We start from the raw sequence: 57,671 nt of genomic DNA on the forward strand, positions 1-57,671 counted from the left end.
CAGTGAATCCCCGGTGAATCGGGTCGGTAGCGGGATCGAACCCCTCAGCGCCGGCCTCGCGGTGGAGTGCGATCCACACCGTCCGATTGTTGCCCCACTCCGCCCAGATATGCTCGTCGACGGGAATTTCGATGCCCTGTCTGAAAGCGTCGCCTTCGGCGATTGGGACGTGTCCGATAGCCTCGCCTGGACTGCCACCGTTGTCGCGGTGGACCACGAGATACCCCTCGACAAGCGCGGTCGCGCTCTCGACCTTGACCGTTCCGTCGGCCGAAACCTGTGTGTCGACGTCGACCCCGTTGATGTGGGCCAATCCCGGACCGCTCACCACCAGCACTGTCGCGACGAGGAGAAGGGCACAGAAGACCGCATCAAAAAGCGAGCGGCGCATACGGGGCGGTCGGCGTGTCGCCTCTAAAGACTTCTGCCGAGGCTCGCGGGATTCGACGATCGAACCAGTTCACACAAGCCGGAGCGGTCTAATCCGTGTCTATGCATCGACGACGGTTCCTCGCGACGGTCGGCACCCTCTCTGCGCTCTCACTCGCCGGCTGTCAAACGAGCGACGACGCCGGCAGTGGTAACGAGTCAACGATAGACGGATCGGCCACGTCGACTGCGCCACCGACCACCAGCGCGCCCGCGAGCGGGAAGCCCGACGGCATCTATGTCCAGACCTTTCAGGAACGAATGTCGATGCAGGGAATGGCCGAGGCGGGCGATTACGGCTTCGCACTGATGTTCACCGTCCCGCACACGTTCTGGACGGTGACGGGGAACACCGTCTCGAAAGTCGAGCGCGCTCCCGAGGACTCGATACACCAGATGGCGTCGACCTGGGACGCCGAAACGCGCACGGCACTTCCCGAGACCGGGCTCTCCGTCGAAATCAACCGCGACGGGTCGCTCGTCACCGAGGAAGTCATCTATCCGATGCTCTCCCAGCCGATGGGCTTTCACTACGGCGGGAACTTCACGCTTGACGGCGACGGCACCTACACCGTCGAACTGAGCGTCGGCGCGACCAACACTCGGCGGGCCGGCGCGTTCGCTGATCGTCTCAACGAGCCCGCCTCGGCCGAGATCGACCTCGCCTTCACCGACGAATCACGGTCGGAGGTCTCCTCACAGCCCATCGACCAGGGCGGCCAGCCCGGTGCGCTCCGACCGATGGAGATGATGTCGACGCCGAAAGCCACCGCGCCGTCACGCGAGGAAGTGCCAGGGAGCGTTCGCGGGAGCGCCCGCAGCGACGACGCGGATTTCCTCGTGACCGTCCTCGACAGACCGCCAGCCGGAGTCGATGGCAACGGCCAGTACCTCGCCGTCTCCGCCCGGACGCGGTACAACGGGTACGAGCTCCCGGCGATGGCGCTCTCCGGAACCGTGACCCGTGGGAGCGAAACGCTGTTCGATGGTCCGCTCACGCGGACGATCCACCCCGAACTGGGCTATCACTACGGCGCGCCGGTCGAGTCAGTCCAGTCCGGCGACGAACTCGCGCTCTCGGTCGAGACGATCCCACAGGTCGCCCGCCACGAGGGGTACGAGACGGCCTTCCGGCAGTTCGAGGACGTTACCGTGACGCTGTGAACGACTACCGTTTACCTCCGATCTGGACCGTCAGCGACGCTGATTCATCAGTCGCCGAAGCATCTGGAACAGCTCTCGATCAGATGGGTCGGCGGCGTAGACTCTGACGGAATCGACGCCGGAAAGCCCGTGTTCGCCGGACTCGTCACGCTCCCAATAGAGCCACGCGGTTTCCTCTCCGCCGTCGAGTTCTGTCTCGGCGACTGGGAACTCCAGCACGAGCGCCTCGTGACTGTCGCCGTGTCCGCTGTCGACTTCGATCGTTTCGCCATCTCCCATCGGTCGTGCGCCCGAGCCGTCCTCGAGTGCGAACCGCGATCCGAACCGATACCGGACTGCTTCTTCAGTCGGATCGAACGTCACGTGATCGCCATCACCGTTGAGATACTGGGTAGGGTGGACGGCGACTGAGACGGAATCGTGCTCAGCCAGGTCGATGAAGTTGTCCGCGTTTCGTGGCTGGATATCGATATCGAGCTGTACCGGAAAGTGTGCGGCCGCGACACCGGTTAGTAGGGGTGTCGCGACGACCGCTGTGCCAAGTCCCACGCCACCCCTGAGAACCTGCCGTCGGGTCGAACTTCGTATCGACGCGCCGTTGGTTGACTGTCGTGATTGGTTTCTCATGCGACGCATCGCCGTCCGCCCGATGACATCATACTTGTTCTGGTCCACTCGTCGAAAACATACAGTGAATGGCCTCTACGTACTGTTCTCGGGACATGGGAACTGCGGATAGTATTTATTCCCGGGCCGTCATATGTGTTGGCAACGCGGTGCCCAGGACCAATGAGCCTCACCCAGGCAGGCGTGGCGATTGTTCCACTTCACACCGGCTTCTCAGCGGCGCAGGGAGTGGAACTCACGGCGTTCCTGCTGATCGGGCTCCTCGGCGGCGCCCACTGCCTCGGGATGTGCGGACCGCTCGTCACGATGTACGCCCAGCAGTTCTCGACCGGGACCGCCGGCGACTCTGCGACCGACGGGGGCACGGTCGGCGCGACGCCCGTTTCCTTCCGCGAACTCAGACAGCATTTCTTGTTCAACGCGGGACGAACGGTGAGTTACGCCGCGCTGGGCGGGCTGTTCGGGCTCGCTGGCGCGCTGGTGTTCAACGCGGCCGATGCCGTACTGCTGGTGAGCGACACCGTGCAGGCGGTCGTCGGGACGCTCATCGGCCTCGTCATCGTCGCGGCCGGCGTCCGACATCTGCTGGGCGGTGACGGTGGTGCCCACCTCGGCGGCAGCCTGCCGCTGGTCGGCCGGCTCACGGGGCTGTTCGGGGCGCTCCAGGCGCGCACAAACCGGTGGGCGAACGGGCCCGGCATCGTCGGTCTCGGACTCGTTCACGGCCTCTTGCCGTGTCCGTTGCTCTACCCGGCGTACCTCTACGCGTTCGCTCGCGGCGATCCGGTGGCTGGCGTGCTGACGCTCGCCGTCTTGGGGCTCGGGACGTTCCCAACGCTGTTCGTCTATGGAACGATCGTGAACTCGGTCGATGCGACCCACCGTGCCCGTCTTCACCGCGCACTCGGCGTCGCGTTCGTGATCCTCGGCCTGATGCCCATCGCCCACGGTCTGGGCGCATTCGGGGTCCCGATCCCACACGTCGAACCGCCGATCTACCAGCCGCTCGGTGGCTGACGGAGACGCGTGTGGCCTCATCCCGGTGCAACGTCGAAGCGGGCGACGCGGCCGTCTGCGTACATCACGAATACCTCGCCAGCGCCATCACCGTCGACATCGGCGAGGACCGGGTGCGTGAAGATACTGGCCTCGCGCTCGTGTGTCGTCAGCACCGCGCCCGAACGTGGGTCGACGACCGAGACCCGCCCGTCGTTCGTGACGGCGACGATCTCCGGGCGGTCGTTGCCATCGACGTCGCCGACGTCGGGCGGCGGCATCATCTGGACGTCGGCGCTGGTGAGCGTGGTGGTCCACTCCGTCTCACCGGTCGTCGCCGTCAGCGCCGTGAGAACACCGCTCTCGTCGACGGCGTACACTTCGCTGTCGCCGTCACGGTCGCCATCGGTCACGTTGTGAACGGCCGCCAGCGAGCCGAAGTCACGCTGCCATATCGTCCGTCCGTCGCCGTCGATCGTCGCGACGCGCCCGCCCGCTGCCGTCGCGACGACGATTTCAGTGGCCGCGTCGCTGTCGGCCTGGCCGGTCGCCATCCAGGTGATCGAACCTTCGAAGGTCGTCGGCTCCGCCCACGCCCTGTCGCCGTCGTGTTCGAACAGGTGGAGTTCGCCCGCGCTGCCCGCGGCGACCGCGACTTCCTGCCCGCCGTCTCCGTCGAAGTCCGCGACTGCGGGTTGCCCCCACGTGTAGGCATCGAGCGAGCGCTCCCAGACGGTCGTCCCGTCGGGCCGGATCACGGATACGGTCCCACTCACGTCGACCGCGACGATCTCCGGGCGGTCGTCCCCGGTCACGTCGGTAACGAGCGGACGCGTGTACCCATAGTTCGTGAGATTGTACGTGAACTCCACGTCGCCGGTCGCGGGATCGTGTGCGGCGAGTCGCTCCTCCGTCGTGGCCACGAGGACCTCTGCGGTCCCGTCGCCGTCGTAGTCGGCGACGGTCGGATCGGCGACCGAGTGGATGGCACAGTCCGGCGCCGGAATCCCGTCGTCCCACCGCTTCTCACCGGTTGCGCCATCGAGTGCCACGAGCGCGCACCCCGTGGTGTCGCTCCGCCCGCTGACCGGCGCGTACACCAGCCACCCCTCGTTCGCCCGAGCGACTGCCGGCGCGTGGTGATTGCCACCGATGTCACGGTCCGTGCCGCTCACCCACGACATGGTGAGTGATGTCCCGGACGACCGCTCGGTGACCAGCCCACCGACTGCGAGCCCACCGAAGACGACGAAGAGTACCGCGAGCGCGACCAGCGTCCGCGAACGCATGCCCCATATACGCTTTTACCGCGTCTAAAACACTAGCCTTCTCGGCCTGGATTCGAGAACCGAACCAGTGATTCGAGAATCGGACCAGAATCGGCTTTTCAGTGGGTCGACTACGTCGAATCATGAACCGTCGGACGATACTGCGGAGTGGTGGCGTGGTGGTCGGGTCGCTCGGCCTCGCGGGCTGTACTGGGCTTCTGGAAACCGAACAGCGGCCGACCGGACGGATCCCGCCGATCCCGGAGAACAGGCCCGATGGCGTCTACATCCCCAGCCACGTCGAAGGAATGGACATGTCCGGGATGGCTTCGGAGGGCGATTACAAGTTCGGCCTGATGTACAGCTACGCACACCGGTTCTGGAACGTCAACGCGGATTCGGTGTCGCTGACCGAGATCGAGGAGGGTGACGATGTCCACCTGATGACCGTCGTCTGGGACCCCGAAACGAACACGGTCCTGCCCGACACGGGCCTGTCGGTCGAGATCAGCGATGACACCGGCCTCGTCAGCGAGGAGGCCATCTATCCGATGCTCTCCCAGCCAATGGGCTTTCACTACGGCGCGAACTTCGGGCTGAACGGCGAGAAGACCTACACGGTGAAGCTGAGCGTCGGCGCGATGTCGACTCGACGGACCGGCGCGTTCGCCGACCGATTCGCCGAGCCCGCGACCGTCGAGGTCCCCTTCGAGTACAGCGAAAGCGCCAAAAACGAGATTATGCTCAAGCTGATGGAGGAAAGGGCCGCCACTGCGGGTGCGGTCGATCCGATGGGGATGGAGATGATGCCGTCTTCGGCAGCACCGGCCGAGTCCGAGCTGCCGGGCCGCGTCGTCGGAAGCTCGATGAGCAACGACGCCCGGCTGATCGCGACAGTGCTTGACGCCCCGCCAGCGGGAATCGACGGCGACGGGCAGTACCTCGCTGTTTCCGCCCGCACGCGGTACAACCGGATGATCCTGCCCGCGATGGCACTCGATGGAACGGTGGCCCGTGACGGCAAGACGGTCTTCGAAGGCGAACTCGTTCGAACGCTGGACCCAGACCTGAACTACCACTACGGTGCGGTGGTCGACAGCGTTGAATCAGGTGATGAACTCACCCTGTCGGTCACGACCCAACCACAGACAGCCCGTCACGAGGGCTACGAGACGGCCTTTGGCGGGTTGAAGGGTGAGATGCCGGACGTGACGATTACTGTCGAATGAGCGAAAAGGCGTGAGTGAAAATCGAACATACGGCTGGATCCTGGTGGGACTCGTTGTCGTCTCTGTTGCCTGTCTCGTGCTGGTTTCGGGGCTGGCAAGCGGGCACTCTGTCGGCCTGATATACAACCCACCGGCAGTCGCCGACGGAGAACTGTACGTCACCAGTACCGACGGTCACGTCTACGCTCTCGATGACGACGGCGCGCCCCGGTGGACTGTGAATGCGAGTGGTGAAATCACTACGCCGGCGACGGTCGCCGACGATGCGGTCGTATTCGGCACCGCCGACGGACGAGTACTGGCACTGACCCGGGAACTCGGGCACGTCAGCTGGAACCGGCAACTAGCCGGAAGCCGCGTGAACTCCGTCACGGCCGGCGAGAACGGCATCTACGCCGGTGCTGGCTCACAGCTCGTCGCGCTCGACCGGAACGGGAGCGTCGACTGGCGCTACGCGGCGGACGGGTTCGTCGGGACGCCAGTCGTCTCGGGCGACCGCGGGCCATACGTGGCGGCGTCTCGCATCCGGGCGCGCAACGGAACGCTCCACGCGCTCTCGGCGAACGGTAGCGTGCGGTGGACCCGCGACGTCAATGCGACCATCGAACAGCTCTCAGTTGACAACGGCGTAGTGTATCACACCGCCGATGGACGGGTGACAGCGACGGCTGCCAACGGGACGCGGTTGTGGACGGTCGCACTCGAACAGGTGATGGCGCCGCCGTCGGTGCGGAACGGCACAGTCGTCGTCGGCACGATCAGCGGCACCATCGCGGCCATTGAGGCCGGCGAGGTGGTCTGGCGCTATCAGACGGACCTGCCGGTCGCGCCGAGACTAGTCGGTGACACGGTGTACGCGACCACGCCGCGCGGGTTGCACGCCGTCAAGGGCGGCAGCGAGCAGTGGACACGGACCGTGGGCACGACTGTCCTCGCGCCACCGACGGTCGGGGAAAACGTGTATCTCGGGACGCAGGTCAACAGGACGTACGCGGTCACGCACGACGGCGCGTTCGCCTGGATCAACCAGTACAGCACGACGACGGCGGACGTACCGTGGACGGACGATGACGGACCGACGGAGTTCTACAACCCGGCGGGCACGGCGACGCGCGTGGTTGGCCCCGACGGGAGCGTGCGACCCGTGACGCCCGACGAGCCAACCCGGTCCGTACCGATGCCGGTCGGCGGGCTCGGACTCGCGCTGGCCGCGGTCGTCCTCCTGCTCGCCGTCGCGCTCGTCGTCCGGTTCCGGCGGCGCTGAGGGGAGGACACGGAGCGGCACGCTCGGCCGGTGTGCGTTCGAGGCCGTGAGACGCCCGTTAATCGGCATTTCCGGCACCGGTCGTCCAGTCGAGGGCGACGACGCGGCCGTCACCGTAGCGGACCAGCACCTCTGCACGGCTGTCGTCGTCAATGTCGCCGGTCGTCGGGAATGTCCAGACCGGGACCTCCCGTTCGTAAGCCGACAGTTCTGACCCGTCGGTCGCGTCGAGTGCGACGACCGTCCCACTATCCAGTGCGGCGACGAGCTCGGCGCTCCCGTCACCTGACAGGTCTGCGAGGACCGGCGGGTTCACGGTCGCGTCGTCGGTGGTCGTGACGGCCGTACGCCACTCGGTCGCGCCGCTGTCGGCCTCGAGCGCGAGCACGTCACCACCGACGACCCCGGCGTAAAGTTCGACCGTCCCGTCACCGTCGACATCCGTTGCCGTCCGAATCCGGGCATTCGACACCGCACGGCGCCACTCCTGCTCGCCAGTCGCGCCGTCAAACGCCCGGACGGCTGGCGTGCCCGAGGTGAACACCTCGATGGCGGGGTCGTCGTCGACCTGTGCTGCAGCGGTGTACTCGCTGCGGCTCTGCCGATACCACTCTACGGAACCGTCCGCCGCGAGGATAACTGGCCCGCTGTTAGTTCCGAGCAAGATCTCCGGCGCGCCGTCGGCGTCGAAGTCCCGCACGATGGGGGCGGCCCAGACGGTCGGGCGCTGGGCGACTGTCCTATTTAGGTCCGCGCGCCACGCGACCGTTCCGTTCCCGTGAGCGAGGACGACGACGCCGTCGATGTCGCTCGTCACGATCTCGGGGCCGGCGGCGGGACGCACGTCGGCGACCGTCGGCCGGCCGTAGCCGTAACTCGACAGGGGGACGCGCCACTCCTCCCGGCCGTCGGCCGCGCCGTAGGCAACGAGGGCGTCTTCGGTCGATGAGACGACGACCTCGAGCGAGCCGTCGCCGTCGACGTCGCGGATCGCCGGCTCAGTAAGCGCGTGGGTGAAGCAGTCCTCCGGAGGCATTCCCGTCCGCCAGTTTGTCGCGCCATCTACCGGTGCGAGTCGGGTGAGGGCACAAGACGTGTTCGTAATCGGAGTTCCGGCACCGGGCACTTCGGCGACGGGCGCGACGACCACGTCGCCGGCCGGACCGACGCCGACGGCGTGGTGGTTAACGCTGTTGTTTCGGGGGGTATCGCTGACCCACGCCTCGGCGAACGCGCCGCTCCCCGCAGAGGAGCCGAGGCCGAGGAAGACGGCGGCCCCGAGTGCGGCACAGAGGCCCACCAGCACCACCACGGTCCGGAGTCGCATAGTCGTGGCTTCGTCCACGGACGCTTCAGTCTGCCCGTCTCCTGCCGGGATTCGAGAACCAAACCACTGGTGACTTGAGTTGGCAACGACTAGCGACAGCCAATGGCACGAGGGCGATACGTACCGTGGCCGGCCGCCGTCGCCGTCGCGGTGCTCGCGCTCGCCACGGGGCCGGGGGTCGCCAGCGCTCACGAAGTGGCTGGCTCCCGTTTCGACGCCCCGCTCCCACTCTGGCTCCTGCTGGCCGGTGCCGGCGCGACGGTCGCACTGACCGCGCTGTGGCTCGCCGTCACGGAGCGGTCGGTCCGGACGGCCGACGACCGGTCCCCGTCCGGACCGTCGCCACTCTTGACGGTCGACAGTCGAGTGAATCGCGGCCTCCAGGTGGTCGCCGGCGCGGCCTTCTTCGCCGGCTTCGTCGTGACGCTGGTGGTGGGCTTCACCGGCCGGCAGGTCGCGGCGGAGAACTTCGCGACCGTGTTCGCCTGGCCGGTCTGGTTCCGTGGACTCGCGCTGGTCGCGGTCGTCGTCGGTTCGGTCTGGCCGGCCCTCTCCCCGTGGCGGCACCTCTACCGTGGCCTCTGTCGCCTGGAGGGACGGCAACTCGCGGTCGTCGGGTCGTACCCCTCGCTGCTCGGCCACTGGCCTGCCCTCGTCGGCTTCCTCGCCCTCGTCGGTGTCGTCGAGAACCTGACGGTCGTCCCGCGTTCGCCAGCGCTGACGGCAGGACTGGTCGCGGGCTACGCGCTGGTGATGCTGTTGGGTGCCGTCGCGTTCGGGCCGGCCTGGTTCGACCACGCCGACCCGCTCGGCGTGTTCTATCGGCTGTTCGGGCGTGTCGCTGGTATTCGGCTCTCCCGCACCGACGCCGGCGACCTGGCCGTCCGGGTCCGCCCACCGTGGCGGAACTGTCGGCGCCCGGTCGCGGGCCTCGCGCTCGTTGCATTCGTCGTCGCAGCGGTCTACACTGTCAGTTTCGACGGGTTCACCGACACGCGACTCTACCAGACCGTCCTGTTCGGCACCCGCGACGCGCTCGGGCTGGGCCGGCCGACGAGTATCCTCCTGTATCTCGTCGGTCTCGCCGGGTTCGTCGGCGCGTTCCTCGCGACGGGCCTGCTGTGTGACGCCTTCGGCGCGACCGGGAGCGAGCGGACCGCCGTCGCGGCCGACGGCGGCAGTCGCGTCGACTGGCGAGGGGCGGCCCGGCAGTTCGCCCCGACGGTGCTCCCCATCGCGGCGGCCTACGAGGTTGCACACAACTATCCCTACGTGCTCCGCAACACCGCCCGCCTGCTGGGGATCGCCGCCGAACCGCTCGGTGTCGCCGTCGGCGCGGTCGAGCCGCTGGGCTGGCTGTCACTCCCCCTGTTCTGGGGCTCGCAGGCGGTGTTGATTGTCGTCGGGCACGTCGTCGCGGTCGTCGCGGCCCACCGCGTCGCGTCCGATCGGTACCCCTCGCTGTCGGCCGTGCGGCGTGGCCATCTCCCACTGGTCGTGTTGATGATCGGCTACACAGTGCTTTCACTATGGATCGTCTCCCGGCCTGTCGTCGCCGGCTGAGTCGCCGTGACAGGCCGATCCCTGTTGGGACCGAAGGGCTCTAACCAGAACGATACGAACACGATTATAATGACTGGCGTCACTCTCCACAGCGTGCCGACCGCCGGGCCGCTCGTGCTGTGGGTCCTCGTGACCGTCGCCGCGCTGGGCGCGGCCACCCTGCTCGGGGTCGCGTTCGCGGCGTTCGTCAGGCGACGGTCGCGTCCGTACATGTTGCTCGTCGCCGCCTTTGCGGCACTGTTCGGCCGGTCCATTCTAGTTCCTGTCACGGAGATGGGGATGCTCTCGCCGGCCTCCCACCACCTCGCCGAACACGCCATCGATGTGGTGCTCGTCGCGCTCGTCGTCGCCGCGGTTTACTACGCCCGGAGCGTCTCGCCGGAGGTGCCGGCGTCGTGAGCCACCACCGCGACCGCATCCGGGAAGCCGTCGCCACGGACCCGGGGATTCACTTCAACGCCCTCACCCGTCGACTCGACCTCGCACCCGGCCAGGTGCAGTACCACCTGAAGCGACTCGACGACGCCGACGAGGTCGTCGAAGAACAGCTGTACGGACGCACCCACTACTACACACCCGAGTACGGCGTCTGGGAGCGGGAGGCAATCGCTGTCCTGCGCCGCGAGACGGCCCGAGACGTCGTCTTCTGCCTGCTGGCGGGCGATCACGACACCCCAGCCGCCGTCGCCGACGAGCTGGCGATCGCCCGCAGCACGCTGGAGTGGCACCTCGACCACCTCGTCGAGCAGGACCTCCTCGTGAAAGAACGCGACGCCAACAACCGCGTCACGCTCGTGCTCACGAAGCCCGAGGAGACCGCCGCGATGCTCAACGAGATCGAACCGTCTGTCCCAGAGCGATTCGTCGACCGCTTTACGCGTCTCGTCGACGGGTTCCTCTACGACGCCTCCAGGTCGTCGTAGGCCGATCACTCTATCCACGTGCGACCGTGACGGGCCGCTCCCCGAGACGGCTACACTGGAGCGACCACGAACAACTGTCCCACGCCCGCGAGGACGAGCGCGACGCCGGCGACGCGGTTGAGCGTCGACCGCCGGCCGGCGAGCCAGTTCAGCAGGGCGTCGCGGCCGACGGCGACGGCGACGGTCGCCCCGAGGACGAGCACGCCGAACCCGGCGGTGTAGGCCCCGAGCACGACCGCCGCATGGACTGACGGCGCTGTGAACGCCCGGACGCCGATGGCGAGAAAGAGCGGGGCGACACAGCCCGCGGCTGCGACCGCGTAGAGGTTCCATCGGATGTCCATGCAGGGGCTCCTAATGATAGTGTGTTAATTTTTCATTAGTGGGTTACACGAACGCGTACTTTGATAGCTGAGTACATCTCAAGAGTTCCTTCGGTGCTAGATAAGCGGTTCAACACGACCTAGCCTTCCGTGCATTAGACCCGTTTCGGGCTCGGATAAAATGTGTAGTTCCATTCAACAATCGTATAATATATGTATATTGGTACAATAGTAATTGTTCGTAAAGATAAAAATTCTGATATTTATGTCCGTGATCGTGTGTGCGGACCACCTCGAGTTCTGTGGTGGGTTTTGACAACTTCCGACCGCGATGTGAACCGCCGACGAACGGAGGTTCAACTGGGCCACCGTCGGTGAGTACCTCGTGCGTCTCGACAACGGCGCTTCGGCTAAGTGGATTGTCTGCCTCGGTGACCAGCTCGGCATCAGCCTCCCCCCGTGAAGTACTCGTCGCAACGGAGAAAACAAGTGACTCAATAGGCCAGTTAGGCTAATCCGGAAAACGGTGAGTCGTCGGCTATCTGATTCACGTCGAACGCGTCGCGTACGCGAGCGTGTAGTAATCTCTCTCACCGAGTTCGTCCGGATCGTCAGTGATGAGTGGGTCCTCATCGTCCATGAACAGTCGCCGTCCGAACGTCACGTCGTAGCCCGCAGCGGTGAGTTTCTCGTGGATCGTGGATGTGTCGGTGACTTTGAACAGGATCATGCGTTCGGGACCTGTCGGCGCAGCGCCGTCGGCAGCCTCACGCAGACAGAGTTCCTCGCCGGCCTCGATATCGACGCCGAAGACCGAGGCGAACGCCGTCACAGAGCTGACGCCCGGAACGACCTCGACATCGACATCCGAATGCTCCCGTTCCAGCGTCCGGCGAAGATGTCCAAACGTCGAGTAGATACAGGGGTCGCCGAGCGTCACGAACGCCGCATCGGCGTCGAGCGCAGTCGGCGCGACAGCGTCAGCCGCCTCTCGCCATGCACGACGGAGTTCCTCGGGATCGCGCGTCATGGGAAAGTCCAGATCACCGAGTTTGGATTCTGCGACGTACTCCCGAGCAACTCGCCGGGAGAGTCGTCCGGGCGTGTACACGACCGGGACATCTTCGAGCACGCGCTTGCCCCGAACGGTGAGCAGGTCCGCTGCACCGGGACCGAGGCCGATACCGTACAGCGTCATCCCGTCTCACTCCCGTGGAGGTGTCGCGTCGCGAGTCCAGCGAGGTGCGGCGCTTCCGGGACGATGATGTCGCGTGACGCCAGCCGAACCGCATTGACGCTTCCGGGGAGAACGAACACGGGCACGTTCTGGACGATGCCGGCGGTCGCCCGCGTGGCGATGGCACGGGTCCCGACCTCGTCCCACGAGAGCCGATGGAACGCTTCCGCGAAGCCGCCCAGTTCTCTGTCGAACAGATCGGCTGCGGCAGTGGGTGTCACGTCGTCGATGGTCACGCCGGTGCCACCGGTCGTCACGACGACATCCACCTCGTCGCGACCGACGAACTCGCCGAGTGTCGCCTGCACCGCCGCATAGTCGTCGGAAATCAACGTGCGGGCCGTCACGATATGGTCTGATCGCTGAAACACGTCCGCGATACAGTCACCGCTTGGATCCGTCGGGGCCTTGCTGACCGTGGCCTCTCGTGAGGACGAGACAGTCACTATCCCCACACCGAGCGGGTCGACGATGTCGTGGTCATCGGCGTCGGTACCTCGCCGGTCGTCTTGGGCCGGCAGCGTCCTGTTCTGAAGACTCATACCGTCGTCACACCCCATTTGTCGACATCGGCGTCGAAGACGAGTTCTTCCTCGGCACGGCCAGGGAACGGGCTCTCGTAGCGCTCCCAGTCCTCGTCCATCTCGGCGTCGGTCAGCAGACACTCGTCGAGCGAGTTCCGAATCGCGGTTTCGTCGAGGTCGTGACCGATGAACACGAGGTCAATCTCGCGGTCCCCCCACTCTTCGTCCCAGTTGAGGTCAGGCCTGGCTTCGCGGTACGCCTCCCGCCGAAATTCCGGCATGGTCGCGGCCCACTGGCCGTTGACGTCCAGTTGAACCTGCGTGCCGGCGAGGTTACAGTTGAGCGCGTGTCGCTCTCTGCCGGCGACCCACATGAGTCCCTTCGCGCGGACCACGTCGGCGGGAACGTCTGAGAGCCAGTCGACCAGTCGCTCGGGGTGGAACGGTCGCTGCCGACCGTAGCTACAGGAGGTCAGCCCGAACTCTTCGGGCGGGTGAAGGTGATCATCGTGGTCGTGTTCTTCGTGACTGTGTCCGCCGTGGTCGTGACTGTCTCCGTCCTCGTGGCCGTGCGAGCCGTGGCTGTTCCCGTCTCCGTCATCAGCCTCTTGTTGGTGATACTCATGTGCTTGTTGCCAGCCTGCGCTGCCACGTACCCGGTCAAGATCGAATCGTCCCACCTCGAGGAGCACGCTTGGGTCGACCCGTCCGCGTTCGGTTACCTCGATGTCTGCCTGTGGCTGTAAGGCTTGGATCACGGACTCGACGTCGCCCAGCTCGGCGTCCGTGACGAGATCTATTTTGTTGAGTAAGACCAGATCACAGAACTCGACCTGTTCGGCCAGCAGGTCCGAGAGCGGCTTCGCGTCCTCGGTCACCTCCGTGATTTCCTCGCCGGCAACGAACACGTCGTGAAACAGCGCAGCGTCGACGACGGTGACGATGGTATCGAGGTCGTAGTGAAACGCTGCCTGACGATTGCTTCGCACTGTCTGTGCGACTTCTGCGGGGTTGCTCATCCCCGACGGTTCGACGACGAGCGCGTCGAATGCGGCCGTCTTGGCCAGTTCGACGATCGTCTGGCCGAACTCGTTGGCGAGCCCACAGCAAATGCACCCATTCGAGAGTTCTGTCACGGTGGTCTCGTCGTCGTCGAGCGTGACCTGCCGTTCGACGAGTGCAGCATCCACGTTCACCTCGCCCATGTCGTTGACGAGCACCGCGATGTCGCGTTCTTCGGGCGCGGTTTCGAGCAGGTGGTTCAGCGTCGTCGTTTTTCCGGCACCGAGCCCACCGGAGAGGATCGAGACTGGAATATCGGATGCCGACATCGCTACTGGTCTGCGAGCGCCAGTTCCCGCTGGAGGTCAGGTGCGAACGGGTCGACGTAGTCGCTCCAGTCCGCGTCCATCTCCGCGTCGGAGAGCAGACACTCGTCGAGAAGCTCGACCAGTTGCTCCTCGTCGACATCGCGGCCGATGAAGACGAGTTCGGTGCCCCGATCGCCCCACTGGTCGTCCCACTCGTCTTTGATCTGGGGACGCGCAGAGAAGTACCGCTGCTGTTGGGCTTCGGGGAGTGTCGCGATCCACTGGCCTTTCGGTCCGGCACGCACGGACTGGCCGGCCTTATCGAGTCCCATCGCCACGTCTTCGCGACCGGCCGACCAGAAAAAGCCCTTGGCACGAATCACGCTGTCCGGGAGTTCCGCGAGCGTCCGGGCGATTCGCTCAGGGTGGAACGGCCGCCGACGCTCGTAGACGAACGAACTCACACCGTGTTCCTCGGCAGCGGCATCGTGATGGTGGCCGTGCTGGAGTTCCTGTTTCCAGCCAGCGGACTGGCTCACCTGCTCGAAGTCGAAGCGTCCAGTCCCGAGAATCTGCTCGGCTGGGACTTCCCCGTGCTCCGTTCGGATGATTTCCGCCTGCGGTTGGAGTGTCTCGATGACGGCCTCGATCTCGTCCAGTTCGTCCTCAGGCACCAGGTCGCACTTGTTCAATAGCAGCACGTCACAGAACTCGATCTGATCCATGAGGACTTCTTCCGGAACGCGGTTGTCGTCGGGTTCCAAATCGTCGTCGGTCAGTACCTGACCCGACTCGAAGCCCTGCCAGAAGCTGTGGGCGTCGACGACGCTCACCATCGTATCGAGTTCGTACACGCCCGTCGGGTCGAACGAGGCGTCCTCGAAGCCCTGTGCGAACGTCTGTGCGACCGGAATCGGTTCACTGATTCCCGACGATTCGACGAGCAGATAATCGAACTCACGGGTTTCAGCGAGCCGACCGACCTCGTCGAGCATGTCACCGCGCAGCCGGCAGCAGATACACCCGTTCGACATCTCGATGACCTCTTCGTCTTCCTGAGAGAGGTCGGATTCCTGTTCGACGAGATCGGCGTCGACGTTCACCTCACCCATGTCGTTGACGAGGACTGCCGCGTCGAGTTCGTGGTCGGTGTTCAGGACGTGGTTGAGCGTCGTCGTCTTGCCCGCCCCGAGGCTCCCGCTCAAAACCGTCACTGGAATCGGATCGGAGTTATCGGTACTCATAGCCACAGATATGAAATCTACACACTTGAATATTAGTTATTACGAAATTAGAGTAAGGTATTAATAATCCTGAGTGCTGGGTCAGGTACGTCTAACGAGCGAGATATTGACGCGACCGACCGCGTCGAAATCACGGAGATCGTACAGGAGGCTCCGTATTTGGGCAGCATCCCCCTGGCAAAACACCGTTTCGAGACACCAGTCTCCCTCGTGTACGTGACTGGTCGACGCGATGATATCCTCGTACTCGTGTTGCACGCCATGGATGTCCTCGATGATTCGCTCGTGTTCGTAATCGAACGCGAGGACGGCGACGACTGTGCCGTCGATTGATTCAAGCGCGGTGTGTGACTCGATATACTCCGTCATCGACTCACGGACCGCCCGCGAGCGTGAGTCGTACCCTTCTCGCTGCCACGTGGCATCGAATTCGTCGAGCAGTTCCTCCGGGATATTGAAGCTGGTGCGCATCGCTGTTGTTAAATCTGGTACTCAGTATAATATTTCTTCATAGTCTCGGAGTGGTGTTACATAATCCAGAAAACCGTGCTAACAGCCCTTATACACCCAGAATCCATAGAATAGGGTGCAATGTGCCACTGCTTTGAAGCTGTGACGGAACTGACCGATGAAGAGCGACGCGAACTCATCGAGGAGCACTCGGAACGGGAACTCCGAGATGCGTACTCGGATGACGAACTCGACGCGCTGGGGATTGCAGCGTAGTGCGCCTCACAACGTTGGCCGTTGAATCGAATCGACAGGAAACAGCGAGTATTCGACCTGCACGTCTTCGTTGGTCGCTTGGATGTCGCGGACGAACTCCGAAACAGTCGCCAGTTCCCCCTCGATGATGAACGTCTCGACACATCCCTGATCGCCACAGATACAACTGTGTGAGTTCGACCGGACGGCACTCGCGTGTGTGTGCCGAAGCTCAGTCATCTTCGTCTCCACAGCCGGGCTGTCGTAGGGAAACAGCGCGCTCACGATCGCCACTAAGTCTCGGTCTTCGAGCGAGGGCTCCCGGAACTCCTGTACCAGTTTTCGTCCGGCTTCTCGAAAGACTTCACTCCGCCCAGAATAGTCGTGTGTCTCCACAATGTCGTCGATTTCCTCAAGGAGATCCTCCGGCATGGAGACGCTGACGATTCCCATATCATAAATTTGGACGCCGATATAATAAAATCTGTTATTACACAACTCAGTATTGATATTACCGTCTCGTCTGGCCACCGATCGTGTGCGGGGGCTCACCCGGTCGCCGGACGCGGTTGTTACTCAGCAGGGATAATTTAACAATCCAGAATAAGAAAAGCGGGCGAATTATAACAACTCGTTTTATGATGTCGCGGCTAAGATAATAATGCAATGGCATACGCGTGTTCCACCTGCGACGCAGAGTTCCAGAGTGCAGCCGGTGTCACCCAGCACGTGGCACTTCACCACAACACCTGTGCGGAATGTAACGAGGAATTCGACGAGGCTGATCAGCTCCGCGAACATATCCACGAGTCGCACTGAATCGCCCGAGGCTAGCGACGATTTTTTCGCGGTATAATACATCGACAGTGCCAGATACCACTCCTTAGTAATATTGCTGAAGATATTAATATCTCGCTCACGAAACGGGAAGTAGATGAGCTACACGAAGACCAACTACGAAGACATCGACAAAGTCTCGGACGCGATGCACTTCCTGCGAGAGCCACTGGAGTGCCGACAGGTTGGTATTACCATCGCTCGCTGTGAGCCCGGCTGGAGTTCACAGCCACACGATCACACCGAAGACGAACACGAAGAAGTGTACGTGTTGATCACTGGGTCGGCGACCGTTCGTGTCGATGACGAGGACGTTTCCATGGAGAGCGGTGATGCGGTCTCGATTCCCCCAGCGGCAACGCGACAGATCCGGAACGGCGACGAGGAAAGCGCGTTCGTCCTCGTGAGTGCACCGAGCGATAGTGACGACAGTGCTGATGGTAGTCCTTCGTGGCGATTGAGTGGGTTTCAGGGGTGAAATCAATGGATACCAATATTACCGTGTCGACTGCAAAACGAGGACAATGGAGAGACCCAATTCCGTCACGATATTGGTTTCTCATCCGAGGACTAATCGTGAAATATGACGAGTGACCGTTTCGAGTACGAGGCGATTGGCGTGATCCGGACCCCCTTCGATTCACCCGAAGGGATGCCAATCCAGTCGGTCGGGAACGATGCCACAGAGGGAATCGTCGAAGTTGACGAGGCATACGAAGACGGGTTGAAGGACCTGAACGGGTTCACTCATTGTATCCTGCTCTACCATTTCCACAAGTCATCCAGCCGTTCTTCACTACACGTCGAACCGTTCCTCGATGAGGAAAAACGAGGCGTGTTCGCTACACGGGCCCCACAACGGCCGAACCGAATCGGGATTTCAATCGTCGAGATCGATACCATCGTGCGCCCAAAAGTCGTCGTGGACGGAATTGACGTCGTTGATGGAACCCCGTTGCTGGATATCAAGCCATTCGTTCCCGAGTTTGATGTTCCAGACAGTGCGAATACGGGTTGGCTCGACGCATCCATGTCAGCTGTGCGATCAAAGCAAGCTGATGGAAGATTCCGTTAACAGGCCTGGTTTCGATACGACCGGATACAATCACGGTGCCGATTGGGTGATTGTCCGTCGATTCAAACCGCATCACGTCGCGTTCACTGACCGAGACGCTCCCGGATGTCCGAGACGTACTCGACGAACTCGATGTCCGTTCGCTGACGCGGCCGATCCAGCGAGACGTCGACGACATCGTCGACTCGCCCGGGGTCGGCAGCCATTACGAGAATACGATCCGCGAGCGTGACGGCTTCCTCGACTTCGTGGGTCACGAACAGGATCGTTTTGTTCGTCGCACGCCAGATGTCCAAGAGTTCCCCGTGGAGCGTATCACGGGTGTTCGGATCGAGGCTCCCGAATGGTTCGTCCATCAGGAGCACGTCGGGATCGACCGCGAGCGCGCGAGCGATGCCGACACGCTGTTTCATCCCGCCAGAGAGTTCTTTCGGGTAGGCGTCCTCGAAGCCAGACAACCCGACGAGGTCGACCAGTTCCTGGACGCGTTGCTCGCAGTTCGGACAGTCACAGGTCGGACGGTCGAGCCCGAACCGGATGTTCCCACGAACGGTGCGCCACGGGAACAGCGCGTAGTTCTGGAACACCATCCCACGGTCGATACCGGGCTCGGTCACCCGCTCGTCGTCGACGTAGACACTGCCCTCGCTCGGGGATTCCAGCCCCGCGATGGTCCGGAAGAGCGTCGTCTTGCCACACCCGGATGGACCGACGATACAGCGGAACTCCCCAGCTAGGACCTCGAAGCTCACGTCGTCGAGCGCGGTGACGGTTTCCCCGCGGACGTCGTATCGCTTGGAGAGACTGTCGACAGTGATCTTCGACTCACTGCCTACCACACCATTCGATTCCGGGGTCGAGTCAGTCAGCGCCATGCCAGAACCCTCCGCTCGAAGCGACGGAAGCTCACGTCCATTCCGACGTAGACGAGGCTGATGACGAGCATATATGCGACGCTGGTGTCCACTGCGAGGTTGTTCGAGGCGTTGATGATCTCGTAGCCGACGCCCGGTGCCCCGAACAGCTCCGCCCCGACGACGATCATCCAGCACCGACCGATGCTCGTCCGGAAGGCAGTAAGCACGCTCGGAGCAGCAGCCGGCAGCATCACGAGGCGAATCATCTGCCAGTCGGTCTCGACGCCGAGGCTGGAGGCGACATCCGTGTAATCGGTCGAGACGCCTTCCACGCCGCTGTAGGCGCCGTAGAAGTTGATCCAGAATGCGCCGACGAAGACGATGAACGCAGCGCCCGTGTGATGGATCCCGAACCAGAGGATGGCGAAGACGACCCACGCCAGCGGGGGGATTGGTCGGAGGATGCGAACGAGCGGCGTGAGATAGTCGTCGAGTCGCCCCGACCAGCCCATCGTCACACCAAGGGCGATCCCGCCCGTCGCTCCGAGTAAGACTCCCGGAATGTAATGCAGGAGACTCTGCCCGAGTTTGAACAGGCCGATTGGAATATCCACGTTCCCGACGAGCGGGACGGCGACGGGTGTCGACTCGGTGAACAGGTCGACGAAGGCAGTTGCTGAGGCGATCGGCCCGGGCAGGAGATACGACGGCGTCGTCACCTGGGCACCGGCCCACCAGACGACTAGGAAGGCGGTGAGACCGATCGCACCGCGGCCGAGTCGAAGCGGACCGCTATCATCGAACAGGCCGAGCGCGCTCGTCTCGTCATCGCTGTCGGTCGCTGTTCCGAGACTCATTGTGCGATTGTGTCGTACGCGCTGAAATGGAACAGGCGCTCGTTTTCGACGACAGCGTCCGTGTTCCCGACGTCGGCGACGTACTGTGCCATGGTCTCGGTCTGACTGGTGATCGCGTGCGGGTCCGAGAGAAAGTTCGATGCGGTCGAATCCATCGCTCGCACCGCGAGGTCGTCACTCACACCGGACCCGATGACTGCACTGGCGTCTCTGGCGGCCGCTTCCGGGTCGTCGCGGATGAAGTTCGTCGCGTCGACGTGTGCCGAGACGAGTGCCTCGGCCACGTCCGTATCGTCGACGACGCGCTTCTGGGCGAACAGCACAGTCACCGGGTGACCATCGAGAACCGCACCGGACCACGCGACCTCCCGAAAGTCCGCGTCGTTGCTGATGACAGTTGCAAACGGCTCTTGAATGATCGTCGCATCGATATCGCCTGCCTGCATCGTTTGTGGCGCGTTGGCCGGTGGCACCTTCGACTTGGAGACGACTGACTCCAGTTCCCCGAGTCCGAGGTCCTGTTCGATCCAGTATCGCAGGACGACGTCCGGGACGCTCCCGTCTGGTGGGGCACCGAACCGGACCTTCCGGCCGTTCTGGGACTCGAACCGCTCGAATGCGTCTCGACCGTGCTCAGCATACAGATCGGCGAACGCGGTGGTCCCCATCATCTTGAACCCTTCACGGGAGTTCGCTGCCAGCACACTCGCGGGTTTCCCCTTATCGACCAGCACCATCGAGGGCGTGATTCCGAACAGTGCAACGTCTATTTCGTCACTGGCGAACGCTTTCACGACGCTTGGCCCACTCGAGAAGCGCTCAGTTTCGACTGGCACCGGAATATCGTCGTAGAACCCCTCTTTGTCCATCACGTAGTGATGCATATTCGGATAGATCGGAACGTAGGCGACGGTGAGTCGGTCGAGATTACTGCTGGTCCCGCCGCCAAGACAGCCCGCCGTGGCCGTGAGTCCGGCTGTTGCGAGTACCGTTCCGCCTCGAATGACATCGCGCCGTGTCCTCTCTCCCATGTAGTACCAACACTCAACTCTGTTCTAATAAGAGTTGTTAATAGTAGATTTATTTTTAATATACTGGTGGCGGTAGCGGATGGCCGAACTGGAGAGGGGACAACGGTAGGTCACAGTGAGGCCGCAGAGACAGTACTGGCCCGAGGAACTGGAAGATCGCTGAGCAGTGGCTGTCGCCGCTATATCGGTGGCGAAAAGCAGCGACCTCGAACGAGATCAGGAGATAAGGCTGATGTCGTCGACGGGGTGAACGGTGTAGTCGACCGAGATCGTATCCTTGGTCGCCCGGATCTTCCCCACGAAGGTCGAGATGTCTTCGAGTTGGCCTTCGAGGACGAATAACTCCATACAGTAGTGGTTTCCGACGTGGCTGTGGAAGTTCGACACGACGAGTTCCTCGTGATCGTGACGCAGATGCATCATTTTTTCCTCGACGCTCGTCGTTTCGTAGTCGAACAGGACGGTGACGATCGCCATCAGCTCCCGATCTTCGAGTCGTTTATCCTCGAACTCGCTGAGGAGGTTTCGAACGGCTTCGCGGACGATTTCACTGCGGCCGGTGTACCCGTGGTCGTCACCGAACTCGTCGATCCGTTCTTCCAGTTCGTCCGGCATCGAGATGCTTACGACTCCCATGTATTAACACTGGAGCAGGGAGTTAATATAGATTCATACTTTCGTGGCGTAACTCGTCGGCAGTTTGTTAGTGAGGCAGTTCATGGTTGATATCTGTCGTTGTCAGAAGGACAGAAGGCACACATCAAAATCATCCTCCGAGGTTGTGTGGTGTGTCAACGAAGGCTATCTCGAGGCGCACTACGCTCAACGTGCGAGTGCGATGGCCCCGCTCCCCGAGGATGACGGCCGCAAGCCCGGCGACCAGCAGGCCTGGACGTCCGAACAGCGCCACGCCCTCACCCGCTACGTCGACGAACGGGCCCGCGACGCCGTCGAGGCGTACACGACACTCCCGGAGGATACTGACCCTCTCGACAAGCAGCGAGCACGCTACGCGGCGCTGAAGGCCGCTCGTGACCGGGCTCTGGTGTTCGTCATTGCGTACACGGCCGTTCGGGTCGGGGAGCTACTACGAGATCCGAACGACCCGCGCCGGCGCGGTGTCCGCTGGGAGGACCTCTCCCTCGACGATGGGAGTATGGACGTCTACCGGAAGAAACAGCAGTGGGACGCTGCGTCCCTCCCCGATCCTGTAATCACCCCGTTGCGGGGCTACCGGAAACTGATGGACCCACCGACGGAGCGCTGGCCAGTATTCCCGACACTCGACCAGCGGACGCTCGCAGGTCACGTTCAGGAGGGGCTAGCTGATCGGGGGGCACACCAGGAGGTGATTGAAGAGCGACGTGAAGAGTACGCTCGTGACCTCCTGCTGGCGCTGGACGAGGACATCCGCCCGCCGTCGATCACGACGGACGGCGCCCGGTCGATTCTCCAGCGACTCTCGGCGGCCGCGGAGATCGACATCGACCATCCGAAACACGACTACCTCGCACCGCACGGCGGTCGCCGGGGGATGGGTGAGGTTCTCGTCCGAGCATTCGGATACACTGTGGCTGCCCGTTACCTCGATAACTCGGAGGAGATGGTTCGGGAGCGGTACTCGCATATTGAGGCCGGAGAACTCGGAGACGTAGCTACTGAAGCCCTCGAAGAAATTGATCTGTGAGCGAATTGTCCGTTGTCCCGTACAGTGTCTGTTCTTAACCGCCTACGAAGCTTTTTCAGCCAGCCATTGCACAGCGCCATGTCTTTCGTAGTAGAGTCGATGCACCAGACGGTGATTCTAAACGCCGCTCCATACAAACAAAATTAACCAACATCTCCGACGAATCATCTGTAAGACGTTGGTTAAAAGGATTGCATCGGTGTGTATCGAAATCTAACCAACAGCGTTAGATATAATTCCAATAAGTTGGTTAACTCACGAGTAAGGATACATGGCACCTGAAGAATCCGATTCGATGTCTGAAATGGAGAGTCCGCCGGCACCGCCAGAGGAACTCCCAGCATATCTTGTCGACGCGCTCGAAAACCAAAATCCTGAGCGACTCCGCCTCGCATCCAACTATGCACTCACCCTCGCAGGGTGGAAAGAGCGTCAAGCCGAGGAGGAGCTGACAGCACAGGCTGATCACGACCCCAAGGATATCCCCGACGAATGGGACGAGGAGGAATGGGAAAACGCCCTCAAGGAAGCTCAGGACAAAGCCGGGACCTCCTCGAAGAAAGGGACGGTCACAATCAAGACCATCAACGACAACGACTACTATTACCTCCAGTGGCGAGAGGGGGACAAAATCAAATCACAGTATATCGCTCCAGTGCATCCGTCTGATGGCTGATCTTGATCTAACTAGGGTCCGAAAGATTGCGACCGGGAATGAATTCACGCCATTGGGAAAATCACAGCTTGGTATTTGATTCAGAAGGTGAATAAAATTAGCTACCTGATTTTATAACCACTTAATTATCTGCTATGCCGAGGTAGAAAAAATTGTGACCCCTCCCTCCAATTTGCTCACGATGGCCGGCAGTACATTGGTTGAGGCAGCAAGCAGGTTTGGGTCTCTGGTCCTCGCATCCAGTCGCTATCTCGCATTCATCACGCTCGCCGTCGGCGCGATCTACTGGGGCACCGGATCGAGTACTCGCCGCCGAGAGATCGGCATCGGGATGCTCTGTGGAGGTTCCGGGGCGCTCCTCGTCTACTTCGCACTCAAAACCCTCTACTCGCTTATCGCGTTTCTGGTCGCCGGCCCCGGACCGGTTCCGCCCACCTCACAAGCCATGTTCGTCCCCGGCATCCGGGGCCAGCAGATCGCGATGAAAGGTGGAACCAACTCGCTCTACCAGGCCGCCAATGTATTCTCGAAAATCGCTGCAATCGCTGGCCAGGCACTCATCGCCTGGGGAGCTGCCCTCTACGGCATCTCTCCGTCGAGGGGACGGGTCCACAAGAGTTCGGTGACCAGTTTCAAAATGGGAGTCGGTCTTATTATCGGATCCATGAGCGGGATCCTTCTCTCGTTCGTCGCCACTGTCTTTCCGTCGCTTCCATAATTATTTCTATCACTATTACCAAAAAATAAAAGTGGGGTGTGGGGGAAACTTGTTATAGATCTTCCAAGATCGGGCAGCTATGTCCACAGTGCGCCGTCTCAATGAGCGTGAGCGACAGTAGTCCTCAATTCAGAGATCGTAATCGCTCGCCGAGTCAGTCGAATCGCGTGCCGACAACCCACTTCAACTGATTCACGAAACACAATGCCTGAACGCGTTCCGGTTGCGGACAGTCTGCTAACGACCAAATTCAAGGGGTTTAGCGTCAAGCGTCTCCTCCAATCATTTGCTATTCCGCTGGGTCCTGCAGTCATTGCTTTGCTTCTCAATCTCCCACTCCGAATCTACGGTCCACTCGGAATCGCCGGTGCCATCATCGGTGTTACGGTGTTCGCGAAAACACCGGCTTGTCAGCGACCACACCACTGGTTACTCGGGATGCTCACAATCCGATTCACAGACGCCACATATCACTGGCACCCAAGTCGCTCAGAGGAGGAGTCTGCGACCTACGAGAGCTATTGGCACTCGACAGACGAAATGAAAACCCGCACTGATGGAGGCGAACACGTCCCCGAAGACGAACAGACACAGATCGAGCGTCTACTCGCTAGCGACGAGACGACTGACCATCTCGACTTCGAACATATCCGTAGCGATGGTGTGGTCGTCACTGACGAGGGCGTCTCGATGCTCATCGAGATCGGCCCGCGCCCGTGGCTGATCCTCGACGACGACCAGAAAGAGGCAGTGCTCGAAGCCTGGCGAGACATCCTCATGGGCACGCAGTCGACCTTCCAGATCTTGACGCTGCCAACGCCCTACGACGCTTCGGAGTACACCCGGCGGCTCGAAGACGCCAATCGGACGCGCGACCACGATGAACATCCGCTATTCAGTCACGGCCGGGCCCAGCACCGTAACTGGGTCGACAACATCGTGAACATGGCCGACATCCGCGACCGCCAGCACTTCATCGTCGTCACTGTGAAGAAGTCCGTGGCTGATGACAGCGACGACGACGATGGACCCCTGAGTCAGTTCCGCAGATCCGACGACGAGGATGTCGACATCGATCTGCTCGCCCGGGAAGTCCGCTCACGGGCGGAGAACATGGCTTCGTCACTGCCGCCGACAGGAGTGGATCCGGAGATTCTCGACGACCCGGACGAGATCAAGAAGGTGCTATACTACGACTACAAGGGCACGGAGCCGCCCGACACACTCAACCACGGCTGGTTGACCAAACACGCTCGGCCAGAGGATGTTCAGAAAGGGGCGGCACAGCGCCCGACGCAGACCAACACGCATCAACCAAACGAGTGACCACAGATGGTTGGACCATACGCACTCTCACGACCTGAGATGATCGCGGTGGGGTTCGTCGCGAACGCCCTGCTCGCAGCACTGATGGTCATCGCGACCAGTTGGCAGTATCGCCATTCCGAACTCCGGGCAGGGATTTCGGGAGTCGCCATCGGCGTCGGGGGAATAATCGTCGAACGATTTGCCGGCAGTGCGCTGCTCACCGCTTCGTGGCCGGCCTATCGCGCCGGGTTGCTCGCCGGGGCGATCGGGGCCGTCGTCGCGGCGTCGATCACTGCCGCACTCGTCTGGCGGACACCACTCTTCGTCGAGGTCGTCTTCCCGGGGCCGAGCCCGTCCGCCACGAGAGACGACTCGGAAGCAGATACCGACTCCGCGGAGTCTCCGTCGCTGATGGAACGTCTCCCGATTCCCGGAAATGACGACGAGGAAGCGGGCAACGAGGAGGAACGGATCCCGATCGACGAACTGTCCGGCGATGAGATGCAGGAGGCCATCGACTATCTCGAAGCCGTCGGTCAGGAACCCGACAAAGCGGCCATCGAGAAAGCCGCCTACCAGCTCACGTCGACGACAGAGACCACCATTGCCTCTCCGTTCGTCACTGAGGAGGAACAGGGACGGATCGATCGGTCGGTCCTCGCTCCCGAAGTCATCAACGAAGAGTCCGACTGGCACACACGCGATGGGGATTTCTACCAAGTCCTCACCGCGTCATCACTGCCGCGATTCCTCTCCTCGGGGTGGTTGCTCCCGCTGACGCTTGCGTCAGAGGATGTCCGCCTCTCGATGCAAATCAACCCCCGGGAGACGGAGGACGTGAAATCCCGTCTCCAGAAGCGCCTCACCCAGATGAAGTCCGCCATCCAACGGAAAAAGCGCCGCAACCGAACGGATACCCACGAACAGGAACACGAGGCTCAAGAGCTCGACCGGCTGCTTGGCGAACTCGTCAAGGGGACCACCAAACTGTTCGATGTCTCTCTGTTCGTGGAAGTTCGAGGCCAGACGCTCGACGAGATGCAGGAGGCGAGCAAGCAGATCCAGCGACGGGCGCGCCAGCAGGGCCTTGACCTCGTGCCGATTCAGGGCGAACAAGTCAAAGCCCACTCGTCGGTCGCACCCATCGCGAACCCGAAAATCCAGAATCACAATGCCGTCCAGCTGGAAGCGCTCACCCAGTGTTTCAATTTCGTTGAACCGCCTGTCGCTGACGAGAATGGTATCCACCTCGGGTTCGACAACACGAACCGCCCTGTGATCATCGACCGCTACGGGCTGTCGGGCCACTCGAAAGCAGTCAGCGGGAAGGTCGGGTCCGGGAAGACCTACGCTGTCAAGATGGCGCTGTGGCGGCGAATCCTCGTCGACGACGACCTCAAGACGATCATTTTCGACCCGCTGGGCGACGACTTCGTCGACTTCGTGGAGCAGCTCGGCGGGACGGTCATCAAGTTCGGCGGCGATTACCGGATCAATCCGCTGGAGATCAGCCCCGACGCCCACGATTCGTCGACTCAGGAGAGTACGTTCAAACTCAAACTCCGGAACACCCTGCGGTTGCTCGGGACGTACCTCGGAGAAAAGGATCCGGAGGGGATGGCCTCCGGCGAGGAAGGGGTGCTCTCGATTGCGATCTACTACGCATATCTGCACAAGGGAATCACGCCCGATCCAGCGACCTTCGATCGGGAGGATCCAATCCTAAGCGACGTAATCGACGGTGTCGGGATCATCGCGAATGGCGGCATGTCGAGCGACGAGATCGACGCCATGCTTCCGAACGATTTGGGCATCGACTACACTGAGGATGGACCAGTGGCCAATGGGGAGGGCGGCGATCTCGAGAAGGAAGTGCTGGACGCAATTACGAACCTGCACTCCCCCCCGGAACGATACCAGACCATCGCCAGACAACTCGAACCCAAACTGGAATCACTCAAACAGTGGAACGTCAACAGCAATCTCAACGGGCAGAGCAACCTCGATCTCGACGACGACCTCGTCGTCTTCGACATGAGTTCGTTCGCCGACACCGGCGAGATGCCGATCATCATGCATGCGATGCTGAATTGGGCCTACGACGAGGCCCGGCGGTCGGAGAAGAAGACCGACGTGACCTTCGAGGAGGCACATTACCTCCTGCGGCGGGAGGGTGCCCGCGACCTGATTAACCTCTTCATCCGGCATAGTCGTCACTTCAGTTCCGGCCTGACACTCATCAGCCAAACCGCCGAGGAGTTCCTGAAGAACGAACCGACACGGGAGATTTACGACAACTGCGACGTGAAGCAGCTGTTCTATCAGGAGAATGTCGGCCAGGAGGTCGTCGACTACTTCGAACTCTCCGAGGACGAACGGCGAGACATCCAGCGGGCGACCCGTGGGGAAGACGCGGATTACTCGGAATGTCTGCTCAGTACCTCACAGCATGGTCGTCGGTGGATCGAGATCTACTCCGGCGAGTTCGAACATCACGTTCTCGATGATGATTGTGATCCCTGGACGTACCTGCAGGAAGAAGGTATGCTCAGCCAGCGTGACTACCAGTGGTTGGAAGAGAACGAACACACCAGCGCCATCCAGCCGGTTGGGACGACCGGCGGCGATCTGTTCGACGAGGAATCGGAGGCGCAGTCGCCGGAATCGGTTGTGGACTTAGGCGCAGGGTTCGAGACGGAAGCAGGACAGACGGGTGAGAGCGATGACTGAACCGAATAGGGGGGATACCTGATGGTTGATATTCCTGGTCCCGGAGACATTGCGGATGCGATCATCGGCGCCTTCCAGGGATTCATCAGGTCGATCTTCGAGGGGTTCTTCGATCTCATCGGCATCGGCCTTCGACCGTTCCTGCGGGTAGTGAACCCGGCCACCTCCAGTTCGGCGACAGCAGCGTGGCAGTCGTCGTTTGAACTCGCGTTAGCGCTGTTCCCGTTGATGATTGTGGTCGGTTTGCTGTCGATGCCGTGGGCAGACCGCGAGAAAGCACACCTCTGGCGGCAGGGTTTCCGAATCGTGACGGTGGTCCTGCTCATTGCCGTCTCGAAGCCGGTGATTGGCGTTGGCGTCGACGCGATGAACACCGTGACGATGGAGCTGGCCCCACAGCAATTCGAGCTTAGTTTCGACCCATCGGCCGATCAGTACGGCGTGGAAGACGTCGGCGGGACGTTTGGGCTGATCGCCGCCTATTTCGTGGCAGCGATATTGATGATGATCGCGACGCCGCTGGCGATTCTTGGGCTTGTCCTGCGGACGTACATCATCTACATCGTGTTCATGGGGGCGCCGATTCTGGCGGTGTTCTGGTACCCAGACTGGGGATTCGGGGCACATCTCAACAAGTTCGCGACGAAGTTCGGCCGGATGGGAATCTACAGCCTCATCGCCGGCCCGCTGCTGGCAATCGCGCTGAAAGCGATGAAAGTGATCATGGACGGCGGAGTCGTCCAGGCTAGCAGCGGGAATGGTGCGACGGAGTTCTGGACGCAGTTGGTCCTGATCATGATGACGCCGTTCGTGCTGGTGGCGATCGTCCTGAAGTCGATCACCTGGGCGGGGCAACCGCTAGGGATCGGGAAGGCCTATTCGATGGTGTCGACAGCCGCGATGGCCGGCGCCGGGGCTGCCGCCGGCGCGGCCTCCGGAAAAGGAGCGATAGCCGGTGCAGATGCAGGCGGATCCGCTGCTGGCGCTGTCGGTGGAACCGGTGACGCCGGAAGCCGCGGTGGTCGTGGAATGAGTCGTCGGAGCAAAGCCGGCGGAAGTAGTGGTGCCGGCGGGGGGTCAAGTGGATCGACGCCGCGCTCAGTTGTGGATAACGGCCCCCTCAGTGACCAAATCGACGGCAACGTTCAGAGTGCCGGAAAAGACCGGCCGCAAAGCTATATCGACGATCTTGCGGAGAAAGCATCGGGTGCCAAAGAAAAGACCGCTTCTAGCATCGCGAATAACGGTGCGTCAAATTTCATCAAAAACAGGGGACGTAGGCTTCGTAACGGAATTACTGGTAGGGCAAGAAAACGACGTCCAGCTAATCGCGCGCAGCAGCTGCGAGAGAATGCAGACTGGCTGGAGGAGCAGATAGACGCCGAATCTGTGGATCTAGAGGAAGCACACGAGAGGGACATTCTCGAACAGGAACCGGCGTACGACAAACAGGCGGATGTCACGAAGTCTGGTCGGATCGGGTACGAGACGAGTGACGGTGAGTGGAACCTTCTCAATGTCGAAACCAAGCAGCGAAAGCTAGATAGAGGGGCGAAAATCAACGCAACAGCTAGCCATACTGCGAAAAAGAGCGCAGCGGCAACGGCTGCATCACTAAAGGCAGGGAAAACAGGCGCCAAAGCGGCGAAACCCGTTCTACAATACGGAGCGTATGGGATGGGCGGTTACGCACCGGTCATGGCACACGACCGTGCAAAGCGAAAACACCAGCCGAACGGTGAACAGCGTTCAGAAGAGAACGTCGAAAAGGCGGCCGCATCGAACAACGCACGGAAGCAGACTAATTCGGATCCCACAAACGCCGATAATAAAAACACCATGAGCTACGTCGATCCAGAAGGCCTGTAGGCCGAACTCTTATTCCACTGGTATCTGAAAATTAGCATAGGAACTACGTAAAAAATATGATCACCTCGCTGTTTCAAGCTATAATTTTGCGCGAAATCTCCATTCTTAGCTTGATATCGAGTATCGGTTCGTTCGTTCCCGAAATAATGTTGACCGAAGTGGTGGGGCTTGTATGGTATTTTATTTGGTTCAGCGCCCTCACGATCCTTTGGGTTCAAGTTCATGAACATATTTGGGGAGTGAAGAACCATCTGCAACCCACTCTCCCGACGAGCATCAGCGAATCTTCTCAGACACTAATCAGCGTTATAAAAACCTCTGCGTTGTATATCGGTTCCTACGCAGCAATTACCTTTCTGACATCCGGTGCTGAACGAGTCTGGTTGAATGGCGGCTATGCGATTGATGTTGTTGCGGTTGCACTCTCACTACTCTGGGTGGTAATGCTAAACAGTAACTCAGACAGTTCCGTCTGGAACCCGTTCCATGTGGGTTTTCTGACTTCCTTGTTGGCACTCTGTATTCTAAAAGGGCTGGTGGCAGTCGGAATTACAACTCTTCCGGTCGTTGGGGCGCTGACGACAGAGTCAATGATCCAGTTGAGTTACTACCCGGGAGCCGCAGCGTGGCTCATTGGAGCCTACCCCCCAGGGTTTCTCGAGCAGTCTGGCTCGTTTGAGCCAACTGCCTCCCGTTCCAAAGCATCTACAGCCACCTCTCAGCCCCAGTCCACTCAGGGACGTTCTCAAGAATCGACGACGAACTCTACACAACCACGTATGCAGGATGGTGGCCGCGACGATCAACAGCATGACCAGAGAAGGAACCGCCGGCATGAGGAGACTACTCCTCGGCAGCAACCACTCTCGGAGCACTCGACAAACGGTCTTGAATTCGACTGGCAAGAGCCGCCGGACACGACCTTCGAGGACGTCGGCGGCTACGAGACGGTCAAAGACGAACTCCGAGAGGACGTGATTTCCCCGTACGTCAACGACAGTGCGGGCTACGAGCGCTTCCAGGTCACGCCTGATCGGGGTATCCTCTTCCACGGCCCGCCGGGTACCGGGAAGACCCTGTTTGCGCGTGCTCTCGCTCACGAACTCCAGCGACCTTATGTCGAATTGAGCCAGTCCCAACTGACCAGCAAGTGGATCAACGAAGGGCCTGACCTCATCGATCAGCTATTCACCGAGGCGCAACAGCTACGCGGCGTGGTGTTCATCGACGAGGCTGAGTCGCTTCTGGGCAGCCGCGATGATGGCCTCTCGAGTAATCGGGAGGACGCCAAGACTACGAACACGTTCTTGAACAAGCTCTCGCAAGACGAACAGGAGTTCTTCGTAGTGCTCACAACAAACCGAAAGGAGCAGATGGACGACGCTGTCCTGCGGCCCGGGCGGATCGACAAGCACGTCAAGATTCCAGTCCCGGATCTCGACGCCCGGTACGAGATTCTCAAAACGCAGCTCGAGGATGTGCCAAGCGATCTCGATGTTGAAGGGATGCGGGACATGGCCCGGGAACTTGACGGCGCGTCCGGGGCTGATATCGAGCAAGTCGTTGCCGATGCCCGACGGAATGCAGCGAAACGAAACTCCTCAGCCCTCCGACGCCACCACTTCGACCTGGACATGCTTGACGAGTAGTCTTCCGGACGCCCTGTAGCACACCGACTAGTCTTCTGATCAAGGTTCACAGGCCGTTCAGGGAGAGTACCGTGTACTTCATTCTGAAGCGACTCACGAACTTTGGAGGTGGGACAGAGACACACCACCGTTGCAAGTGAAGCTGAGGGATGGAGTAAGGAGAGCAGCAACGAAGAGAGTCAGTTGAAGAGGAATAAAGACCGATATTTGGCCAGATTGGGTCTCTAAGACGGGATTCTTAACGTGGAACTCTGAAATATATGTCAGCACTTTAGATGAAACTGTGGACTGTTGTTTTACTCACTACTCCTAGTCTGCTGTTTCACTTGTAACGGTGGTGTGTGTCTGTGGCCTTCACTTGAAACAGATGTAAGGGTGGTTTTATATGGTGTAGGTGAGAATGCAGTGACATGCGTCGATTCGAGCGGAAGCAGAACATCTTCCGCAACAAAGACGCCCTTGGCGAATCCTACCAGCCTGACCAGATCGAGGAGCGTGATGAGGAAATCGAGGAGTACATGGATGCACTCCAACCTGTTGTCGACGGTTGGGAACCGAATAACATCTTTCTCTATGGGAATACAGGCGTCGGGAAGACTGCCGTCACTGACTATCTCCTCGACAGACTCCAGAACGATGTTGCAGACTACGATGACATCGATCTGTCAGTCATTTCGGTGAATTGCAAGACTCTGAACTCCTCTTATCAAGTTACCGTAGAACTCGTGAACAAACTCCGTCCTGCTGGTGGTGAAATTAGTTCGACCGGTTATCCACAGCAAACTGTTTTCAAAAAACTGTATGAGGAACTCAAAGCCATTGGGGGGACGATTCTGATCGTCTTGGATGAAGTCGACTCTATTGGTGACCGAGACGAATTATTGTACGAACTCCCAAGAGCTCGGGCCAACAATAACCTTGACTCGGCAAAGGTTGGTGTCATTGGGATTAGCAACGATTTCAAATTTCGCGAGCAACTTGACCCCCGTGTCCAAGACACGCTCTGTGAACGGGAACTGCAGTTTCCGCCCTATGATGCGCCTGAATTGGAAAATATTCTCGAATCTCGTGCTGAAATCGCAATTGCCGAGGGTGCCATCCAGCAAGGTGTGTTGAATTTCTGTGCGGCGCTCGCTGCTCGCGATAGTGGAAGCGCTCGTCAAGCGCTGGACCTTCTTCGATTGGCCGGTGAGATCGCGGAAAACCGTGAAGCGGATCGTATCAAACGTGACCATGTTGAGTTAGCACGATCTCGTCTCGAACAGGAACGTGTTGAGACGGGAATGCGTGAACTGACGGCACACGGGCGTCTCACACTGTTAGCCGTCATCTCGAAAGCTGCTAAGGAGGAGACGCCGTGCCGAACGCGGGAGATTTACGAGGAATACACCACGCTGTGTGACTCCTCCGGTACTGACCCACTCGCCCACCGATCTGTGCATAACCATTTGTCCGATCTACGGATGCTTGGCATTCTGTCGGCCCATGAAAATAGGAGCGGTTCACGGGGTAACTACTACAGCTATGAATTGGATGTCCCATTCACGAGTGCAATCGAAGCGATGTCGGATGTTCTGCGGTTAGACAGCGAAATAGAAACGATCCGAGAAATTGCGTCAATGAACGACGTCGCATAGACACACCACTCCTGCAAATGAAAACGATGCTGTGTGCGGTGACAAGTTCATAGCGACGGTCGTGAGCATACCGAAGATGAGTCGATTTGTTCCTGAAGCGGTCAGCCATCGTTCATTCTGGGACTTCTCTTTCTTCCGTTTAGTGCAGACCAAACGGTTATCCATGTGGGCTGATAGGTTTTCGGTATGGCGACGCAGGATCGGGATGACAATGGACAATTTGAGGGCAAGATGCGCGATCAGGACATTCTCAAAGCGTTCGACTTCGAGGCTACAGCTGAGGATCCGTATCTGACTGTCAGCGAGGTAGGAGACGCGCTTGCGACTCACTGGGATATTGACGTCACGGACGAGGCAGTTCGGACACGGCTTGAACAGATGCGTGACGATGACACGATTGCAAAGCGACGGTTCGGTCCCGGTGTCGCCTATCGTGCGCTGGTCGGCCCTGAATTATCTGAGACAACCGAAGCCGCTCTTGAGGAGACGACTGGAGAACTGGAAGCCGGGGAAACCAAGTCTCATAAGGATGTCCGGTTGGGCCCTGATGGGACCCAATAAACAGAGGGCTAAGGAGTCATCAGATTTGTCATGACATGGATGGCTGGTCACGACAGATTTGTACGTGCAGCGAGTAGGCTGATCAGAGATGGCGATGGAAAACGACAAGATTCAGTTCCGGGGGGCCACCGAAAAGCAAGCGACGCAGATCGTCGACCAGATGCGCCTTGGTGGCATCAATATCAGTGAATTGGCCCGCCAGGGACTGCAAGAGAAATTGCGAGAAACGCTCTCTGATGAAAAAAGCGAACTCCACCAACGATATGAAGAGGGCGAGATTTCCGAAGATGCTGCTGAAATCTTGATTGGAGACGCGATCGAGGAAATCGATCGCGAGCGTCCGGCCTTCGAAGAGGCCTCCGAACTTGAGACGGATGGCGTCTTTCAGGAGTAGGCTATTTCAGTAGAGTGTAGCAGTTACCTTTCGGAGGATATTCTTCCGTAGTTTTGTTCCCTCTAGTAAAACCTTAGTGTTCCGGGCTTGACGATTCATGCAGCACTACTTGAGCCTATGATGGGAAGCCCTGAGCACGTCCCGTCACAGCTCAGGCAGATCGAGCAGTGGATCTGCTGGCGGACGGAACTGCGGGACGGCAAACAAACCAAACTCCCAGTCGAGCCCGGCACAGGAGAGTTCGCATCGACGGACGATCCATCGACGTGGACGAGTTTCAGAGAAGCCCTTGAATTCGCCGTCGAGAGTGACGCCGTCGAGGGTGTCGGATTCGTATTCACCGAGGACGACCCATTCGTCGGTGTCGACCTTGATGACTGTCGTGACCCCGAGTCAGGTCATCAGAACGCTTGGGCAACCGACGTGATCCAGATCCTCGACAGCTATACCGAGATTAGCCCCTCCGGGACCGGCGCTCACGTCTTGATCGAGGGAACGATTCCCGGTGATTACAACCGAAAGGACGACATTGAGATCTACGAGACTGGTCGGTACTTCACCGTAACCGGCCAGCCACTCCCTGATCGGGATAGAGCGGTTGAGCACCGACAACAGGAACTGGAAACTGTGTACGAGGAGTACGTCGCTCGCGACGACGCCCCCGAGATGGATACTAGCTGGCTCAAGGATGATCCAAACTGCAACAGTGCCGAGACCCCCTCACCAAACGGTGACAGCCCACAGTCGAAATCCACAGTGTCCACAGCAATGCCTGCTGAGAACGGCGAGTCGCCATCGATGAACGGCCATACTCCTACAGATAGCACAGATACGAGCAAGTCGTCCACCCAGATCCGTGGTCTCTCCGAATTAAATGCTGCCCTCGTCCAGCGAGCGATGAATGCGGAAAACGGCGAGAAGTTCGAGCGACTCTGGAATGGGAACTGGAGGGGACTCGGTTATGAAAGTCACTCAGAAGCCGACATGGGATTCTGCTCGATGCTCGCGTTCTGGACTGGGTGTGACCCCCACCGGATCGATGCGATTTTCCGGGAATCCGGGTTGATGCGCGAGAAGTGGGAGGAAGATCGTGGCACTCAGACCTACGGCGAAATAACCATCAGCAAAGCCCTCAACGTCGTTGACGAGACGTTCGACGTGGAGCGGCTCGAATCTGAACTGAAAGACGACGGGGCAGACCCGACGGATGCGTCGACGGCGCCGTCGGACGATCGGTCCATGTCGGACCAGGGATCGTACGATCAACCGCGACCGGACAGAATGGAAGAAAAAGACCCGGAAGTGCGAAAGAATCCCAATAAGTCCGCCGGGCATGACCGGGAGCCGTCGACTGATGAGAGCCACACGTCTTCGTCAACGGCGGAGTCAGCAGGGGGTCAGGGAGCGGATCGCTCATCCTTCAGTGGCCCGAAGTCATCGACAACGAGTCGAACCACGGAGACGCAGCACTTCGAGGACTGGTACACCCAGTTGCTCGACTTCCAGGGGAGCGTCCCACCGTGGGTTGAGCAGATTGCCAAGCGGATTGAGGAACTCGAAAGCGAAATGGATCGCAACGAGCAGCTCATCCGACACTGGCGCGAGAAGGCCGAAGAGCAGGAGGCAGAAATCAAACGTCTTCGTCGGCGGCTCCAGCGTCTAGAAGAGGATGATACCCCCATTCGGAGGCCTGACGCTGATCTCGAAGTCGTTGATCCGGGAGAGCAGACAACCAATCCCCATGACGAGGGTGACTCGGACTTAGAAGACGACGACAGTAGCGGCTTCTTCAATCTCTTTTGAGCATCGCATCTTCCCCTCTGACGGAGAATTTTTCTATACAATAAGACAAAAATTAAGTGCCAAACAGCCCACGTTTTTGCCGTAGCGATGTCAATCGGCAAGCAAGCGCTACTTGTAGTGTCTACTCTGGCACTACTCAGCATCATCATTGTTCAACCAGCAGCGGCGCAGTGCGGTCCTAACAGTACGGCCAACTGTTCAGCCAGTACTGGCGGGTATGAGGGAATCCTCGGGAACATCTTCGATGTCTCGAAACTGACGCTGAAGTACGTCGGCTTCATTGCGATTGTTCTGGGGGCAGCTCTGTGGGCGACTGCTCGGAAGAGTTCGTCTCGTGCCCAATATGGCTCGTGGATGTTCGCCGGCGGTGCGGGCATGCTCATCTTCTACTTCGGGTTCAACGTCTTCGTCGGCCTCCTCCGGTTCATCGCTGGTGGCGGCTGACGCCCCACCTTCCCAGGCACTTCATCATAACCCCGATTTTCCGTACATGCGACAGAGACTCCATACGCTGACGGCTGTAACCTTGCTCGCGACAGGTCCCGATACGATCGAGCGGGCAATCAGATTCCCCGCCCGCTTGAGCATCGTTTTTGAGCTCTTTGGGTTCACCTGTGTTATTCTGGGGGTCATGGCGTACTTCACTGCTCACCACGGCGATCCACGACGGAAGTGGGGGCTGTGGCTTGGCTGCACCGGGACGATCATGGCTATTGTCGGCCTTCGGCCGGACATCCTCCTCTCCCTGCTCAAGTACATGATTCCGAATTAAAACGGCGACCCGCTGCCCACGCTCCGGAGTAGAACCGGTCCAACAGGACCCCGTTCATACCCGAAACCCACGCTCTACCCCAACGACAATGAGTTCAACACTCCACCCAGTCGGTCGATGCCTGCTTACCCTCGCTGTCGTGTGCTTTCTAGCGACGCAACTCATCTCGATTACTGCGCCTGTTCAGGCGAATGTTGGCACACAATCCTCGAACAATACCACAGCAGAGGGCCCATTCCAGATCCTGGCCTCCGCTGATAGGGATTCAGCGCGGAATACCACGAAAATTCCGTTCACGACCTATAACCCCAGTGGCACGACGACCTACAACGTGTCCGCTGGTGCCCCGCCAGTTGCATTCGATACCACCGGATTCACCGAACAGAGTGCCAGCGTGTATGCACCGCGTACAGATGCATACAGGAAACGGCTTACCACTGATATCCATGTTCCGTACGCCGATGACTGGGTGAGCAACCCGGATGAATTGCGAGTTGTTTCAGCCGGTAACAATACGACCCGAAACATCACCACTGGAACAGGGGTCACGTATCCCGTGATGAATGGATACTACGCTCTCGGGCAAATCGAGCCCAGAAACGGATGGCTCCCGACTCGCAATGCCGTAATTACAGAGGGCGACAACCCGAGGGTCACAAATCCTGTCAGAGTCGAAGTCAACAGAGGTGAGTTCCTTTCATATGAGGCGAGAAACGGCCAGGCTCTGGATGAATTTACTACGAATCTCAACCACTCTCGCATACCGAGTGGAAGTCCCACTGTGGATCAATGGTACGATGATGGCTCCGGGATTACAGTCCAGAGTTCCTTTTCAAACCGATCGTTCACTGTCGTCGACGATCACTGGGTCGGTGTGGCTCGCACGTCGCCTGGGGCATATTCCGATGAACAGTTCATTCTGAGTCCCGACGGAGTCTCGATTTTCGCACCGTCTGATTTCTGGGTCACTGAACCATCTGACTGGGAGCGAACTATCGAGGATGGGTGCAAGGTCACCCGGACCGTGACTGTCATCCGGAATGGGAACTTGACGACAGTCCAGAGAACCACCTATTATGATGTTCGCCAATGGGAACGATGGAACCTCGTCGACACTGATACGAATCAGGACGTGTCCGTCGGGGGTAGTTCCGCGCGCCAGACCGGCTCATCGAGTTATCAAGTATCAGACCCCCGAAGCGGCACTATCAGTGCCTCACATGAAGTGGAAGTCACGCTCCGGCGGAGCTGGGGGAACAGCTCACACCCCCAATGCACCTGGAGTCGGAGTGAGACACTTACACCAGAATCGACAGCAGATCACACGGCCGAGGCTTCAGTAAGCCGTCCAGACGAACTGTCGATCACCGTCCATGCTGTTGATCGGCAGCGGCTAAATCAGATTTTCGTGACAGTAAACGGGTCACAGGACCTGAACGGGCAACCCGTCGGCCGGATTCGACTGTCGACGTTAGCATCTGATAAATTCGAGACTATCTACGGGCCGTGGCGGTTCTATCCGGTCCGATTGTATGACTCGATCGAGGAGCGTACGCCCAACGGGACAGAGGATCTACCAGGGAGCTTCAATCAACCTGTCCCGAGCGATCACGTCCCGCACATGTACCGGGACTTTGCTGCGCTCGGTAACTGGTCGAAGGAGGGGCCGATGTTACTGACGGTTACCCGGCGAGAAATCGGGGCCTGGGGAACAGAACCGGCGCTTCCACAAGACGTTGTTCATCGGAATAATTCAGCACCGTTCTACAGTGTCTACGGTGGCCGTACGTACATGACCGACGCAGAAATCCGGCTTCTCCAGGCCAATGCCGAGGACATCTTTGGAAACGATATCGACGTCTCTGTAGAGCGAATCTCCTATCAAGAGCCACAGTTGGACATGCAAAGCGACGGAAAAACGGTCTACGTTCGGCTGTTCGATCCCAACACGGGGACTGGACTGGGCGGGCGGACGCTGAATCTGACGGGTACAGACAGAAGTCACGTCGTTACGAATGCGACTGGGTGGGCGGTAGTGACGGCGAACACGTCGTTCGTGAGTGCGACGTTTGCGGGGACGCCAGTTTTGCGCGGGTCGGCGCCGTTTTACTCCGGTGTTCGATCAAATCACTATGCAACGATATTCGCGTTGGAGCGTTCGGGAGACCTCTACCTCTGGCTTGGGAGGATGATCCACGAGGCGTTGCTGGTCGTCGAATGGCTGGCGCTTCTGTTGTTCTTGACGTGGTACAAACTCGTGTTCAGGCCTACTGACAAACACGGCGCCTCGTAGTCCTCGGAGATTCTTGGAGCCCACAGAAAGAGACGGGTCTGCCGATTATTTCCCTCTCTAAATAAGAAATAATAACAAGACTGCGCTGGAATGGGGTAGCACAGATGGTCGATAGCGATGACTCTCCAGACGAGGGTCTCTCTAGCGAGGAGATTGAACACGCGGAGAGTCACGGCCCAGTTGATCGAACGGACCGAACGAAATTGGCAGCTTCCCGGCTTTCGCGCCACGAGAGTTCGCTCAATTCCTCACTCAGTAGCAGGCGGTCGCCGAAAAGTGACGATATCCCGATCGAACCGTCCGCATCCGCGGATGCTAGCTCGTCGCAGTCTTCTGGCTCTTCCCGGCCGTCGCCCTCTGTGGACCGATCTGAAGAACAGCGAGAGAGCCCTGATGCTGGTATCGGGACAGAGACTGGCGCTGACGCGATCAAAGAGGCCACCGACGCCGGCCGTGAATACATCGAGATCACACCCGTTCGGAGTGATATCTCGCCTCAGACCATCACCCGACAGCTCCGGGGCCTGCACTCGATGGGTGATGGTCGGGAGCTGCCGTTCAGCCTGGAAAGACGACTCGATCTCTTCGACCCCGTCAACACGTTCGAGTTTCTGATTCACAAGCCCGCCGGCCAGCAACGGTTCAACTTTTACCTCGGGACCGATCCCATCGACGATCTCGACCGACTTCACAGCAAGACCACCAGTCAGTATCCGTCGAACTATCGCTTCGAGACCGAGCCATTCGATATTACCGACTGCTTTGAGAACACGCCGCACCTCTGTCGCTGGCACGGGACCGAGCAGAAACGCAACGACTGGATGATGCTGCTCTCGGAGTTCAGCGAGGACAGTACCGAGCGGTCCCCGCTCTCGAACTTGCTTGAGGCCGCCATCACTACGGAGGACGAATGGCTCTTCCAGGCTGTTTTCGAGCCACGCCCTGACTGGACCGGTCAGGCCGAAAAGCAGAAGCGGAATCTCAAGATGGGCGTAACCTCGAATTTCGGCTTTATGCTACAGACGATCCTTGATCGGTTGGTTGGCGTCTCCGATCACGAACAACGGAGCCGCCACCGGAACGACGCGCCAGCCGAAGAAGTCGGCTCCTCCGAGCAGGGTCCTGACGACCAGTCCCGACACAAGGCCACCCGGATGGCGCAACTCAACAATAAGGAGCCACAGTCGAGTTTCAACCTCACCCTCCGGTGTGCCTCTTCTGATGAGAAAGCGATCCGGGATGCGACCACAGCGTTCGGTCAGCTGTCGGGATCGTTCTACGAGATCGAAGGCGAGTACCTCGGCCGGGATGGTAAGGAGTACCAGCGACTGCTGGACCACGATCTGACTCGGCCGACCCCACTGGAATCGGCCTGGAAGAGCAAGCCCATGCTCGTCGCGAACGCGAACGAACTCGCGAATTTCGTGACGGTGCCGGATATTGACTCGCTACCCAAAGCCTCGCGTGGGGCCTCCGGCGGTGGGCCGGCCGCCCATTCGCCGTTGACGACGCCGGATGAAGAGGTCTTCCAGGCGTTCAACGGCGGGATGTGCATCGGGAAGGCCGCGACGGTCGTCGGCAGTGAATCCGAACCCACCGGGCAAGAGGCACTAGAATCCGTTGGCGAGTGGCGCAGCGAGATCGACCAGCGGGAGGCAATCCATCTCGATGCGAACACGCTCACACAGCACTACCTCCGTGCTGGCAGTACGGGTAGTGGAAAGACCGTCGCCGGGATCAATGATATTCTGACCGCCTACGACGAACTTGACGGTCCCACGTTCCTGCTGGATTCCAAGGGCGGGGACATGTGCGACAACTACCTGCGTTCGCATCGCTACATCTTTGACGATCTCGACGACGTCGCGTATATCAAGATCCCCGAAGACGACCAGCAGATCCCTGGGCTACCGTTCTTCGACATCCGCCCGCTGATCTATCAGGCGGGCCGGTCGCGAGAGTCCGCAATCCAGGACACCATCGACCACTTCTACGAGGTGTTGCGGTTTGCGGTCGGCGAAGAGAAAGTCGAGAGTGCCTGGGTCGGGAACGACGTTCTGAAAGCGTTCATCCGGACGCTGTTCGACGAGGAACGAGCAGAGTATCCTGATCCTGATCAGGCCCGCCTCGAGGAAACTCGCGTCGGCGGTGACGCGTTCCCCGTGTCGGATCTGTACGATATGGCGCTGGAATACGAGATGTATCAGGAGATTCCGAAGACGCCGTCGTCGACGGTCGCTGCATCCCTCCGACGGCACACGGAGAAACACGACCGGCAGTTCAAGAAAACCGCCGGCGCTGTGACCAACCGGATTTCGAAGTTGAACGATCGTGACTTCATCTGGCGGATGCTCGACTTCAAACCCGAGTGGGATCACGAGCGAGGCTGGTATGCCGAAGACGAGAATGTGCTGGATCTGCGGGAACTCCTCCACAGCAACAAGGTCGTGCTCATCGATACGGGCGAACTCCGAGACGACGCGTCCCAGATGTTCAACGTGCTGTTCCTGAGCCACCTCTGGACCGCGATCAAGAGTCTCCACACGCCGAACAACGACGACTACGTCGTCAACTGTCTGATCGAAGAGAGCGCGCCGTTGGCTCGAAGTAACATCGTCCACAACAAGTTGCTCCCGGAAGGCCGTGAGTTCGATCTGAGCATGGGGCTGGTGATGCAGTACCCCGCGCAGGTCCTCGGGGATAACCCTCAGAAGAACAAGACGGTGTATACTGAGGTGCTGAACAACATCAACACGAAGATCATCGGCAACGTTTCGACCGACGATGACCTCCCGGACAGTCTGTTCCACGGGGGGCTGGATACTGATGAAATTCGTGACTACATCCAGGGACTTCCCGAGGGGCAGTTTATCGCCCAGCTTCCGTCGACGGGCTTCCAGGAGCAACAGCCCGAGATCATGACGCTGGAACCGTTGCCGCTGTCGCCGGGACACGCCGAGACTGAATCGGCGATCCGTCCGATGGCCGACGCGACGCGTGCTCATACCAAGCAGAAATACTGTATCTCGCCCGAGGAGACAGCGAACCGGCTCACGCAGTTGAATCTTGACGATGATTCGTCTCGGGGGGCAGACGATACTGGTGGAGCAGGTAGTGACGGTCTTCTCGAGTCTGCAGACGAGGAGTCCGAGCGGTCACCAGATGACCTCTCAAATCAAGAGCGGACGTTCCTGCAGGACATCACCGATTACTGGAACGACGATCTCTCGTTCTACCAGCGGGGGGAGCCGATGGCAACCCGCGAGTTCGACCGCCGGCAGATCGGTGATGATCTCGTCGACGACGACTACCTTCGTGAGGTAACGCTTGGCAACCGGTATACCTACTATTGGCCGACGAACAAAGCACTCGCCGCATTCGATGACCTCGAAATCGTGTGGGGAACTGGACAGGGTGATCCCCGAGAGAGTCCCCGACACAAGGTGATCGTGTCACTCCTTGAGCGGATCTACTCGAACCGTGGGTTCTCTGTGAAAACCTACATCGGGGGTGAGGAGACATCTGGGACGTTCGACTTGGTTGCCACCCATCCCCAAGAAGACAACCGGGTCATAGAGGTCGAGACGTCACGGCCTGCCAGACCAGAATCCCCACTCCGGAGAAATGATGTCCTCGAAGACTACACGAAACTCGCTGAGTTCTGTAAGGCGAACGACGCAACAGCTTTGTGGGTCCTTGAAGGTCAAAAAGCGGCCCACCATCTCCTGGATATCCTCGACGAAAAAGGCCATGTCGAGGACCATCCCTCGCGTGACGTAAAGGGATATAAACAAATCACAGAACAGACTGATGCTGGGCACGGACTCGATCAGGTAACTGGCTTTGGTATCGTTTTAGACAAAACAATCGGGGATGGTAGATACGACAGTTTGCATTGAGATATTCCTAACTGCCCTCTTTTTTCCCTTTGCTCAAATTCTTCCCCTCCTGTGATTCAGTCCTAACCCCGGTTCTGTTCATAATCTAAATGGAAACATCCCCTGAATACAGAGATAACCGCAAGACTGCACCCCAATATTAACCAAATATATCCGAAGGTGAATACAGAAGCGAATACAGAGATTAAACCCGCTACGTCCTGCGGTTTACTCTCCTTAATAGAAGATAGTGAATACAGACTCAAACGATCTCCAAAACCATGAATACAAACAAAACCGCAGGAAGGAGATAGGGCTCCCCCCTCCAGACCTCGATTTTGTATATATGCGCCTGCATCCCCGATAACAGCACAAGAATGCGCTAAAGAATCTCTCGAATATTCTACTAAGGTCCTGCATCGGGTTGTTCGTGCGAAGGAATAGAGTGATATAGGCGGTAGAAAGAGGGGAAAACCAGACGAGAGACGGGGTTCAGAGACCAGCCAGCGATCGGGTATATCAGCCAGGTGAAAGGGCTGGAAGGCAGGCAAAGAGCGAGAGCTGATGGGGCCGGAGGGGCAACAGCTGTCGAACGGCGAGTGGTCGGAGCGGAATTTATTTGAAGATAGGTTGGGTGGTAAGAATGTCGATGGATCAGAGAGATTTCGATATCGACACCAGCGACGAAAGCGACATAACTCTCGAAGATCTGATAGACGCAGTTGACGACGTATTGGAGCAGTACGACTCAATGTCTTCAGATGGCTACTCCAGCGACGCGAGCGACGAGGTCTATACAGTCCGAGTGGGAGGGCCTGAAAAAGAGTTCGTCGACGACTTGAGTGAGGCCCTTACGACGAACAGAGCAGAAACTCTTAGACTGATTATCAACCTGGCAGCAGCTCACCTCAAGAAAGCACATGTCTCAACAGAGAAGGTGGAAGCTCTCGATGCAGAACTGACTGCGGTCCGGGAGATGCTCCGGGAGATTGACGCACAGCTACCTCCTGTCGACGACATTAGTACCCAGTTGGACCGGATCGAAGAACGACTCGAGCAACGCGAAGATACTGAGCGCCCATCGTCATCCTGGGAGCAAGGGGATACTGATGGTGATGACGATGATGACGACGAGAACTCCATCTACGACGATGTGGCAAACCCAGAAGACATCGACATCGACCTCCCCGATCCAGATGAAGTCTAACTACGAGTCGGAGCAGTTCTTCAGAAGCCCCGCGACGCTGGCGGTCGTTCAGCGGGATATCGCTGCGTGCCCTCGCGATAGAATCCGCTGAGACGACCACGCGGTGCGCCAGCGCCGCGCCCCTTCGGATTCTCCCATTCGTTGAACGTCAGGAGGGGCGCCTGCGCTGGTTGCGACAGCGGTCCATCGTGCTCGCTTACGCTGCGCGCGATCCGCGACCGCATACGAGGGTCGACGGGAAGCCTTGAAGCAGTTGTCTCCCAAGCATGCCGTCGCGTCGGTTTGTTCCTCCCGGGAAGGGTGGAGGAGTATCTCGATGACTGAGCCGAGCGCCGACCGTGAAGAATCGCCAGCCAACCAATTCGATCCCAATTGGCCGACCGACATCGACGACCTCGACGATGTCGCCGTTCGCGAAATCGGGAAGGAAGGCGGTACCGAGGACTCCGGTTCGGGCCCGGAGGCAACACCGCCGATTCGAGCCAGTCTCCGTGCATCTCGCCCACTCGGCCAACTCTTCCACGACGATCAGTCCGTGACCATCGAAGTCTCCGAGGGATCGACGCTCCTCGTCTCCTTGCAGGTCGACCCCGTCGAGTACCAGACGCCGACACAGACCGTCCGGACAGAGCCCCCACTGAAGTGTTTCACCGACGAAATCCAGGCCGCTGTGGTCAAAACACTCTCGTTGTCGATGCAGCCCCTCGTCGACGTCGCCTCCCTCGATTCGTGACCATACTCGCCGGCGTTGTTCTGCCCAATGTTAACCAACAAAACCAGTTTCTCCGACTATTCTACCGGTTTCAATCGAGACCGTTGGTTAATCGACGAGGATTGCTGGCCGCTCTCTCGCGATAGTTTGTTCTGCCCTGTCGTGGTGGGGCGCGCGACTATGAATCGCAGGCGTCCCAGGAGGTGTTAACGTTGGGAACAGTGCAGTGTCCCCGGTGCAAGCGCGAGTTCGAGATGATGTTCGACGAGACTCGCTTCCATAGTGGGCACTTCCACGACACAGATCGAGGGGAGTCGTTCGAACAGCTTTGCGACGACTGCCATCGAGAAGTCGTCCGCGAGTAAGGCAGTCGTCGGAGCGGTTTACCCTTCTTTTTTCGTCGGATTTGGGATCGTTTCGAAGTCCTCTTCGAGGAGGAGTCGTTCCTCGCCGGTTTCAGTATCCGTCTCACGCAGGTACCCCGTCACCGTTTCGTGCCGACTGTGATACTGGATGACCGTATCGTGACTCAGACGGTCAGTTCGCCCGATGGGGTACCCGTGCTCGACACGGACTTTGAACTCGCCGTCTTCCCAGGTCCAGAGTTTGACCGTAATCGGTTCGGCCAACTGGTCCCGGGCGATTTCGATTACCCGATCGACCGCCGGTTCGATCGTACTCAGTGCTGGGATCGGGTCTGTCTCTGACTGCTGGTGCTGCTGCTCGTGCGCTGAAGATACCCGTGACATGGGAGAAACCGTTGCAGTTGCTTCAAGACGCTACTGGATTGTCAGTGTTTTGCCGTTCCAGCGGGGTATTATAGAACATTTCACAAGACGGTCGATTTTAGGACTGTTGGATATGAATCACCTGCTCAGTGTATGTGCTCATTTATCACTGTTCCTTCAGCGAAAAGCGGCGATAAGGCTGGTCGATACAGCCCGTTTCTGAGTGGGGGCCTAATAGACGACTATTGGGGTATATATGAATCATAGTAACGAAAAGAAAGACTCACCCCAAGAGCCCAGATGGCGACATGTTATCCCAGCAAGGGAGCGAATTACCATCAGAGTACAACACTCTCAATATCGGCATCGCACTGTATGATCCATCTGAGGGAGCCATTTTGGATGCGAACGACCGGCTTGAAACAATCCTAGGGTACCCAACTGAACGGTTGTGTAATCTCGCTATCGAGACATATACTGCGAATACGTATCCTCACTCTGAATCCGATTTTCGTGCCCGGCTCCAGGCGAGTGCTTCGGGAAACCCCCAGCAGTTCATATGGCGCGTCAAACGAGCGGATGGAGAACTCATCTGGGTACAGATAGATCTCTCACGAAAGCGACTCTCAGGGCAGACCTGCGTCTATGCGGAGATACGAAACATCACTGACTATTACGAAACACACCACCGGGTGGAACTCTTCTGGCGGTTGCTTCGCCACAATCTGCGAAACGAGGCGAGTATTATCGTCGGGAACGCCAGTCAACTCACAGCGCATACCGAATCTGAGTCTGTCCAGGACGCTGCCGCGACGATCCAGGCTCGGGGCGAGAATCTCGGCGATATGGCAAGCTCTGTCAAAGAGATCGAACAAGCTGTGGCAGGCACTGAAACACAGCGCGTGCGGCGTCACGCAACGGCTGCGGTGGGAGATGTCGTCACCGATGTTCAGATGGATTATCCCGCCGCGAAGATCACGCTTGAGGAACGTGCGGAGATGGGAATCCACGTTGATGATGCGTTCGCATATGCGCTCAGACACGCGTTGGAAAACGCTATTGTTCACAGCGACGAGACGGAACCGGTTGTTGATGTGAGTCTCGGGCCGTCACCGAATACTGGCCGCGTCGAAATCTGTATCGCAGACACGAATCCACCGATCCCGGATGAGGAATTTGACGCACTCTTTACCCCAACAGAAACCACGAACACATCTCACGGATCTGGAACCGGTTTGTTTGTGATGAAGTGGTGCATCGAATCCCTGAACGGCGAAATTAAGTTCGAAACCGGGGATGCTCACGGAAACGATGTCTACTTCTATCTCCCCCCGAAGACGCTACCGGACGAGCAAACGGAGAGGTAACACGGGATTCGCTCCCAGTCGTGATCGACTGAGCCGATACACCGCAAGTACGCGTAGCAACTCATCGATTCAGACTGAAGGAGAAAAAATACATGACGCCATCGTGCCAATTCCATACTCTGTATCGACCGCTCACTAAACCTGCCTACTGACCGCTGAGAATCCTAACAACCTTCGTATGTTTTCTGAAAGCCGTGCAAGATGTAGGGCGCGAATCGGTCAAGAAACGGTCCGTTCAATCCAGGTCGTCGAATCGGCAATTACAACAGGCAAACTGATCAGGCGGATGGTGACTACGGCTCGATCGACGCCCCGACCCTGTCCGCAATCGCTTGGAGGTCAGCCTTCCGAAATGTGGAGTCGTCCGCCGTCTTCAGCGACTCTGCGATCCCGACCTGTGCTCGGATGCGTCGACGCATCCGCGGTGTCGACGACCGCTCCGCATCGTCGACATCCACCCCGAGCGCCTCCCAAATTGCCTGAATCTCCTCCTTCGTGAACGACGCATCGACCTCCCGTTCGAAGCGACCTGTCGCCACTCAAGTCACATTTCGAATCTCGTGGACGTCTGATTCATCGGTGTCCACTCTCTTGCCCCGATCAAGCTTCCTACTTGGTCCCAACGAAACGGTCGGAAGATACGGGGTGAATCCAACCTCTGACCGTTGCTTGACTCACCCACAGTATTCATCAACCCCGTTCTAACAAACTGCTGTCATCCTGCACTGTGGATTTTCCGTTCTGAACGCTAAGGTAGAGTAAGATACCTGCGTGCCGCCCGTTGTTCTATAGCCCCCGAAGGAGTGGGGGCGAACCACGTCCCACGAGTTTCGCTGGGATATCGCGCACTTGTCACATATGAATGACCGGAAAGCCTGCAGAACCTGCATTATGCACAAGAATCGGGAGGAGAACGCCCAGCGGACTCTGGAACGGCACCAGCGACTTCAAGCATGAGTCTATGATCTGAAATCGGCATGCTGGGCCGAATTATGCGGGCGATGAGGGCCGGCCGACGCCGGAAGGGAGCACGTCTTGGCTTCTGACCGAGCCCTGACCCCGGCGATTGGGATACAGTTTCGTCCCACGCTGTTCGCGTAGGGGTTCCCCACCGACGCGGCCTGCGGCTAACGAACAACGAGCGAACCGCAGGGTGTGGCGAGCGTGCGTCATCCTAATCTCCTGGTTGGTGTGTCAGTGAAGACGTGGTTGTAAGTCAGCGAGGCAAAGTTATCAACTCTGGTCAAGATGTGATATACACAGTCACGATCCGTCGTAGAGACTCACCCGGAACGGACGTGAGTCGCGACGGGTGCGGGCACCCTGCGTGTGTCCTCGCCAGCGCTTTGGAAAGCGCGAGCAGGACGAGCCGAACACACGCGAGCCGGATTGATGCAGGCGATCAGCCGGATTCGGCGACCGAATCGAGGGACACGACCGGCCACTCGCCGGCGGGCATCGCCTGCCGAACAAACCGGGCGACCGCTGTCTCGGGCGAGCCGTCCGAGTCCGCGTCGTCGATCCGTGCTTGGAGCGAGTCACCACCGCGAACGACGATTTCGTCCGTCGCCGTGCCGATCCGGAGATCGGCTCCCGTATCATCCGTCCGGTCGGCAGTTGCGATCGTCTGGCCGGCTCGTTCGCCCGGCGTCTCGCCGATGAGCTGGAGGGCAGCGTCGGCGAGGTGTGTGATCGCCGTCGGGTCGGTATCCACGAACACGTACACGCTCCCGGCGTTCAGGGCTCCGAGATCGCTGTCCGGCACGCCGATGACGACGTCGGTCTCGCCGCTTCCGGTGAGGTCGGTCTCGGCTTCGACCGTGTAGCCGGGGCGTGCCGCGAGTGGCACGTCGTCCGCCCGGTCCGGGAGCGGCTGCACAGCGCCCAGAGCCTGGTCGTCGTCGTGGACCCTGAACAGTCCCCAGAGGCCGGATTCGAGGCGTCGACGTTGCTTGGTTTCCTGGTAGAGATAATCGCCGGGATTCCCGTGTACCCCGCCGGCACCACCGAGCAGGTCGAGCGTCCGGGCGGTGCCGGGCGCGAACTGGCCGTCGACTCCGATCGCGGGGCTCGCCTCCACGCCGGGGAAGCGTTCCCACTGGTGGCCGGCGAGGTGGAACGTGATCGCCCGGGCCTTGTCAGCTGCACAGGCGACACGGAACCGGACGGGGTCGTCGACCCGGGCCTCCACGACAGGCGTGTTCGGGTCACCGTGTACTGTCGAACTGTACACGAGATGCTGGGCGGGGTTCGTCGCGAACCGACGCGCGAACGGCTCCGAGCGATAGTTGACGCTCCCGTAGCCCTGATCCTCCGTGTCTTCCGGAACCTGCGTGCAGGGAGCGGGGTCGCCAGCGGTCCCGTGTTCGGCTTCCGCCGAGCGTGGCACGACGCAGTTCGTCGGGTCGAACCGGTTGACGACGTACTGGGCGTCGGCGAACAGCAGGCCGTGCTCGCGAACATCCGCCGTCCCGTCGGCGGTCCGGACGAGCGCGGACGCGCCGTCGATCGCCGGCTCGGCCGTGTCGGGGTCGAGCGGGATTGCGTTCGGCGGCTCGACGAGAACTTGCCCGAAGGCACCGTGATGGCGGGTGCTCCGCAGGTCGGCCATATCCCAGAGACACACCGCCCCGATATCACCGCTCGCGGTCCACTCGTAGGTGAACGTCTCGCCGCTCCCGACAGTCGTATCGTGATTGAACCCGGCCGTCACTCCGGCGGCGTCGTTCACGTCGTACTGGAGCGCGAGCGGGTGGAGCGACACCCGATCCGACCGTGGCCACGGCTGTGGGACGAGCATCTCCGGGTCCGGGTGGTCGTTGGTGAGAAACGGCGGCAGGTCGTTGGTGAGATTGACCCGCAGTCGCTCCCCCTCGTTCACGCGGAGGAACAGTGGCTCGGGTGCGCGGTCACCGGCCTTGACCTCGTCGACGTACCGGTCGAGTGCGAACACCACGCCGTACGGGTCGTGGTCCCCGTAGTCGTTGTAGGGAATCTCGGTCAGGAACGCCGTCACGTCGTACTCGCGGACGTCGGCGTCTTCGGCCGACTCCGCCCCGGCTGTGTCGGTGGGGGTTCCCGGCGGCTCACCGACCGCAGAGCACCGCCGCGCGTCGGCGTCGGCAGGAACCAGCGGGGTGTCGTAGACCCCGAGGTCGCGGAGGTGCTGTTGGATCCGCCGCCCCACATCCTTTCCGACGTCGACGTCGCCGAGTACGGCGTCCCCGAGGTCGTCGAGGACGTCGACGGTAGCATCGAGCAGGGACGTCGCGTCGTCGACCGCGTACAGGTCAGGTGCGCGTTGCCCCTCCTCGGTCCAGGCGACATCGGAGTGGGGTGCCGGGTGCCCCATCTCCGCGAGTGCGTCCGTTGGAATCTGCTCGCCCGGCGGTTCGGAAACGCCCAGGGGCCGGAGGTGGTCGACGCCGCCGCCCCACAGCCGCACGAGTCCCCACATTCCCGTCCAGAGGTCGTCGACGACGGTCGATCCGTACAGGTAATCGCGGACGGGCAGGCCGTCCGGGTTCGACCGTTCGTCGCCCTCCCGTGCCGTCTCGGTCCCGGGAATCTCGAAGGTAAACGCCTCGGAGGTCCCGAGGTACTTACAGACCGACGCTTCCGGCGGGAGTCCCTCACGGTCCGTGCGGAGGCCGTGGACGCTGAACGTGTGTTGCTCCTCGTAACAGCCCTGGAACACCCGGACCCGGATCGGGTCGCCGTCGTAGGCCTCGATGACTGGTGTGGGTGGGTCGCCGTGGACTGCCGAACTGTGGACGTACGCCGGGTCTGCTCGATCACGGTTGTAGTAGGGAGCGTTCCGGTAGTTGATGGCCATCGTCCCCTTGTTCACCGTGTGCTCTTTCTCCGGATTGACGTACTCGCCGTTTGGTTTCCGGAGTGGCGCGAAGTCGTGGTAGTGGAGTGCCTGTTCGCGGAACGGGGCCGTCTCGGCCGACTCGGGCGGGACGATGTCGGCCTTCGCACCACTGAACACGCGCTCGCCGGAGTAGGGGTCACGCCACTGTGACCCCTGCGGTTCCACGAGCAACCCACAGAACATCCCGTGGATGCCCTGTTTGATCGCGAAAATGTGGTCGTGGAAGTAGATCGTCCCCTCCTCGTCGGCGTACCAGCGTGAGACGTTACCCTGCTCGGGATCGGTGAACTTCGTCGGCTCGGTGCCCTGGTAGTAATTGAACCCGTTCGGCAGCGAGTCGGACGCCAACACGTCGTAGCCCACGTAGTGTGGATGGATCGACGCGTCGAACGGCCGCGCTTCCACCAGGTCGACAGTGTCCAGTTCGTTCCGTAACTTCACCGTGACACAGTCGCCGACGTTGGCCCGGATGAACAGTGGCTCCGGGTTCAGTTCCCCGGACCGGACCCGCTCGGCGTCGTCGATCGTCACCGGCCCGTCCGTCACGCCGACGACGTCCTCCTCGGTCTTGCCCGGCCCCGGAGAGACGTTCACCTCCTGGGCGACGTAGACGATGCCGTCCGGGTCGTGTTCCCCGGCGTCGTTGTAGGCGATCTCGGCCCGCATCACCGCGATCGTGTACTCGACGAGCCGGTTCGCGTCCTCGACTGGATCGGCGTACGGAGCGCCCGGGAGTATCTCGTCCCCGAAGGCGGCACGCTCCATCTCGGTCGGCTCACGCGAGTCCGGCTGGGACAGCTCCGGAGGCTCGGGTGCCCCGTAGCCGACCGGGTCGTCGACGTTCTCGACGGTCTCGATCGCGTCGCCGACGAACGACGGGAACCCCGGCGTGTCGGACTCGGCGTCGAGGATCGTCCCCCGGGACGTCGGCAGCGTGTCCGGGTCGGTGACGATTTCCGTTTGCGGGAGTGGTTCGAGGAAGTCGTGTTCCTTGTCGAGCACCCGCATGAATCCCCACATCCCCTCGGCGTAGTGCGGGAACAGGTGGCAGTGAAAGAGGATGTCGCCAGCCGTGCCGTGCGTGTAGCCGGCCCCCGACTCGGTGAACGCATCCGTGAACTCCATGTCGGGGCGGACCGTCCCAGGGCCGTGCCCCGCGACGAGGTACGACTCGTAGGTGTCGCCGAGACCGATCGTCTGTGCGTCGATGGTCGGTGCCTCGGTCTGTGGCACCTCGTTGTAGCGGTGTTGATGGAGGTGGTGGACGTGGTTCTCCTCGTGAGAGGCCCCGACGAAACAGAACTTGATGGGGTCGCCCTTGTAGGCCGTGTACACGTTGTCGCCGCCGCCGGGGTCGCCGTTCGTCCACGAGTGGTAGAACAGTTCCTCCTTGTCGCTCTCCGGGAACTCGTCGTTGACGCGCTGCCCGGTCGGGTCACATCGGTAGTTGATCGCGTGGATCGACTGCTCGGTCAACTCGGTCGGCCACGTGATATCCGGGTCCGTCCCGACCGGTGAGTGATAGAGGACGACGAACTCGCGGTAACTCGTCTCGAACCGGCTCGGGTCGTGGATGTCGGCACGGAGCCCGCTCCGGAGTTCGCCACCGGTCTGGGGGTCGGTCCACGTCGCCTCTGGGGGCTCGACGACGACCGCGCCGAAGAGTCCTCTGGCGAGGAGATTCGCCCGCTCGGGCCGCTCAGTCGCGCTATCGATGGCCTGGTTCGCGCCGTCGTAGAAGAAATGCGTCCCCTGATGGGTCGCCTGCCAGGTGTACTCGACGCGGTTGTCGGGGGCGGCGGATTCGGGTGCCGCGGTCGTGTCCGGGTTGGTCCCGACGGCCATCCCATCGGAGATCTCGACGTCGTAGGGCAGCGCAGTCTGGTGGATCGACGCCGGGCGGTCCAGGTGGTTGACGAACTCGATCTCGATCCGGTCACCCTCGTTCGCACGGATCACGAGCGGCTGGATCACCGACGGGTCCTTCGGGTTGTCTGCTTCCAGCAGCGCGTACGCGTCGTCGAGTGGATTGAGTTCGGCCGCGTCCTCGGCCGACTCGACGCCAGCGTACTCCTGTTCCGGCACTGCCTCACAGTAGCCCGCAACGAGTTCGCGCAACGCCTCGACGCTCTCGTGTTCCGTCCCGAGGGCGTCCGCGAGTCGGCCGATCCGGTCCCGATATTCGTCGACGACGGCGTCGTGATTGTCTACCACCGCCGTTTCGAGGCGTGTACGAATTTCCTCGACCAGCGGCCCGTATTCGTCGATCGTCTCTCGCACCGCGAGCCGCCGGTCGCTCTCGATGTCGTACTCCCCGTCGAGTTTCGCTCGAATCCGCCGCTGTAACTCCCGCGATCCGTCGGTCTCGAGAGCGTCTTCGAGGGCGTCCCCGAGGTCGGCCTCGGCGGTGTCAGGGTGGTCACCTGCGCTCCGGATGGCCTGGATGACCTCGTCGACGGCCTTCTTGTACCAGTCGAACACTCCCTCGGTTGCCGCACACACTGGCTCGATGCCGTCGAAGTACGCCTGCGTTTCCGCACGGAGTTGCTTGACCGTGTCGAGGTTCTCCTCCAGCACGTACATCGCGCCGTCGGGGACGTGGAGGCCGAACCGGTTCAGGACGATGTCGGCCTCAACCGCGTGGATCGTAAACTCCTGTACGCCCGTCGCATTGTCTGTGTCTGATGTCATGAGCGTGCCTCACTGACGGATCACGCGACGCTGTCGCCCCGGCGGCCGTCCTCGATGCGTTCCGCTCACAACTGTCCCACACACCACGGGTGCCGCCGTTCTCTCTGTCTGTCTCGCCGCTGGGCCGTTTGCGGGTGACACGCCTCGTGGTCCTCCTGTATCCCAGTCCTACGGGCGCGCTTGCATCCGCCGTCTCTCCTCATGCTGAGATAGAGTACATCTGGCTGGAACAACTAATAATAATTTGGGATGGGTAGTCGTTCGAGTTAAGTTAGTAAAGAAGGCGTTCGAGCTCTGAGTATCTATGCTCGAAATTGAACGCCTCAACAGTAGTATCGGGTATATACTGAATATCAATCTGTAAATAATGATATAAAAATATCCAATTTGGGCAAATTATATTGTTAAAATACAGGCTCAGTGAACAGCTGGTCCAATGTCTCCGGCAAAAAACCGCCGTACTGTATGGAACCTCTTTATCGGTCACGTAGTTACTGACAGAGTTTGGGTAGTTGGTGAGAGAGTTGCTGAATAGAGCGCACATATCTCTTAGACAGAAGCTTCGGATTAGATTGCCCTACGCTCGGTTTCGATCTGCTCGACGTAGGTCTCCACGACCGTCTCGATGATCGTTTCTCCTGCCTCGGCGGTCGCCTCAGTCGGATCGCCGAGCACGCCGTTTTCGGTAATCGATTTGAAACCCTCGCTGAGCAGGCGCGCAGGAGAGATTTCTCCCTCTGGCCCAGTTTCGAGGGCATCCATGCGAACGAGTCCTTCATCGATTGCGAGCACTATTGCCGTCTCGGCAGCCCCGGCGTGGATCACGTCCAGGTCGTACTCGATGCCGGCCGCACTGAGTCCTTCGTTCAGCAACTGCATGTGCTCGTCCAGGTCGGCGAGTGGAATCACCGCGGCATCGATCTCACGGGCAATCTCTGGGGCGACGGTCTTGACCGGGCCGAAGTTCCCCCCGTGTGTCGGGACGAGGACGATGTACTCGAATCCGTGCTCGTCGAGAGACCGACAGTACGACCGGATAACGTCCATGAGTGTCTCCGGGGGGACCGTAATCGTCCCGGGAAACTCCATGTGATGGCCTGAACACCCGGGTCGGATCGTCGGGGCAGCGAGGGCATCGCCCAGTTCCGACGCGATGCGGCGTGCGAGCTCGTTACCGTCCAGCGTATCCATGTTCAACGGCAGGTGCGGGCCATGTTGTTCGATCGAGCCGACGGCCACGATCGCCGTTCGATTGCCGTTTTCGAGAGCGGATTCGACTGCTGGCCATACCATCTCCTCGAGGGCTACTGACCGTCGAAAAGACATACACTCCTGTTGGTCACAACGGACGTGAAAATCTTGTGAAATCGTAGAGCCACCCTGGTGATCCAATAATCGGCTGCTGACTACATCCTCTAAGTCTTGCACGTTGATTCTGACAATCCTCTAGTAAATTAGAATTCGCATCGGTATCTGAGCGCTCTGTATTGAACGATCCGGGACCTCAGAAGACCAGTGCCTCAACCGTCCCATGTCGCCCTAACTGTAGTTCTGGACCCGCTGCTCGCGGCCGTTCGTTTGTCCTCCCCAGAGGAACTGGAAGGGTTCTACCATGTCCACCGACAGCCAGCAGACGGATGTACTGCCCGCTAGCCTCGAGTCGGATCTGGAGTTCCAGCTCGTCCTCACGCTGCTCGAACAGTACGCTGAACCCAGGGACAGCTCCCGACACGACGCGGCCGCCTGTCGCGCCTGTGGGCGCGGTGACGCCGTCATCTCGAACTGCCGCCGTAAGTACGATACGACAGTCAAACGCCACGTTTGCACCCGCTGTGAGACCTACGGTGCCTCGCTCATCCAGGCTCGGTCTGGTGTCCCTGCTCGGGTGCGATCTCTGGGCGACGTCCAGATCTTCGATCTCTCCGACGAGACTAACGCCCGCTTCCGCGGCACCTTCTGATGCACGTAGCGTGAATTTCGATAAATAATTTTAGCGACCGCAAATTATTTGCTAACGCGGGAGTAACAATACGAGCATGACCGCTGACGTGCCACCAGACGATCTGCCGAGTCTTGAAGCAGAGTGGCGTGAACAGCGACAGAACCAGTCCACGAAGGACCGAGTTTACACAGCCGCTCTTCAGTTGTACGACGCCACTCGTGTCAAGGAAGTTGCCGAGCAAGCGGACGTCTCGAAAGAGACAGCACGCGACTACCTGAAGTGGTTCTGCGATTTGGGCGTCCTCGAACAGACGGCAGAATCGCCGGATATGTTCAAGCGGAACGAACAATACTTCGAGTGGCGCCGGATCGAGCGGCTTCAGCAACAGTCCGAAGAGGAACTTATTGCCCGACTCGAGGAACTCACACAGCAGGAGCGGGGGTATCGAGATCGATACGATGCTGACGATCCCTCCAGTGTCGATGCCCTCTCCCACGCTGATTACGACGAGCTCGAAGATGTCTGGCGGGATATCCAAGAGTGGCGTACTATTCAGCGGCGTATCCAGGAACTCGAACAGGCCCGCCAACGTCGCGACAAATATCATTAAGCGAGTCTTTCGGTGGCCCCGCTACGGCTCGTCCCACGTAAGGCGTTCAACAGTCGGAAATTCTGATTTCGCAGTTTGCGGCGGATTGTAATACCGGGACAGGATATCGTAGTACCCGAACTCAGGAGGGATTCGAGCGCACGCTGCTGCCAGATTTTCGTCTGCCGTATGTGTGATGACACGGATTCGAGTGTTTTCGTCAAATAATCGAACTGCTAACGCAACCAGTGCCGCGTCCCGCCAGTTATTCGTTTCCGGATACTTACTCTGGCGATTGAGAAATTCGTCCGCGATGAACCGGGCTTTCTCGACCGATCCCGCACTGGGATCGTACCCGTCAGTTCGCCTCCCGGGAAGCGGTGTCGCTACCCGAAGCCACCCCTCTTCGATAGCTGTATCGAGATACGGGTTCACCGGTGAATCAGTTTTTCCAGTATCTGCCAGTTCATGGTACACTGCCGCCGGCACCCAGATCTCTGTCTCAGCCTCTGCCACGGCGCGCTTGAGCGACTCTAAGTGTGGACTGGGGAACTTCCCCATATTCCGAAACATCACCGTGTCCGCGATGTTTGCAGTATACATTTCCGAGATACGGGCTACTCGTCAACGAGTTCCTCACGCAGATTGCGTTCTTCGTCCTCGAAATCGTCGGGGGTGTACGTTTTCGGGGCAGAGTCATCGTCACCAAGCCTTAAAATTGCATAGAGGGCCTCGACGAGGTCGTACGTGGTCCCAGGAGAGAGATCCGTAAGTTCAGCGATCTGTCGGATTGTGACCTCGCCCTTACTGTGTGCTGTCACGAGATCATGAGTGAGTGCGAACGTCACAAGTCCGTGGTCCTCGAGAACACGCTCGATCGCTGGGTACTCGTCCTCGTGTGCGACGATCTCGACAAGTTCTGGCGTGATCGAGACCTCTGTCTCACGAACTGTCAGCGTCATCTCGAATTCCTCAGCGGTGTATACCGCTGTGCCTGCGTCGTCCCCAACTTTGCTAATCAGGCCAGCCTGCTCTAACTTGTGGAGATAGTCATATACTGTCTTCTTCGAGACCGACAGCGTTTTAACGAGAGTTGGACCGGTTGCCGTTTCCGAGCGTCTGATCGACGTATAGAGGGCAGCAAGGGCAGTATTATCGAGTAATTCTGCGAACGTCGGGATCCCGGTGATCGGCCCCGGAGCGTCCTCTGCATTTCGGACGTGTTCCGTATCGTAGCTCATCCTGTATAGAGTAACGAAACTAGAAACCATAAGGGTTTGCTACGGACAGAGGTCTCCTGAGCTGCTGTCTCCTCCTCGGTTCTATAGTTGAGATGTCGTTGAATAACAGATCTGAGCCCTCGCCCGGGTCGCGGTCGCTGCGCGACATCTCCGCTTAACCTTCCGCACGCACGGCAGCCGCGCGCGCGGATTCGCCGCGATTGCGAAGAGTGGCCGCACAGACGACCACGCATGCGCGACCCGGACTCGCCCTCACAGTCCGCCAGGACTCGTACTCGTGTTCTTTCCGCAAGGTCCACCCGCGACGCTCCGCGACCGCGTTGCCTTCGGCACTGACGCGGCTCACGATTGCCATCGCTCGCAGGGCTCGCGTCGGCAATCGACCGCCTCAGCGCCGAAACTGCGCTCGTCGCGGGCGGACGGCTCGGAACCCGCTGTGCGATGGCGTGGGGGTTCCACATCCGTTGCGCGTCCCGCGCGCCTTCGGTCAACACCGCACCGCACTCAGGCGCGCGCGCTGCGAGGCGGGTCCCGCCCGCGCCTCGTCTGACC

51 protein-coding genes and 2 pseudogenes (1 of these 53 running past the window's edge) are annotated in these 57,671 nt (G+C 59.9%); 32 read left to right on the plus strand and 21 right to left on the minus strand.

The window, feature by feature from the left end; all coding sequences use genetic code 11:
* Window positions 1-391, minus strand: the beginning of a protein-coding gene (locus MUG96_RS23620) for a DUF7282 domain-containing protein (protein WP_246989609.1). It extends 620 nt beyond the left edge of the window; only the first 391 of its 1,011 coding nucleotides appear in the window; the start codon lies at window positions 389-391; its stop codon lies off the left edge, out of view.
* A gap of 101 nt (window positions 392-492) precedes the next feature.
* Between MUG96_RS23620 and MUG96_RS23625 the strand changes: the two genes are divergently transcribed.
* Window positions 493-1,593: an iron transporter gene (locus MUG96_RS23625; protein WP_246989610.1), complete on the plus strand. Its 1,101-nt coding sequence runs from the start codon at window positions 493-495 to the stop codon at window positions 1,591-1,593.
* A 30-nt stretch (window positions 1,594-1,623) separates the two neighbouring features.
* Here MUG96_RS23625 and MUG96_RS23630 read toward each other — a convergent pair whose 3' ends face one another.
* On the minus strand, window positions 1,624-2,142 hold the full coding sequence (locus MUG96_RS23630; protein ID WP_246989611.1) for a hypothetical protein: 519 nt from the start codon (window positions 2,140-2,142) through the stop codon (window positions 1,624-1,626).
* A gap of 240 nt (window positions 2,143-2,382) precedes the next feature.
* Here MUG96_RS23630 and MUG96_RS23635 point away from each other — a divergent pair, with 240 nt between their 5' ends.
* Entirely contained in the window at window positions 2,383-3,237 is an 855-nt protein-coding gene (locus MUG96_RS23635; protein WP_246989612.1) for a sulfite exporter TauE/SafE family protein, read from the plus strand.
* 17 nt (window positions 3,238-3,254) lie between these two features.
* Here MUG96_RS23635 and MUG96_RS23640 read toward each other — a convergent pair whose 3' ends face one another.
* Window positions 3,255-4,505, minus strand: coding sequence for an FG-GAP-like repeat-containing protein (locus MUG96_RS23640; RefSeq protein ID WP_246989613.1), 1,251 nt, complete (start codon window positions 4,503-4,505; stop codon window positions 3,255-3,257).
* A 122-nt stretch (window positions 4,506-4,627) separates the two neighbouring features.
* On the opposite strand from MUG96_RS23640, the gene MUG96_RS23645 reads away from it, so the two are divergent.
* Entirely contained in the window at window positions 4,628-5,713 is a 1,086-nt protein-coding gene (locus tag MUG96_RS23645) for a DUF7350 domain-containing protein (protein ID WP_246989614.1), read from the plus strand.
* A gap of 43 nt (window positions 5,714-5,756) precedes the next feature.
* Window positions 5,757-6,977, plus strand: a complete 1,221-nt coding sequence (locus tag MUG96_RS23650) for an outer membrane protein assembly factor BamB family protein (protein ID WP_246989615.1) — start codon at window positions 5,757-5,759, stop codon at window positions 6,975-6,977.
* A gap of 58 nt (window positions 6,978-7,035) precedes the next feature.
* On the opposite strand, the gene MUG96_RS23655 is transcribed toward MUG96_RS23650, so the two are convergent.
* Window positions 7,036-8,304 (minus strand): outer membrane protein assembly factor BamB family protein, encoded by a 1,269-nt coding sequence (locus MUG96_RS23655; RefSeq protein ID WP_246989616.1) that lies wholly within the window; start codon window positions 8,302-8,304, stop codon window positions 7,036-7,038.
* 102 nt (window positions 8,305-8,406) lie between these two features.
* On the opposite strand from MUG96_RS23655, the gene MUG96_RS23660 reads away from it, so the two are divergent.
* From MUG96_RS23660 to MUG96_RS23670, 3 genes are all read left to right on the plus strand, one after another.
* Entirely contained in the window at window positions 8,407-9,867 is a 1,461-nt protein-coding gene (locus MUG96_RS23660) for a hypothetical protein (RefSeq protein ID WP_246989617.1), read from the plus strand.
* Window positions 9,868-9,936: 69 nt separating this feature from the next.
* On the plus strand, window positions 9,937-10,266 hold the full coding sequence (locus tag MUG96_RS23665) for a DUF7471 family protein (protein ID WP_246989618.1): 330 nt from the start codon (window positions 9,937-9,939) through the stop codon (window positions 10,264-10,266).
* Window positions 10,263-10,790, plus strand: a complete 528-nt coding sequence (locus MUG96_RS23670; protein ID WP_246989619.1) for a winged helix-turn-helix transcriptional regulator — start codon at window positions 10,263-10,265, stop codon at window positions 10,788-10,790. Before MUG96_RS23665 ends, MUG96_RS23670 begins: the two co-directional genes overlap by 4 nt.
* A gap of 50 nt (window positions 10,791-10,840) precedes the next feature.
* Here MUG96_RS23670 and MUG96_RS23675 read toward each other — a convergent pair whose 3' ends face one another.
* Window positions 10,841-11,134 carry a hypothetical protein gene (locus tag MUG96_RS23675; protein ID WP_246989620.1) on the minus strand — a complete coding sequence of 98 codons (294 nt, stop codon included), beginning with the start codon at window positions 11,132-11,134 and terminating at the stop codon, window positions 10,841-10,843.
* Between the two features lie 247 nt (window positions 11,135-11,381).
* On the opposite strand from MUG96_RS23675, the pseudogene MUG96_RS24380 reads away from it, so the two are divergent.
* Window positions 11,382-11,570: pseudogene (locus MUG96_RS24380) on the plus strand (type IV toxin-antitoxin system AbiEi family antitoxin domain-containing protein); the annotation flags it as partial.
* Window positions 11,571-11,660: 90 nt separating this feature from the next.
* Here the strand turns inward: MUG96_RS24380 and MUG96_RS23685 are convergent.
* From MUG96_RS23685 to MUG96_RS23705, 5 genes are all read right to left on the minus strand, one after another.
* Window positions 11,661-12,311: a cobalt-factor II C(20)-methyltransferase gene (locus tag MUG96_RS23685; RefSeq protein ID WP_246989621.1), complete on the minus strand. Its 651-nt coding sequence runs from the start codon at window positions 12,309-12,311 to the stop codon at window positions 11,661-11,663.
* Window positions 12,308-12,892, minus strand: a complete 585-nt coding sequence (locus MUG96_RS23690; RefSeq protein WP_246989622.1) for a MogA/MoaB family molybdenum cofactor biosynthesis protein — start codon at window positions 12,890-12,892, stop codon at window positions 12,308-12,310. The genes MUG96_RS23685 and MUG96_RS23690 overlap by 4 nt, the downstream gene beginning before the upstream one ends.
* Window positions 12,889-14,205 carry a CobW family GTP-binding protein gene (locus tag MUG96_RS23695; RefSeq protein WP_246989623.1) on the minus strand — a complete coding sequence of 439 codons (1,317 nt, stop codon included), beginning with the start codon at window positions 14,203-14,205 and terminating at the stop codon, window positions 12,889-12,891. Before MUG96_RS23695 ends, MUG96_RS23690 begins: the two co-directional genes overlap by 4 nt.
* 2 nt (window positions 14,206-14,207) lie before the next feature.
* Window positions 14,208-15,428 carry a GTP-binding protein gene (locus MUG96_RS23700; RefSeq protein WP_246989624.1) on the minus strand — a complete coding sequence of 407 codons (1,221 nt, stop codon included), beginning with the start codon at window positions 15,426-15,428 and terminating at the stop codon, window positions 14,208-14,210.
* An 81-nt stretch (window positions 15,429-15,509) separates the two neighbouring features.
* Window positions 15,510-15,899, minus strand: a complete 390-nt coding sequence (locus MUG96_RS23705) for a CopG family ribbon-helix-helix protein (protein WP_246989625.1) — start codon at window positions 15,897-15,899, stop codon at window positions 15,510-15,512.
* A gap of 120 nt (window positions 15,900-16,019) precedes the next feature.
* On the opposite strand from MUG96_RS23705, the gene MUG96_RS24200 reads away from it, so the two are divergent.
* Window positions 16,020-16,154, plus strand: a complete 135-nt coding sequence (locus MUG96_RS24200; RefSeq protein ID WP_256465464.1) for a hypothetical protein — start codon at window positions 16,020-16,022, stop codon at window positions 16,152-16,154.
* A 6-nt stretch (window positions 16,155-16,160) separates the two neighbouring features.
* Here the strand turns inward: MUG96_RS24200 and MUG96_RS23710 are convergent, their stop codons facing one another.
* Window positions 16,161-16,586, minus strand: a complete 426-nt coding sequence (locus MUG96_RS23710) for a CopG family ribbon-helix-helix protein (protein WP_246989626.1) — start codon at window positions 16,584-16,586, stop codon at window positions 16,161-16,163.
* Window positions 16,587-16,799: 213 nt separating this feature from the next.
* Between MUG96_RS23710 and MUG96_RS24235 the strand changes: the two genes are divergently transcribed.
* From MUG96_RS24235 to tsaA, 3 genes are all read left to right on the plus strand, one after another.
* Window positions 16,800-16,952, plus strand: coding sequence for a C2H2-type zinc finger protein (locus tag MUG96_RS24235; RefSeq protein ID WP_308220126.1), 153 nt, complete (start codon window positions 16,800-16,802; stop codon window positions 16,950-16,952).
* 115 nt (window positions 16,953-17,067) lie between these two features.
* Window positions 17,068-17,448 carry a cupin domain-containing protein gene (locus tag MUG96_RS23715; protein ID WP_246989627.1) on the plus strand — a complete coding sequence of 127 codons (381 nt, stop codon included), beginning with the start codon at window positions 17,068-17,070 and terminating at the stop codon, window positions 17,446-17,448.
* A gap of 105 nt (window positions 17,449-17,553) precedes the next feature.
* Complete coding sequence (gene tsaA / locus MUG96_RS23720) at window positions 17,554-18,045, plus strand: tRNA (N6-threonylcarbamoyladenosine(37)-N6)-methyltransferase TrmO (RefSeq protein ID WP_246989628.1); 492 nt, start codon at window positions 17,554-17,556, stop codon at window positions 18,043-18,045.
* 83 nt (window positions 18,046-18,128) lie between these two features.
* Here the strand turns inward: tsaA and MUG96_RS23725 are convergent, their stop codons facing one another.
* From MUG96_RS23725 to nikR, 4 genes are all read right to left on the minus strand, one after another.
* Window positions 18,129-18,920, minus strand: coding sequence for an ABC transporter ATP-binding protein (locus tag MUG96_RS23725; RefSeq protein ID WP_246989629.1), 792 nt, complete (start codon window positions 18,918-18,920; stop codon window positions 18,129-18,131).
* Entirely contained in the window at window positions 18,911-19,759 is an 849-nt protein-coding gene (locus MUG96_RS23730) for an ABC transporter permease (protein WP_246989630.1), read from the minus strand. Before MUG96_RS23730 ends, MUG96_RS23725 begins: the two co-directional genes overlap by 10 nt.
* Window positions 19,756-20,790, minus strand: coding sequence for an ABC transporter substrate-binding protein (locus tag MUG96_RS23735; protein ID WP_246989631.1), 1,035 nt, complete (start codon window positions 20,788-20,790; stop codon window positions 19,756-19,758). Before MUG96_RS23735 ends, MUG96_RS23730 begins: the two co-directional genes overlap by 4 nt.
* 216 nt (window positions 20,791-21,006) lie before the next feature.
* Window positions 21,007-21,426, minus strand: a complete 420-nt coding sequence (gene nikR / locus MUG96_RS23740; protein WP_246989632.1) for a nickel-responsive transcriptional regulator NikR — start codon at window positions 21,424-21,426, stop codon at window positions 21,007-21,009.
* 148 nt (window positions 21,427-21,574) lie between these two features.
* Here nikR and MUG96_RS23745 point away from each other — a divergent pair.
* The 17 genes and pseudogenes from MUG96_RS23745 to MUG96_RS23825 form a co-directional block, all read left to right on the plus strand.
* Window positions 21,575-22,477, plus strand: a pseudogene (locus tag MUG96_RS23745) (site-specific integrase); the annotation flags it as partial.
* Between the two features lie 271 nt (window positions 22,478-22,748).
* Entirely contained in the window at window positions 22,749-23,153 is a 405-nt protein-coding gene (locus MUG96_RS23750) for a DUF6788 family protein (protein ID WP_246989633.1), read from the plus strand.
* Between the two features lie 181 nt (window positions 23,154-23,334).
* On the plus strand, window positions 23,335-23,871 hold the full coding sequence (locus tag MUG96_RS23755) for a hypothetical protein (RefSeq protein WP_246989634.1): 537 nt from the start codon (window positions 23,335-23,337) through the stop codon (window positions 23,869-23,871).
* 540 nt (window positions 23,872-24,411) lie between these two features.
* A complete protein-coding gene (locus tag MUG96_RS23760; RefSeq protein ID WP_246989635.1) occupies window positions 24,412-25,197 on the plus strand; it encodes a TraC-like domain-containing protein in 786 nt (261 codons plus the stop codon).
* 6 nt (window positions 25,198-25,203) lie between these two features.
* Window positions 25,204-27,909 carry a VirB4 family type IV secretion system protein gene (locus tag MUG96_RS23765; protein ID WP_246989636.1) on the plus strand — a complete coding sequence of 902 codons (2,706 nt, stop codon included), beginning with the start codon at window positions 25,204-25,206 and terminating at the stop codon, window positions 27,907-27,909.
* Window positions 27,910-27,930: 21 nt separating this feature from the next.
* Window positions 27,931-29,778, plus strand: coding sequence for a TrbL/VirB6 family protein (locus tag MUG96_RS24240; protein WP_308220127.1), 1,848 nt, complete (start codon window positions 27,931-27,933; stop codon window positions 29,776-29,778).
* Window positions 29,779-30,557: 779 nt separating this feature from the next.
* The gene (locus MUG96_RS23775; protein ID WP_246989637.1) at window positions 30,558-31,427 is read left to right on the plus strand and encodes an ATP-binding protein; all 870 of its coding nucleotides are present in this window, start codon (window positions 30,558-30,560) and stop codon (window positions 31,425-31,427) included.
* A gap of 410 nt (window positions 31,428-31,837) precedes the next feature.
* Window positions 31,838-33,064 (plus strand): orc1/cdc6 family replication initiation protein, encoded by a 1,227-nt coding sequence (locus MUG96_RS23780; RefSeq protein WP_246989638.1) that lies wholly within the window; start codon window positions 31,838-31,840, stop codon window positions 33,062-33,064.
* 186 nt (window positions 33,065-33,250) lie between these two features.
* Complete coding sequence (locus MUG96_RS23785; RefSeq protein ID WP_246989639.1) at window positions 33,251-33,625, plus strand: helix-turn-helix domain-containing protein; 375 nt, start codon at window positions 33,251-33,253, stop codon at window positions 33,623-33,625.
* An 88-nt stretch (window positions 33,626-33,713) separates the two neighbouring features.
* Complete coding sequence (locus MUG96_RS23790) at window positions 33,714-34,019, plus strand: DUF8065 family protein (RefSeq protein WP_246989640.1); 306 nt, start codon at window positions 33,714-33,716, stop codon at window positions 34,017-34,019.
* A gap of 120 nt (window positions 34,020-34,139) precedes the next feature.
* Window positions 34,140-35,822 (plus strand): phage NrS-1 polymerase family protein, encoded by a 1,683-nt coding sequence (locus MUG96_RS23795; RefSeq protein WP_246989641.1) that lies wholly within the window; start codon window positions 34,140-34,142, stop codon window positions 35,820-35,822.
* 87 nt (window positions 35,823-35,909) lie between these two features.
* The gene (locus tag MUG96_RS23800; RefSeq protein WP_246989642.1) at window positions 35,910-36,266 is read left to right on the plus strand and encodes a hypothetical protein; all 357 of its coding nucleotides are present in this window, start codon (window positions 35,910-35,912) and stop codon (window positions 36,264-36,266) included.
* On the plus strand, window positions 36,256-36,594 hold the full coding sequence (locus tag MUG96_RS23805; protein WP_246989643.1) for a hypothetical protein: 339 nt from the start codon (window positions 36,256-36,258) through the stop codon (window positions 36,592-36,594). Before MUG96_RS23800 ends, MUG96_RS23805 begins: the two co-directional genes overlap by 11 nt.
* A gap of 1,792 nt (window positions 36,595-38,386) precedes the next feature.
* Complete coding sequence (locus MUG96_RS23810) at window positions 38,387-38,887, plus strand: hypothetical protein (protein WP_246989644.1); 501 nt, start codon at window positions 38,387-38,389, stop codon at window positions 38,885-38,887.
* Window positions 38,888-39,246: 359 nt separating this feature from the next.
* Complete coding sequence (locus MUG96_RS23815; RefSeq protein WP_246989645.1) at window positions 39,247-42,786, plus strand: ATP-binding protein; 3,540 nt, start codon at window positions 39,247-39,249, stop codon at window positions 42,784-42,786.
* Window positions 42,787-43,408: 622 nt separating this feature from the next.
* On the plus strand, window positions 43,409-43,972 hold the full coding sequence (locus MUG96_RS23820) for a hypothetical protein (RefSeq protein ID WP_246989646.1): 564 nt from the start codon (window positions 43,409-43,411) through the stop codon (window positions 43,970-43,972).
* Window positions 43,973-44,288: 316 nt separating this feature from the next.
* Window positions 44,289-44,705, plus strand: a complete 417-nt coding sequence (locus MUG96_RS23825) for a hypothetical protein (protein WP_246989647.1) — start codon at window positions 44,289-44,291, stop codon at window positions 44,703-44,705.
* A 362-nt stretch (window positions 44,706-45,067) separates the two neighbouring features.
* Here MUG96_RS23825 and MUG96_RS23830 read toward each other — a convergent pair whose 3' ends face one another.
* Window positions 45,068-45,433 carry a hypothetical protein gene (locus MUG96_RS23830; RefSeq protein ID WP_246989648.1) on the minus strand — a complete coding sequence of 122 codons (366 nt, stop codon included), beginning with the start codon at window positions 45,431-45,433 and terminating at the stop codon, window positions 45,068-45,070.
* A gap of 287 nt (window positions 45,434-45,720) precedes the next feature.
* Here MUG96_RS23830 and MUG96_RS23835 point away from each other — a divergent pair, with 287 nt between their 5' ends.
* A complete protein-coding gene (locus tag MUG96_RS23835) occupies window positions 45,721-46,779 on the plus strand; it encodes a PAS domain-containing sensor histidine kinase (RefSeq protein ID WP_246989649.1) in 1,059 nt (352 codons plus the stop codon).
* Window positions 46,780-47,072: 293 nt separating this feature from the next.
* On the opposite strand, the gene MUG96_RS23840 is transcribed toward MUG96_RS23835, so the two are convergent.
* The 3 genes from MUG96_RS23840 to MUG96_RS23850 all read right to left on the minus strand — a co-directional run bounded on the left by MUG96_RS23840 (window position 47,073) and on the right by MUG96_RS23850 (window position 54,673).
* Entirely contained in the window at window positions 47,073-47,318 is a 246-nt protein-coding gene (locus tag MUG96_RS23840; protein ID WP_246989650.1) for a hypothetical protein, read from the minus strand.
* A gap of 863 nt (window positions 47,319-48,181) precedes the next feature.
* The gene (locus tag MUG96_RS23845; protein WP_246989651.1) at window positions 48,182-53,347 is read right to left on the minus strand and encodes a multicopper oxidase domain-containing protein; all 5,166 of its coding nucleotides are present in this window, start codon (window positions 53,345-53,347) and stop codon (window positions 48,182-48,184) included.
* Window positions 53,348-53,914: 567 nt separating this feature from the next.
* A complete protein-coding gene (locus MUG96_RS23850) occupies window positions 53,915-54,673 on the minus strand; it encodes a creatininase family protein (RefSeq protein ID WP_246989652.1) in 759 nt (252 codons plus the stop codon).
* Between the two features lie 286 nt (window positions 54,674-54,959).
* Here MUG96_RS23850 and MUG96_RS23855 point away from each other — a divergent pair, with 286 nt between their 5' ends.
* Together MUG96_RS23855 and MUG96_RS23860 are read left to right on the plus strand one after the other, a co-directional pair.
* A complete protein-coding gene (locus MUG96_RS23855) occupies window positions 54,960-55,307 on the plus strand; it encodes a hypothetical protein (protein ID WP_246989653.1) in 348 nt (115 codons plus the stop codon).
* A gap of 76 nt (window positions 55,308-55,383) precedes the next feature.
* Complete coding sequence (locus tag MUG96_RS23860; RefSeq protein ID WP_246989654.1) at window positions 55,384-55,899, plus strand: DUF7342 family protein; 516 nt, start codon at window positions 55,384-55,386, stop codon at window positions 55,897-55,899.
* A 21-nt stretch (window positions 55,900-55,920) separates the two neighbouring features.
* On the opposite strand, the gene MUG96_RS23865 is transcribed toward MUG96_RS23860, so the two are convergent.
* Together MUG96_RS23865 and MUG96_RS23870 are read right to left on the minus strand one after the other, a co-directional pair.
* The gene (locus MUG96_RS23865) at window positions 55,921-56,481 is read right to left on the minus strand and encodes a PIN domain-containing protein (protein ID WP_246989655.1); all 561 of its coding nucleotides are present in this window, start codon (window positions 56,479-56,481) and stop codon (window positions 55,921-55,923) included.
* A gap of 14 nt (window positions 56,482-56,495) precedes the next feature.
* Window positions 56,496-57,119, minus strand: a complete 624-nt coding sequence (locus tag MUG96_RS23870; RefSeq protein ID WP_246989656.1) for a helix-turn-helix domain-containing protein — start codon at window positions 57,117-57,119, stop codon at window positions 56,496-56,498.
* Window positions 57,120-57,671 lie beyond the last annotated feature (552 nt).

The sequence above is a fragment of the Halorientalis marina genome, assembly GCF_023028345.1.
Taxonomy (GTDB): domain Archaea; phylum Halobacteriota; class Halobacteria; order Halobacteriales; family Haloarculaceae; genus Halorientalis; species Halorientalis marina.

Bases quoted from the DNA above. Each gene is read 5' to 3' on its own strand.
- tsaA (WP_246989628.1), top strand. From the start codon at position 17,554: ATGACGAGTGACCGTTTCGAGTACGAGGCGATTGGCGTGATCCGGACC.
- MUG96_RS23780 (WP_246989638.1), top strand. From the start codon at position 31,838: ATGCGTCGATTCGAGCGGAAGCAGAACATCTTCCGCAACAAAGACGCC.
- MUG96_RS23860 (WP_246989654.1), top strand. From the start codon at position 55,384: ATGACCGCTGACGTGCCACCAGACGATCTGCCGAGTCTTGAAGCAGAG.
- MUG96_RS23775 (WP_246989637.1), top strand. From the start codon at position 30,558: ATGCAGGATGGTGGCCGCGACGATCAACAGCATGACCAGAGAAGGAAC.
- MUG96_RS23785 (WP_246989639.1), top strand. From the start codon at position 33,251: ATGGCGACGCAGGATCGGGATGACAATGGACAATTTGAGGGCAAGATG.
- MUG96_RS24200 (WP_256465464.1), top strand. From the start codon at position 16,020: ATGTGCCACTGCTTTGAAGCTGTGACGGAACTGACCGATGAAGAGCGA.
- MUG96_RS23730 (WP_246989630.1), bottom strand. From the start codon at position 19,759: ATGAGTCTCGGAACAGCGACCGACAGCGATGACGAGACGAGCGCGCTC.
- MUG96_RS23855 (WP_246989653.1), top strand. From the start codon at position 54,960: ATGTCCACCGACAGCCAGCAGACGGATGTACTGCCCGCTAGCCTCGAG.
- MUG96_RS23695 (WP_246989623.1), bottom strand. From the start codon at position 14,205: ATGTCGGCATCCGATATTCCAGTCTCGATCCTCTCCGGTGGGCTCGGT.
- MUG96_RS23725 (WP_246989629.1), bottom strand. From the start codon at position 18,920: ATGGCGCTGACTGACTCGACCCCGGAATCGAATGGTGTGGTAGGCAGT.
- MUG96_RS23820 (WP_246989646.1), top strand. From the start codon at position 43,409: ATGTCGATGGATCAGAGAGATTTCGATATCGACACCAGCGACGAAAGC.
- MUG96_RS24240 (WP_308220127.1), top strand. From the start codon at position 27,931: ATGGTTGATATTCCTGGTCCCGGAGACATTGCGGATGCGATCATCGGC.
- MUG96_RS23675 (WP_246989620.1), bottom strand. From the start codon at position 11,134: ATGGACATCCGATGGAACCTCTACGCGGTCGCAGCCGCGGGCTGTGTC.
- MUG96_RS23640 (WP_246989613.1), bottom strand. From the start codon at position 4,505: ATGCGTTCGCGGACGCTGGTCGCGCTCGCGGTACTCTTCGTCGTCTTC.
- MUG96_RS23665 (WP_246989618.1), top strand. From the start codon at position 9,937: ATGACTGGCGTCACTCTCCACAGCGTGCCGACCGCCGGGCCGCTCGTG.
- MUG96_RS23705 (WP_246989625.1), bottom strand. From the start codon at position 15,899: ATGCGCACCAGCTTCAATATCCCGGAGGAACTGCTCGACGAATTCGAT.
- MUG96_RS23685 (WP_246989621.1), bottom strand. From the start codon at position 12,311: ATGACGCTGTACGGTATCGGCCTCGGTCCCGGTGCAGCGGACCTGCTC.
- MUG96_RS23865 (WP_246989655.1), bottom strand. From the start codon at position 56,481: ATGTATACTGCAAACATCGCGGACACGGTGATGTTTCGGAATATGGGG.
- MUG96_RS23795 (WP_246989641.1), top strand. From the start codon at position 34,140: ATGGGAAGCCCTGAGCACGTCCCGTCACAGCTCAGGCAGATCGAGCAG.
- MUG96_RS23790 (WP_246989640.1), top strand. From the start codon at position 33,714: ATGGCGATGGAAAACGACAAGATTCAGTTCCGGGGGGCCACCGAAAAG.
- MUG96_RS23835 (WP_246989649.1), top strand. From the start codon at position 45,721: ATGTTATCCCAGCAAGGGAGCGAATTACCATCAGAGTACAACACTCTC.
- MUG96_RS23765 (WP_246989636.1), top strand. From the start codon at position 25,204: ATGGTTGGACCATACGCACTCTCACGACCTGAGATGATCGCGGTGGGG.
- MUG96_RS23760 (WP_246989635.1), top strand. From the start codon at position 24,412: ATGAAAACCCGCACTGATGGAGGCGAACACGTCCCCGAAGACGAACAG.
- MUG96_RS23645 (WP_246989614.1), top strand. From the start codon at position 4,628: ATGAACCGTCGGACGATACTGCGGAGTGGTGGCGTGGTGGTCGGGTCG.
- MUG96_RS23825 (WP_246989647.1), top strand. From the start codon at position 44,289: ATGACTGAGCCGAGCGCCGACCGTGAAGAATCGCCAGCCAACCAATTC.
- MUG96_RS23635 (WP_246989612.1), top strand. From the start codon at position 2,383: ATGAGCCTCACCCAGGCAGGCGTGGCGATTGTTCCACTTCACACCGGC.
- MUG96_RS23710 (WP_246989626.1), bottom strand. From the start codon at position 16,586: ATGGGAATCGTCAGCGTCTCCATGCCGGAGGATCTCCTTGAGGAAATC.
- nikR (WP_246989632.1), bottom strand. From the start codon at position 21,426: ATGGGAGTCGTAAGCATCTCGATGCCGGACGAACTGGAAGAACGGATC.
- MUG96_RS23715 (WP_246989627.1), top strand. From the start codon at position 17,068: ATGAGCTACACGAAGACCAACTACGAAGACATCGACAAAGTCTCGGAC.
- MUG96_RS24235 (WP_308220126.1), top strand. From the start codon at position 16,800: ATGGCATACGCGTGTTCCACCTGCGACGCAGAGTTCCAGAGTGCAGCC.
- MUG96_RS23845 (WP_246989651.1), bottom strand. From the start codon at position 53,347: ATGACATCAGACACAGACAATGCGACGGGCGTACAGGAGTTTACGATC.
- MUG96_RS23810 (WP_246989644.1), top strand. From the start codon at position 38,387: ATGACCGACGCAGAAATCCGGCTTCTCCAGGCCAATGCCGAGGACATC.
- MUG96_RS23660 (WP_246989617.1), top strand. From the start codon at position 8,407: ATGGCACGAGGGCGATACGTACCGTGGCCGGCCGCCGTCGCCGTCGCG.
- MUG96_RS23830 (WP_246989648.1), bottom strand. From the start codon at position 45,433: ATGTCACGGGTATCTTCAGCGCACGAGCAGCAGCACCAGCAGTCAGAG.
- MUG96_RS23735 (WP_246989631.1), bottom strand. From the start codon at position 20,790: ATGGGAGAGAGGACACGGCGCGATGTCATTCGAGGCGGAACGGTACTC.
- MUG96_RS23655 (WP_246989616.1), bottom strand. From the start codon at position 8,304: ATGCGACTCCGGACCGTGGTGGTGCTGGTGGGCCTCTGTGCCGCACTC.
- MUG96_RS23690 (WP_246989622.1), bottom strand. From the start codon at position 12,892: ATGAGTCTTCAGAACAGGACGCTGCCGGCCCAAGACGACCGGCGAGGT.
- MUG96_RS23870 (WP_246989656.1), bottom strand. From the start codon at position 57,119: ATGAGCTACGATACGGAACACGTCCGAAATGCAGAGGACGCTCCGGGG.
- MUG96_RS23755 (WP_246989634.1), top strand. From the start codon at position 23,335: ATGGCCGGCAGTACATTGGTTGAGGCAGCAAGCAGGTTTGGGTCTCTG.
- MUG96_RS23800 (WP_246989642.1), top strand. From the start codon at position 35,910: ATGTCAATCGGCAAGCAAGCGCTACTTGTAGTGTCTACTCTGGCACTA.
- MUG96_RS23700 (WP_246989624.1), bottom strand. From the start codon at position 15,428: ATGAGTACCGATAACTCCGATCCGATTCCAGTGACGGTTTTGAGCGGG.
- MUG96_RS23850 (WP_246989652.1), bottom strand. From the start codon at position 54,673: ATGTCTTTTCGACGGTCAGTAGCCCTCGAGGAGATGGTATGGCCAGCA.
- MUG96_RS23750 (WP_246989633.1), top strand. From the start codon at position 22,749: ATGGCACCTGAAGAATCCGATTCGATGTCTGAAATGGAGAGTCCGCCG.
- MUG96_RS23625 (WP_246989610.1), top strand. From the start codon at position 493: ATGCATCGACGACGGTTCCTCGCGACGGTCGGCACCCTCTCTGCGCTC.